56 protein-coding genes and 2 pseudogenes (1 of these 58 running past the window's edge) are annotated in these 57671 nt (G+C 49.5%); 13 read left to right on the forward strand and 45 right to left on the reverse strand.

The genetic code is table 11. The annotated features are described in order from the left end of the window. A partial coding sequence (locus tag PVA01S_RS18935) for a FadR/GntR family transcriptional regulator (RefSeq protein ID WP_164751893.1) occupies window positions 1-572 on the reverse strand: 572 nt, incomplete at its 3' end. Window positions 573-1010: 438 nt separating this feature from the next. On the opposite strand from PVA01S_RS18935, the gene PVA01S_RS18940 reads away from it, so the two are divergent. The 5 genes from PVA01S_RS18940 to PVA01S_RS18960 all read left to right on the forward strand — a co-directional run bounded on the left by PVA01S_RS18940 (window position 1011) and on the right by PVA01S_RS18960 (window position 5600). Further along, entirely contained in the window at window positions 1011-1730 is a 720-nt protein-coding gene (locus PVA01S_RS18940; protein WP_127608919.1) for a response regulator transcription factor, read from the forward strand. Then, a complete protein-coding gene (locus PVA01S_RS18945) occupies window positions 1727-3130 on the forward strand; it encodes a HAMP domain-containing sensor histidine kinase (protein WP_127608876.1) in 1404 nt (467 codons plus the stop codon). Before PVA01S_RS18940 ends, PVA01S_RS18945 begins: the two co-directional genes overlap by 4 nt. A gap of 82 nt (window positions 3131-3212) precedes the next feature. Further along, complete coding sequence (locus PVA01S_RS18950; RefSeq protein ID WP_054796515.1) at window positions 3213-4121, forward strand: ABC transporter ATP-binding protein; 909 nt, start codon at window positions 3213-3215, stop codon at window positions 4119-4121. Next, window positions 4118-4846: an ABC transporter permease gene (locus PVA01S_RS18955; RefSeq protein WP_127608877.1), complete on the forward strand. Its 729-nt coding sequence runs from the start codon at window positions 4118-4120 to the stop codon at window positions 4844-4846. Before PVA01S_RS18950 ends, PVA01S_RS18955 begins: the two co-directional genes overlap by 4 nt. A 28-nt stretch (window positions 4847-4874) precedes the next feature. Continuing rightward, window positions 4875-5600, forward strand: a complete 726-nt coding sequence (locus PVA01S_RS18960; protein ID WP_127608878.1) for an ABC transporter permease — start codon at window positions 4875-4877, stop codon at window positions 5598-5600. Here PVA01S_RS18960 and PVA01S_RS18965 read toward each other — a convergent pair whose 3' ends face one another. The 7 genes from PVA01S_RS18965 to PVA01S_RS18995 form a co-directional block, all read right to left on the reverse strand. Next, window positions 5601-5915: a hypothetical protein gene (locus PVA01S_RS18965; protein ID WP_127608879.1), complete on the reverse strand. Its 315-nt coding sequence runs from the start codon at window positions 5913-5915 to the stop codon at window positions 5601-5603. 24 nt (window positions 5916-5939) lie between these two features. Continuing rightward, window positions 5940-6137: a hypothetical protein gene (locus PVA01S_RS18970; RefSeq protein ID WP_127608880.1), complete on the reverse strand. Its 198-nt coding sequence runs from the start codon at window positions 6135-6137 to the stop codon at window positions 5940-5942. Between the two features lie 398 nt (window positions 6138-6535). Next, window positions 6536-6820, reverse strand: coding sequence for a ferredoxin family protein (locus PVA01S_RS18975; protein WP_054796509.1), 285 nt, complete (start codon window positions 6818-6820; stop codon window positions 6536-6538). Further along, complete coding sequence (locus PVA01S_RS18980) at window positions 6817-8127, reverse strand: FAD-dependent oxidoreductase (RefSeq protein WP_127608881.1); 1311 nt, start codon at window positions 8125-8127, stop codon at window positions 6817-6819. Before PVA01S_RS18980 ends, PVA01S_RS18975 begins: the two co-directional genes overlap by 4 nt. After that, window positions 8124-9245, reverse strand: a complete 1122-nt coding sequence (locus PVA01S_RS18985) for an electron transfer flavoprotein subunit alpha/FixB family protein (protein ID WP_127608882.1) — start codon at window positions 9243-9245, stop codon at window positions 8124-8126. The genes PVA01S_RS18980 and PVA01S_RS18985 overlap by 4 nt, the downstream gene beginning before the upstream one ends. 17 nt (window positions 9246-9262) lie before the next feature. Further along, the gene (locus tag PVA01S_RS18990) at window positions 9263-10099 is read right to left on the reverse strand and encodes an electron transfer flavoprotein subunit beta/FixA family protein (protein ID WP_127608883.1); all 837 of its coding nucleotides are present in this window, start codon (window positions 10097-10099) and stop codon (window positions 9263-9265) included. Between the two features lie 23 nt (window positions 10100-10122). After that, on the reverse strand, window positions 10123-10485 hold the full coding sequence (locus PVA01S_RS18995) for a hypothetical protein (RefSeq protein WP_127608884.1): 363 nt from the start codon (window positions 10483-10485) through the stop codon (window positions 10123-10125). 267 nt (window positions 10486-10752) lie between these two features. Here PVA01S_RS18995 and PVA01S_RS19000 point away from each other — a divergent pair, with 267 nt between their 5' ends. Beyond that, a complete protein-coding gene (locus tag PVA01S_RS19000; protein ID WP_127608885.1) occupies window positions 10753-11262 on the forward strand; it encodes a Crp/Fnr family transcriptional regulator in 510 nt (169 codons plus the stop codon). Between the two features lie 7 nt (window positions 11263-11269). Here the strand turns inward: PVA01S_RS19000 and hmpA are convergent, their stop codons facing one another. From hmpA to PVA01S_RS19020, 4 genes are all read right to left on the reverse strand, one after another. Further along, on the reverse strand, window positions 11270-12529 hold the full coding sequence (hmpA, locus tag PVA01S_RS19005) for an NO-inducible flavohemoprotein (protein WP_127608886.1): 1260 nt from the start codon (window positions 12527-12529) through the stop codon (window positions 11270-11272). Window positions 12530-12669: 140 nt separating this feature from the next. Then, complete coding sequence (locus PVA01S_RS27755; RefSeq protein ID WP_127608887.1) at window positions 12670-12822, reverse strand: (2Fe-2S)-binding protein; 153 nt, start codon at window positions 12820-12822, stop codon at window positions 12670-12672. Between the two features lie 215 nt (window positions 12823-13037). Continuing rightward, window positions 13038-14261, reverse strand: coding sequence for an ROK family transcriptional regulator (locus PVA01S_RS19015; protein ID WP_164751894.1), 1224 nt, complete (start codon window positions 14259-14261; stop codon window positions 13038-13040). A gap of 313 nt (window positions 14262-14574) precedes the next feature. Next, window positions 14575-15024, reverse strand: coding sequence for an SRPBCC family protein (locus tag PVA01S_RS19020; protein ID WP_127608889.1), 450 nt, complete (start codon window positions 15022-15024; stop codon window positions 14575-14577). Window positions 15025-15240: 216 nt separating this feature from the next. Here PVA01S_RS19020 and PVA01S_RS19025 point away from each other — a divergent pair, with 216 nt between their 5' ends. Both PVA01S_RS19025 and PVA01S_RS19030 read left to right on the forward strand, forming a co-directional pair. Further along, window positions 15241-16053, forward strand: coding sequence for a helix-turn-helix domain-containing protein (locus PVA01S_RS19025; RefSeq protein ID WP_127608890.1), 813 nt, complete (start codon window positions 15241-15243; stop codon window positions 16051-16053). A 321-nt stretch (window positions 16054-16374) separates the two neighbouring features. Beyond that, window positions 16375-17319: a DNA-3-methyladenine glycosylase family protein gene (locus tag PVA01S_RS19030; protein WP_244932991.1), complete on the forward strand. Its 945-nt coding sequence runs from the start codon at window positions 16375-16377 to the stop codon at window positions 17317-17319. Between the two features lie 42 nt (window positions 17320-17361). On the opposite strand, the gene ureG is transcribed toward PVA01S_RS19030, so the two are convergent. From ureG to PVA01S_RS19095, 14 genes are all read right to left on the reverse strand, one after another. Then, on the reverse strand, window positions 17362-17976 hold the full coding sequence (gene ureG / locus PVA01S_RS19035; RefSeq protein ID WP_127608892.1) for an urease accessory protein UreG: 615 nt from the start codon (window positions 17974-17976) through the stop codon (window positions 17362-17364). A 164-nt stretch (window positions 17977-18140) separates the two neighbouring features. Next, on the reverse strand, window positions 18141-18761 hold the full coding sequence (locus PVA01S_RS19040) for an urease accessory protein UreE (protein WP_054799451.1): 621 nt from the start codon (window positions 18759-18761) through the stop codon (window positions 18141-18143). 36 nt (window positions 18762-18797) lie between these two features. Then, window positions 18798-20510 carry an urease subunit alpha gene (gene ureC, locus PVA01S_RS19045; RefSeq protein ID WP_127608893.1) on the reverse strand — a complete coding sequence of 571 codons (1713 nt, stop codon included), beginning with the start codon at window positions 20508-20510 and terminating at the stop codon, window positions 18798-18800. Continuing rightward, window positions 20500-20919 (reverse strand): urease subunit beta, encoded by a 420-nt coding sequence (locus PVA01S_RS27655; protein WP_412760911.1) that lies wholly within the window; start codon window positions 20917-20919, stop codon window positions 20500-20502. Before PVA01S_RS27655 ends, ureC begins: the two co-directional genes overlap by 11 nt. A gap of 15 nt (window positions 20920-20934) precedes the next feature. Continuing rightward, on the reverse strand, window positions 20935-21285 hold the full coding sequence (locus tag PVA01S_RS27030; RefSeq protein ID WP_054796501.1) for an urease subunit gamma: 351 nt from the start codon (window positions 21283-21285) through the stop codon (window positions 20935-20937). Between the two features lie 30 nt (window positions 21286-21315). Next, window positions 21316-21984 carry an urease accessory protein UreF gene (locus PVA01S_RS19055; RefSeq protein WP_127608894.1) on the reverse strand — a complete coding sequence of 223 codons (669 nt, stop codon included), beginning with the start codon at window positions 21982-21984 and terminating at the stop codon, window positions 21316-21318. Between the two features lie 13 nt (window positions 21985-21997). Next, a complete protein-coding gene (locus PVA01S_RS19060) occupies window positions 21998-22816 on the reverse strand; it encodes an urease accessory protein UreD (RefSeq protein ID WP_127608895.1) in 819 nt (272 codons plus the stop codon). 18 nt (window positions 22817-22834) lie between these two features. Continuing rightward, complete coding sequence (locus PVA01S_RS19065) at window positions 22835-23929, reverse strand: AAA family ATPase (RefSeq protein ID WP_127608896.1); 1095 nt, start codon at window positions 23927-23929, stop codon at window positions 22835-22837. Window positions 23930-24062: 133 nt separating this feature from the next. Then, window positions 24063-25109 carry an aliphatic amidase gene (locus tag PVA01S_RS19070; RefSeq protein ID WP_127608897.1) on the reverse strand — a complete coding sequence of 349 codons (1047 nt, stop codon included), beginning with the start codon at window positions 25107-25109 and terminating at the stop codon, window positions 24063-24065. 48 nt (window positions 25110-25157) lie between these two features. Beyond that, window positions 25158-25856, reverse strand: coding sequence for an urea ABC transporter ATP-binding subunit UrtE (gene urtE / locus PVA01S_RS19075; protein WP_127608898.1), 699 nt, complete (start codon window positions 25854-25856; stop codon window positions 25158-25160). Further along, on the reverse strand, window positions 25849-26598 hold the full coding sequence (urtD, locus tag PVA01S_RS19080) for an urea ABC transporter ATP-binding protein UrtD (RefSeq protein WP_127608899.1): 750 nt from the start codon (window positions 26596-26598) through the stop codon (window positions 25849-25851). The genes urtE and urtD overlap by 8 nt, the downstream gene beginning before the upstream one ends. 19 nt (window positions 26599-26617) lie before the next feature. After that, window positions 26618-27691 carry an urea ABC transporter permease subunit UrtC gene (urtC, locus tag PVA01S_RS19085; RefSeq protein ID WP_127608900.1) on the reverse strand — a complete coding sequence of 358 codons (1074 nt, stop codon included), beginning with the start codon at window positions 27689-27691 and terminating at the stop codon, window positions 26618-26620. Between the two features lie 6 nt (window positions 27692-27697). Continuing rightward, window positions 27698-28555 carry an urea ABC transporter permease subunit UrtB gene (gene urtB / locus PVA01S_RS19090; protein WP_054799448.1) on the reverse strand — a complete coding sequence of 286 codons (858 nt, stop codon included), beginning with the start codon at window positions 28553-28555 and terminating at the stop codon, window positions 27698-27700. 72 nt (window positions 28556-28627) lie between these two features. Next, entirely contained in the window at window positions 28628-29869 is a 1242-nt protein-coding gene (locus PVA01S_RS19095) for a transporter substrate-binding domain-containing protein (protein ID WP_230876116.1), read from the reverse strand. Window positions 29870-30320: 451 nt separating this feature from the next. Here PVA01S_RS19095 and PVA01S_RS19100 point away from each other — a divergent pair, with 451 nt between their 5' ends. Then, window positions 30321-33218 (forward strand): transporter substrate-binding protein, encoded by a 2898-nt coding sequence (locus PVA01S_RS19100; RefSeq protein WP_230876102.1) that lies wholly within the window; start codon window positions 30321-30323, stop codon window positions 33216-33218. A gap of 33 nt (window positions 33219-33251) precedes the next feature. Here PVA01S_RS19100 and rpoN read toward each other — a convergent pair whose 3' ends face one another. After that, on the reverse strand, window positions 33252-34559 hold the full coding sequence (gene rpoN, locus PVA01S_RS19105) for an RNA polymerase factor sigma-54 (protein ID WP_164751895.1): 1308 nt from the start codon (window positions 34557-34559) through the stop codon (window positions 33252-33254). A 219-nt stretch (window positions 34560-34778) separates the two neighbouring features. Between rpoN and PVA01S_RS19110 the strand changes: the two genes are divergently transcribed. Further along, the gene (locus tag PVA01S_RS19110) at window positions 34779-35714 is read left to right on the forward strand and encodes an aldo/keto reductase (protein ID WP_127608902.1); all 936 of its coding nucleotides are present in this window, start codon (window positions 34779-34781) and stop codon (window positions 35712-35714) included. Between the two features lie 106 nt (window positions 35715-35820). On the opposite strand, the gene PVA01S_RS19115 is transcribed toward PVA01S_RS19110, so the two are convergent. Genes PVA01S_RS19115 through PVA01S_RS19135 form a run of 5 tightly spaced genes read right to left on the reverse strand, consistent with a single transcriptional unit; the run spans window position 35821 to window position 40390 of the window. Beyond that, complete coding sequence (locus PVA01S_RS19115) at window positions 35821-36813, reverse strand: tripartite tricarboxylate transporter substrate binding protein (protein WP_127608903.1); 993 nt, start codon at window positions 36811-36813, stop codon at window positions 35821-35823. Window positions 36814-36854: 41 nt separating this feature from the next. Next, on the reverse strand, window positions 36855-38360 hold the full coding sequence (locus tag PVA01S_RS19120; RefSeq protein ID WP_127608904.1) for a tripartite tricarboxylate transporter permease: 1506 nt from the start codon (window positions 38358-38360) through the stop codon (window positions 36855-36857). 13 nt (window positions 38361-38373) lie between these two features. Then, complete coding sequence (locus PVA01S_RS19125; RefSeq protein WP_164751896.1) at window positions 38374-38850, reverse strand: tripartite tricarboxylate transporter TctB family protein; 477 nt, start codon at window positions 38848-38850, stop codon at window positions 38374-38376. Window positions 38851-38896: 46 nt separating this feature from the next. Next, window positions 38897-39535: a bifunctional 2-keto-4-hydroxyglutarate aldolase/2-keto-3-deoxy-6-phosphogluconate aldolase gene (locus tag PVA01S_RS19130; RefSeq protein WP_054796480.1), complete on the reverse strand. Its 639-nt coding sequence runs from the start codon at window positions 39533-39535 to the stop codon at window positions 38897-38899. A 60-nt stretch (window positions 39536-39595) separates the two neighbouring features. Then, window positions 39596-40390, reverse strand: coding sequence for an IclR family transcriptional regulator (locus PVA01S_RS19135; protein ID WP_054796479.1), 795 nt, complete (start codon window positions 40388-40390; stop codon window positions 39596-39598). Window positions 40391-40714: 324 nt separating this feature from the next. Between PVA01S_RS19135 and PVA01S_RS19140 the strand changes: the two genes are divergently transcribed. Then, window positions 40715-41323, forward strand: coding sequence for a P-loop nucleotide/nucleoside kinase family protein (locus PVA01S_RS19140; RefSeq protein ID WP_127608906.1), 609 nt, complete (start codon window positions 40715-40717; stop codon window positions 41321-41323). 37 nt (window positions 41324-41360) lie between these two features. Here the strand turns inward: PVA01S_RS19140 and PVA01S_RS26755 are convergent, their stop codons facing one another. From PVA01S_RS26755 to PVA01S_RS19165, 6 genes are all read right to left on the reverse strand, one after another. Continuing rightward, window positions 41361-41510, reverse strand: coding sequence for a hypothetical protein (locus PVA01S_RS26755; RefSeq protein WP_164751897.1), 150 nt, complete (start codon window positions 41508-41510; stop codon window positions 41361-41363). Between the two features lie 122 nt (window positions 41511-41632). Then, window positions 41633-42931, reverse strand: coding sequence for an alpha-glucosidase/alpha-galactosidase (melA, locus tag PVA01S_RS19145; RefSeq protein WP_127608907.1), 1299 nt, complete (start codon window positions 42929-42931; stop codon window positions 41633-41635). Window positions 42932-42962: 31 nt separating this feature from the next. Further along, complete coding sequence (locus PVA01S_RS19150) at window positions 42963-43955, reverse strand: 4-hydroxythreonine-4-phosphate dehydrogenase PdxA (RefSeq protein ID WP_127608908.1); 993 nt, start codon at window positions 43953-43955, stop codon at window positions 42963-42965. A 49-nt stretch (window positions 43956-44004) separates the two neighbouring features. After that, window positions 44005-44820, reverse strand: a complete 816-nt coding sequence (locus tag PVA01S_RS19155; RefSeq protein WP_127608909.1) for a carbohydrate ABC transporter permease — start codon at window positions 44818-44820, stop codon at window positions 44005-44007. Continuing rightward, on the reverse strand, window positions 44817-45665 hold the full coding sequence (locus PVA01S_RS19160; RefSeq protein WP_230876118.1) for a carbohydrate ABC transporter permease: 849 nt from the start codon (window positions 45663-45665) through the stop codon (window positions 44817-44819). Before PVA01S_RS19160 ends, PVA01S_RS19155 begins: the two co-directional genes overlap by 4 nt. Window positions 45666-45823: 158 nt before the next feature. Continuing rightward, a complete protein-coding gene (locus PVA01S_RS19165) occupies window positions 45824-47131 on the reverse strand; it encodes an ABC transporter substrate-binding protein (protein ID WP_127608911.1) in 1308 nt (435 codons plus the stop codon). A gap of 414 nt (window positions 47132-47545) precedes the next feature. Here PVA01S_RS19165 and PVA01S_RS19170 point away from each other — a divergent pair, with 414 nt between their 5' ends. After that, complete coding sequence (locus tag PVA01S_RS19170) at window positions 47546-49057, forward strand: sensor histidine kinase (RefSeq protein ID WP_412760910.1); 1512 nt, start codon at window positions 47546-47548, stop codon at window positions 49055-49057. After that, on the forward strand, window positions 49054-50565 hold the full coding sequence (locus tag PVA01S_RS19175) for a response regulator transcription factor (protein WP_127608913.1): 1512 nt from the start codon (window positions 49054-49056) through the stop codon (window positions 50563-50565). The genes PVA01S_RS19170 and PVA01S_RS19175 overlap by 4 nt, the downstream gene beginning before the upstream one ends. 139 nt (window positions 50566-50704) lie before the next feature. Here the strand turns inward: PVA01S_RS19175 and PVA01S_RS19180 are convergent, their stop codons facing one another. The 7 genes and pseudogenes from PVA01S_RS19180 to PVA01S_RS19205 form a co-directional block, all read right to left on the reverse strand. Further along, window positions 50705-51337 (reverse strand): response regulator transcription factor, encoded by a 633-nt coding sequence (locus tag PVA01S_RS19180; RefSeq protein WP_127608914.1) that lies wholly within the window; start codon window positions 51335-51337, stop codon window positions 50705-50707. 3 nt (window positions 51338-51340) lie between these two features. Beyond that, window positions 51341-52570, reverse strand: coding sequence for a sensor histidine kinase (locus PVA01S_RS19185; protein ID WP_164751899.1), 1230 nt, complete (start codon window positions 52568-52570; stop codon window positions 51341-51343). 289 nt (window positions 52571-52859) lie between these two features. Further along, a pseudogene (locus PVA01S_RS19190) lies at window positions 52860-53851 on the reverse strand (MFS transporter). A gap of 555 nt (window positions 53852-54406) precedes the next feature. Then, window positions 54407-54514, reverse strand: a pseudogene (locus PVA01S_RS27320) (type II toxin-antitoxin system death-on-curing family toxin); the annotation flags it as partial. A 69-nt stretch (window positions 54515-54583) separates the two neighbouring features. After that, window positions 54584-55114, reverse strand: a complete 531-nt coding sequence (locus PVA01S_RS19195) for a hypothetical protein (protein ID WP_127608916.1) — start codon at window positions 55112-55114, stop codon at window positions 54584-54586. 396 nt (window positions 55115-55510) lie between these two features. After that, a complete protein-coding gene (locus PVA01S_RS19200; protein WP_127608917.1) occupies window positions 55511-56251 on the reverse strand; it encodes a LytR/AlgR family response regulator transcription factor in 741 nt (246 codons plus the stop codon). 1 nt (window position 56252) lies between these two features. Next, window positions 56253-57671, reverse strand: partial view of a LytS/YhcK type 5TM receptor domain-containing protein gene (locus tag PVA01S_RS19205; RefSeq protein WP_127608918.1) — the 3' portion only. 273 nt of this gene lie beyond the right edge of the window; the window shows 1419 of its 1692 coding nt (coding positions 274-1692); its start codon lies off the right edge, out of view; the stop codon is at window positions 56253-56255.

Genomic DNA, 57671 nt, shown 5'->3' on the forward strand with positions numbered 1-57671 from the left:
TTAACTCCAGCGATCTCTTGTGTCTGTAAACGTGTGGTGTACAGATTCGGCGTTACCAAATCGGAGACGAGCACCAAAATATCCGATAACGTATTATTGTAGGCAGCTTTCGCAAGGAATAGATGGAAATCCAGGTCCGCCTGGATTTGAGCCTGCAAATCACTGGCCGAACGCATACGCTCCACCGCATTTTGCAGCAGCCGGATATCAGCTTCTTTTCTGCGTTTGGCCGCCAGCTTTGCAACGCCGCCCTCAAGAACCTTCCTCGATTCCAGCAATTCAATGGATGTTTCCGTAGGAATCGTGAAAAATTGGAGCATCGTCGTCAATATTTTAGGGATATGGGGGGTTTTAAGAATGGTACCCTCTCCCGGTTTGGAATAAATGACGTCGAACATTTCAAGGATCCGTAAAGCTTCCCGCACCGAAGATCTGCTCACCTGCAAATAGGCCGCCATCTCACGTTCCGTCATCAACTTATCTCCTGCCGCCAAATTGCGCGAAGAAATATACTCGCGGAATTGGTGCAATACTTGTTCAAACATGCGATGGTTTTTATTGACCGCTGTCACTTCGTTCACCTCCTGCCGGTTAACCTTCCGTATCCGCATCTTTTTTCTAAGTTTTCACTTATTTTACATAGATAACTATATATGTCGTCCTATCCAATCTACATGTGATATTATATACCATAACTCTGATGAATTGTAACTCCCGCCATCGCAAGCTATCGAGAATCCGCTTACAAAATAAATTATCCATAGTGCGAAACTCCTTAAACCGACCTGCATGTAAGAGTATCATATCATCTGACTTTCAGCGCAACAACAGGAGCCCTCGCTCCATTTTATTCCCTTTTTATGACAATTATGAGGACTGGATCATCGGGCTTCGTCTATGATGAAATCAAATAAAATTGTACATGCATGTACTAGTTCTTATAATGGTCATATATTCCTGTCACCCGAAAGGCAAGCTGCAGATTGAGGAGGCTTACAATTTCAGTGGAAATGGTTAATCTCAAACCGTTAAAAATCATGATTGTTGACGATGAGCCCGATATCGTTAATTTATTGGAAACGGTCCTGTTGAAAGAAGGGTTCCTGCATATCTATCACGCATATTCGGGAATATCGGCAATTGAGCGCTGCCGGGAGGTTAAGCCGGATGCGATTATTTTGGATGTGATGCTCCCTGACATGGACGGGTTTACGCTCTGTAAACAAATACGCCAATTTTCTTTATGCCCCATCTTCTTTTTGTCCGCCAGAGACGACGACACCGATAAAATTGTGGGCCTTGCTTTAGGCGGAGACGATTATATCACCAAGCCTTTCAGCCCAAAGGAAGTTGCGTATCGGATTAAAGCGCATCTCCGCAGAAGCCTCGTCTACTCCAGGCAGTCTGAGCGGGAGCCTTGCGTCTTCGGGAATGTCCAGATCGACGAGCAAAGGGGCGAAGTGCGGAAAGATGGCGCCCTTGTTCCATTGACGGCGAAGGAATTCCAGCTTCTCGTTTATTTGGCCAAGCACCCCTCCCGCATTTTTAACAAATCGGAATTGTATGAAGCGGTATGGGGAGAAAGTCTGCTAAGCGGTTACGACAATACGGTCATGGTACACATTCATCATTTGCGCGAAAAGCTTGAACACGACCCGGCGAATCCAAGGCTGATCCTAACCGTAAGAGGGCTTGGCTATAAATTGCTTCCGCAGGATGAAAGCCGATGAAGTGGAAAATTATATTTCAATTTTTAACGGCTATCTCCACCCTGGCCATCCTTCTTGTCATCCTCATCATAGCCGCCGTGCACTTTGTCTTCAATCCTTTTTTCAGCGGCAACCGTACCTTGCAGGGTGTCGAACGGCTGGTCCTTGATTTTGAAAGTCAGATCGCGTTTCGGGATCACCTGCCCTATGTGACAGACGAAGGCATGCAACTGCTCGATTCAAAACAAGCGTGGATTCAAATCCTCGATACGAATGGGTCGGAAGCTTATCATTACAACTTGCCGGGTCACGCTCAGAGCCACTATTCGCCTAGTGAAATTGTTTTCATGAATAAATTTTCCGTAGGAGGATATACGGTGTTTACCGGGCGAACCGAACGAGAAGGTTACCATTGGAGCTATCTGATCGGGTTTCCCGAAATGGCCATCTCGAAATTCACGTTTTACTTCGGTCCCGAACAGTTTTTCACGATGTGGCACAAGGGCCTGCTCTTATTTATGGGAACAGCCATCGCCGCCATTGTGCTCGTAGGTTATTTATTTTCCAGGTGGTTGTCGAACCCGGTATGGTTAATCATCGGAAGCATCAAGCAGCTGGCGGAAGGCCGCTATCAGGTAAACCTGAAGCCGAAGGGTTTATATAAAAACGTGTATCTCAGCCTCAACCATTTGTCGCAAACGCTCCATTTCCTCGCCGAACACAGGAAAGTAACGGACCAGCTTCGAGAAGAGTGGGTATCCAATCTTTCGCATGACATGAAGACGCCCTTGTCTTCCATTAAAGGCTATTCGGAATTGCTTGCCGATGAGGAGTACGATTTGGAACGACGGGAACAAATCGGATTCGCCAAGGTCATCGTCCGGCAAGCGGCGTATATGGAGGAGCTGCTTCAAGATTTCAAGCTTACGTTTCAATTAAAAAATCAGACCCTTCCGATCCACAAGCAGGAAGAAAATATCGTTCAATTGCTGGAAGGACTGCAAACACTCTTGCTAAACCATCCCCGATTTCAATCAAGGACTATCCTGATTGAAAAGGACGGCCCGCCCGTATTCCTGGCCTGCGACTCCAAGCAGCTGCGACGCGCCTTTCAAAATCTGATTAGCAATGCGCTGATTCATAATCCGTACCCGGCCCAGGTACGCATTCAGATTCAATCTACCGACAGAGAAGTGTTTGTTCAGATCAGGGATACCGGCAACGGTATCCAGGAGCAAGAAATTAGCCGATTGTTCGAGCGGTATTACAGAGGTACGAATACGATGGATCACGAAGGAAGCGGCCTCGGGTTAGCCATTGCCAAGCAAATTATTGAGGCCCATCACGGTACCATCGGCGTACAAAGCCATACAGGCAGCGGCACCCTCCTGAACGTACGTTTGCCCAAACAATTAAGCTAGATTTAAGGTAAGCTAAAAGCAGCCTTAAACGCCAACTCGTATCATGCTCTCTGTACGATATCTACAGGGAGCGTGATTTTTTTTGAGTTTCTTAGTGGAAACGAAGCATTTATCCAAGTCGTTCAAGTCCTTTTATCCAGTGAAAGGCATTGATTTGAAGGTGAAGCGCGGTGGCGTGTACGGTTTCCTGGGCCCGAACGGCGCAGGCAAAACGACTACCATTCGCATGCTATTAGGCTTGATTCAGCCAACACAAGGAACGATCTCTATATTCGGCAAGGATGTTCGGAAGCACCGCCTGGAAATTTTGAACAAGGTCGGTTCCATGGTAGAATCTCCATCCTACTACGGTCATCTTAGCGGATACGAAAATTTGGAGATCGTGCGTAAGCTGCGCGGAGCAGCCAAACGTGATATCGGGCATGTGTTGGGTATTGTTCGCTTGCAGGAATGGCAGCACAAGAAGGTAAAGACCTATTCGCTGGGGATGAAGCAAAGATTGGGCATCGCTCAGGCCTTGCTAGGCAATCCGGAGCTCCTGATATTAGATGAACCTACGAACGGCTTGGATCCGGCCGGTATCCAGGAAATCCGGGAATTGATAACCCGCTTGCCTGTTGAACAAGGAATTACAGTGCTTGTTTCCAGCCATATTTTAAAAGAAATCGAGCTTATGGCAAGCGAAGTCGGCATTATTTACAAGGGTGAATTGCTATTTCAAGGTTCCTTAAGCGAATTAAGGAGCAAAGGGTATTCAGGCATCCGGGTCGCCGCAGCGCCGGTTGAAGAATCGGCCGCCTTGTTGTCCAGGCTTGGCTACACCTTGAAACGGGATGGGGATCATTTGCTTATCGACGCCCCGAGCGAACGGATTTCCACGATTAATCAGGATTTGGTGCTGGCCGGCTTTCGGGTATCTCATCTCAGCGAAAGCAAGGAATCGCTGGAAGATATTTTCTTGAACATGACAAGAGGGGGCGAAAGCTGGTGAAATGGGGCGCTATTTTTTTGTCCGAATGTCAGAAACAAAAGAAAATGGTATGGATTCTTTCAACAGCAGGCCCTCTGCTTGTCGTTCTATTGCTGTTTGTTAATTTGTTTCTGCGTTACGACTATCTTATGATGAAGTTCGCTCCCATGACGTCCTGGGAAATTGCCATGCGCGAAATCTTTTTCTTATGGTCTTTTTTCTTCCCCATCGGCGTGACCCTGCTCGCGGCTATGATCCACTTCTGCGAGTTTCAAGACGATGTATGGAAGCAGCTGCTCAGTATGCCGGTTGCACGTTCCCACATTTATTTGACCAAATGGTTCCTTCTGATCCTGCTGACCGGCATGTCCATCCTTGTCTTCCTGGCGGGGATATGGGTTACGGGGCTGATCTTCGGATTTCCGGAGCGGTTTCCTATCCTTCTTTACGGCGAGTACGGGCTGTACTTATTCGTATCCGGTCTGGGTATCTCCAGCATACAGCACTGGCTTAGTTCCAAATGTAAAAATACGATGATTCCAGTCGCTATCGGCATTACAGGAAGTGTTTGCGCACTCTTTTTGGCGCAATCCGAAATGACGCAGTACATGCCATATGCCTCCGCTCTTGCTGCGCTGCCGCTCCTGGACACCAATCAGAACATTGCACTGATTAGCGGGTTAGGATTTGGCATCGGAGGCATTGCGCTGGGAATGCTGGAGTTTCAATCCAAAGACATGATGTGAATGAGAGAATGAGAGGAGATGGGGTTCAATGACCCACTTATTGAGGGCGGAATGGAGCAAATTAAGACACTCCAAATTGATGTGGCTCGTTCTGCTTACGCCCGTATTGATTTCAGCGCAAGGCACGGCCAACTTCATGAGGTATAAGCAAATTTGGACGCGGGATGCCTGGACCGTCCTTATTGAACAAAGCTTTATTTTTTATTCGTCGCTTATGCTGCCCCTGTTCATTGCTGTGCTTATGGTCATGATGGCGCGCATCGAACACAGCCATAATGGCTGGAAGCAGTGTTTAGCTTTGCCCATCGGCAGAGCGCCCTTCTATTTGATGAAATTTGCCATCGGTGTTTTTTTAACGTTCCTAAGCATAGGCATGCTGTGCGTCTGCATCCTATTGGGCGGATTCATCGTTCAGGCGGAAGGACCTATTCCTTATGACCGGATTTTTCTCCCTATGCTTCTCGCTTTTGCGGCCGCTATGCCCATCATGTCCATTCAATATTGGTTGAGCGTCACGTTCGCCCAAGTGGGCATTCCTTTGGCAATCGCCGCGGGATTATCGCTGCCCAACCTGCTTGTGGCCAACTCTAAATATTGGATATTCGACCCCTGGACGTACCCGATGGTCGCTTCCCTTAACGGTACGCTAAACCAATTTCATGGGAGCCCGGCCATGTTCTCCAGCTCCCTGCTGCTCTTCTTGCTCAGTCTGGGCGCGGGCTTGATTCACTTTAGGAAGAAAGATGTTATGTAATCACAATTTGACATTTTTTTGCACGATTCCGTAATAAAGCACCAACTGGGTAACAGCCGTAATCATCGATATCCAGGCAACCAGATGATAATCCATTCCATCAGCAAACAGCATAAAAAAGACGATGGGAACTATGCGGCCGATGGATAAAAATATTTGACGGGTAACGATCAGCTCCGTCTTTAATTTTTTCCCGCTATTAGGCAGACTGGACATTAATAAATACATATGGCTAAAAAAAGCATTTCCAATCATGAAGATCAAGAGGGTGACCATGCTGATTTCATACATGAGCACCCCTGTCGTGACTACCAAACCGATTGCAGCTCCCAATGTATACTAGTGATAGTTTTCTTTTTTCCCAAAACGGCCTAACCAGTGATTCGATAAAATACTCACGACTCCAAACAGTACGGTTAACAAACCAACCGTGCTTTCTTTTTGTACGATGTGATAAAGAAGAATAGGAGGAAACAACAGGATCACTCCTTCTCTTAATCCCATGATGAGCCAGCCCAAAAAATGGCTGATCCACATTCGCTGTTTTAGACTCCTTTTAAAAATGAAAGCAAAAAGAAGGGTTTGGGCGCGAAACGTTTCTTCGGTCCTTTTGTTTGGATACCCAGCCTCCGGCAATAAATCCAACCACGACAAAGACGAACATCGAAATATGAAACAAACCGTTGACGATCCAACTCTCCGTTAATCTCCACAAATAAATCGATAAGAATAGCCCTGATATGGAGGTGGAAAACGCAAACACGAAATTCAGACAGAGCAACAATCTGCTGTCACCCCGTTACAGGATAAGCCATGCGTCAAAAAACAACGGAACAAAAACCAAAGAAGCAGCGGGAAACTGCTCCTTCGGCTTTTGTTCCGTCCCTATTTGTCCACGTATTTGATTGTGCAAGTCCATGACGATCTCGCTGCGGTCAGCCAAATTTGTAGGTGATGCCGTGTCCCCCCTTGGGATAAACCCATTCAATGTTGTCGTAAGGACAGGCGATACGACAGGTGCCGCATTCGATGCAGTTTTCATAAGCGACCGTCGTCATCTTTTGCTTCTTCTCCCATTCATACACATCGGCCGGACAAAAATAATTGCAATCTTTCTTCACGCATTGCAGACAGTTCGCGTGCTCCTTGATGATCAAATGGGACACATCATCGCATTTGAAGCGGATCGTAAACAATTTGTCGGATATGGAATCGCTCATCCATTCATCGCCCTCCAGCTTTTATAGCCTAATTTCATCAAATTCATCGTTCCGCCGGCAGCATCTTTGATTAATTTAACGGCTAGCTTTTGCTTATCCGCCTTGGATACGCCATCCACCAGAAACATGTGATAGGCGGCTTCATTCAGAGCCTGCGGCAGCTTGTCGAACAGCAGCTCCGGGTCTTGCTCTTTCAGGAACTGATGCATGCCTTTGTATTTTTTCAGATCCTTCTCGAGGAAAGAGCTCCTGATCTTGTCATCGTATGCCTTTAGCGTATCTCGTGAATAGTCGCCTTTCTCCCTGGCCTGGACAATGGCTTCGCCCGCTAACCGCCCCGAGGTCATCGCGAGGTTCGTACCTTCCCGATGTACGAAATTAATCAGCTGCGCGGCATCGCCGACGATACACCAGCCGTCTCCGGACAGAGGCGGAATGGAATGGTATCCGCCTTCGGGGATCAGATGTCCCGAATATTCCAAGACTTCTCCCCCCTGGATTAATTTGCGGATCATCGGGTGCTGTTTGGCCGCTTCCAGCAGGGCATAGGGCTTGATCCGTTTCTCCCGCAGCTGATCGACCATGACCCCGACGCCCAGGGAGAGCGTCTCCTTGTTGGTATACAAAAATCCCAGCCCGGCCATCCCCAGTGACGTTTCGCCCATAAACTCGATCGTAACCCCTTCGTCCCCTTCCACCTGAAACCGGTCTTCGATCTTCTCCCTGGGAAGGGCGATCACTTCCTTCACCGCCAGAGACACCTCATCGGGCCGCCATTCCTTATGGATGCCGAGCGATTTGCCGAGCAGCGAGTTGACCCCATCGGCGATGACCACGACATCGGCGTAAAGATTCCCGTCGGCCCGGTCCGTCTTGACTCCGACAACCCGGTCTCCTTCCTTCAGGAACTCGGTTGCGACCGTCTGGTAAACCGGGATAGCCCCGGCCTGCACCGCCTTGTCGGCAAACCATTGATCGAACTTGACCCGCAGTCCGGTAAAACAGTTGAACGGCTCTTTGTAAGCTTCATTCCGGTGCCCGAACGTGACGACGGATTGTTTACTCATCATCCAAATCCGCTGTTCCACGATTTGTCGCTCCATCGGAAACCCTTTTTCCGTCCAAAACTCGGGGATCAGATCCTCTAACATTTTTCTGTACAAGACGCCGCCAAAAATATTTTTCGCCCCGGGAAACTCGCCCCGCTCCAGCAGAACAACCGAAAGACCGGCCCTGGCCATCGTCAAGGCCGCCGCCGCGCCGGCCGGACCTGCGCCGACGACCACCGCGTCAAACTTTTCATTCATCGTCCCTCGCCCCTTTCCGACAACAAGGCTTCTTCCGGTTTCACGCTGGCAGAACCGGTCTGATCCGCTTTACCAGGCATGCCCGCCGCCCGCTTCTTCTTCACTTGCTCCGTAAGGGCAGGTACGATTTTGAACAAATCGCCGACGATCCGGTAATGAGCGGTTTGAAAAATCGGCGCCTCCGGGTCTTTATTAATCGCCACGATCACCTCCGAACCCGACATCCCCACCGTATGCTGAACCGCCCCGGAAATGCCTATGGCAAAGTACAGCTTAGGCCTCACCGTACAGCCGGTTTGTCCGACCTGATGCGCATGCTTGATCCAGCCGGCGTCAACGGCCGCCCGCGACGCGCCCACTACGCCTCCCAGAGCATCGGCCAGTTCCTTCAGCATGGCGAAAGGCTCCGGCCCCCCTAATCCCCGGCCGCCGGCGACAATGATCTCCGCTTCTTCCAAATTCAGCGTTGCTTGCCCTTGAATGAAATCGAGCACTTGTGTGGCCATTTGTTCTTCGCTCATCCCATTTGCCACCCGAACGATTTCCCCTTGCCGGGACACGTCGCGCGGCAAGGCCAGAAACACGCCGGCACGGGCTGTAGCCATCTGGGGGCGATATTGCTTGCACAGAATAGTCGCCATCATCTTCTCCGAGAAAGCCGGCCGGCTTGCCAGCAGGAGCCGGGAAGGCGGCGGTTCGACATCCAATTCGGTCGTATCGGCCGTCAAGCCGGTAGGCAGGTGCGTCGCGATGGCTCCAGCCAAATCCCGGCCGGTGCCCGTAGCCCCGAACAAGCATATCTCAGGCTTGGCCTCGCCGATGACCTTCATCGCAATCCGGCTGTACGGCCTGGTTCGATAAGCTTTGAGCTCCGGCGCCTCGCACAAGAACACTTTGTCCGCTCCGTAATAAATCGCTTCTCTGGCCAAATGCTCCACTTCATCCCCGATAACAAGCGCTATCAGATCGACGTCAAGCTTATTGGCGAGCCGTTTCCCCTCGCCCAGCAGCTGCCAGGAAACTTTCTTCGCTTCCCCTCCACGCTGTTCCACATAAACAAACACGCCCCGGTAATCGGACCAATCGGGTGCTGGTTCCGTCTCTTTTCGTGCGCACACCGGCTTCTCCTCCTTTTTTATGAAGTCCAGCCTAATCTTTCCGGCAGATCGCTTCCCCACAATTTCTCTATGAGCTCTTCTGAGATTTGTTCCGGCTTATCGCCGCCTATGACTTGCCCGTTAATCTTGCGAAGTTCGGGCACCCAGGTTTTACTTACGATCGTTGGCGACCCCTTCAGCCCAATCTTGGCCACTTCCAAATCCGGAAAATCGGCCGTTGTCCATACGGTCGGCTTATATCGGGCAGCCCGGATCATCCCCGGCAGCGAAGCTCTGCGGATGGTGTTCAGCTCCTTCAACGCGGTGACAAGCACGGGCATGGCAGACTGAACCACCTCGGTGCCGTCCTCCAAATACCGGTGCACGGTTACTTTGCGCGCCGCAGGGTCTACTTCGGACACTTTGCCGACATACGTAAGCTGCTCCACATCCAGGCGGCAAGCAATGCCGGGGCCAACCTGTCCGGTATCGCCGTCCAACGTCTGCTTTCCGCAAAAAATAATATCCGCCTTCCCCCATTCCTGCTCTACCTTTTCAATCGTTTTGGCCAGCACGTAGGAGGTCGCCAGCGTATCCGCGCCGGCAAATTTACGGTCGGTCACAAGCACCGCTTCATCGGCCCCCAGGGAAATGCATTCCTTGAGCGATTTCTCAGCCGGAGGCGGCCCCATGGTGACGACTGTAACCCTGGCGCCATGCTCATCCTTGATGCGCAGCGCCTCTTCAAGCCCGTGCAAATCGTAAAAATTGACGATACTCGGAACGCCCTGCCGGATTAACGTGTTGTTCACAGGATCTATGCGGATTTCGCGGCTATCGGGGACCTGCTTGATGCAAACGATAAGGTGGAGCATGCCCTTGCCTCCTTGACGGTAACTTAGATTGCAGCCCAATTGTCCCAATACGGATGGACGAACTTCAAAGTGAGCTGATCGCTCTGACAGCTTGCTTGTATAGCCTCGGACAGTTTCCAAGCTTTCTCGAAGGAGGAGGGCGCCAGCGTATGAAACAGCGGGGGCACCGTCCAGAACACCCTCTCCTCCGATACCGGGAATACCATGACCTTCCAGCCGTTAGTCTCTTGCTCCGCATACCACAACAATACGACCAGCCAGTGTGTGAACCTGATGGACTTTCCCTCTTTGGAGGTGTACATATCTTCCAGCTCATGCTTATCCTGCTGTCCTATAGGAAGCGCGGGTCTTGGGAACAGGTCCACAAGATTAAAATAATGGAACATCAGGCCGCCCCCTCATGAGTCTCATGGTGGAGTTCAAACAAGTTGATGTTTAAGCGTTTTCAAGCCTTGGCGCAACAAATATTGCATGTTCTGTTATATCATATGCCGACTTTCACAAATATTTCCCTGTCCGCCTCTCGTATTTTCGCGGATTTCAAAACATGCAGGGGTATCGTAGGAGGGAGCTGACTTTCGAACTATGCTATAATGAAACAAAGCGAACGCCTGGTGGGAATGGCTTTCGCTTCGTCATTTAGGGAGGATATTATGATTCTGCATAAGGGCGAAACCTTATTTCGTCAGGGTGAAACGGGACCGCTTTATCACCTGAAGAACGGACTGCTGAAAATTGTTCGCGTTCACGAAGACGGTACAACGATCTTAGTGAATATTATCGTGCCGAATGAAGTCATTCCGCACCATTCTCTCATTAGCCCGAATCCGTACTATGGAACGGCGATTGCACTGATGACAAGCGAGATCGAAGTGTTGTCTGCGGCGGAATGGTATCGGGAATTGGAGCGCAGCCCGGATCGATGCCGCAGCATCGCCTTGCAGCTGCAGGAGAAGCTTCGAATGATGCAGCAGCGGATCGACCAATTAACCGAAGTCGCTCCCGCCGAGAGGCTCAGGAAGCTTCAAATATGGCTCCGCTCCTATGCTGCGCCCGCCTCCTTAACCCAGCTGCTGACGCAGGACGAGATCGGCCAGTTCATCGGCCTTCGCCGTGAAACGGTGAACCGGCTGCTGCGCGCTCAATCCAGCTCCGATAATTAATCGGTCGTTATCGCTGACGGCTGACTTCGGCCTCACCCGTTTCGGAGGGCTGTTCCAGATCGCCGGCCGGACCGAAAAACTCATAATGAATATCCGACGCCATAATCCCCCAGTCCTTCAGCGCGCGGTTCAACGCTTTCATGAACGGAACGGGACCGCAGAAATAGAAGCTGGCATCGCGGGTCGGTATGACGGTTTGCAGCCAGGGCAAATCGATAAATCCTTCCTTCTGGAAAGCGCCCTCCGCTTTATCGAGTTCGGTCGGTTGTTCATAGCACCAAGACACCGACACCTGCGGGTGTTGGGCGGCGATTTCCTCCACATGCGCCTTCATCGCGTGTACATTCCCGTTCCGGGCGGCATGGATGAACGTCACCTGGCGCTTCGGATCCGTTTCCACCAGCGTGTCAAGCATGCTGATCATCGGCGTCAACCCGACCCCGCCGCTAATCAGAACAACAGGCCGCGTATCGGTACGATCCAGCGTAAACTCACCGGCCGGCGCAGAAAGCCAAAGAATCTCGCCTTCCTCGATCTGCTCATGCAAGTAAACGGACACCTTCCCTGCAGGCCGCCCCTCTATCGCATCCTCCCGTTTCACGGAAATCCGGTAATAAGGGCGCCCCGGCGCTCCCGAGAGGCTGTACTGACGGATATGGGTATGGGACTCCCCGGGAATTTCTATCTTTACACTCACATATTGCCCCGGTTCAAAGGCCGCGATCGCCTTACCATCGTCCGGCACCAAGTAAAAAGAAGTGATCACTTCGCTTTCCTTCACTTTACGCTCCACCCGAAACGCCCGGAAGGATGGCCAGCCGCCCTCCTGACGTTCGGCATTCTCGTACATCTCCGCCTCTATGCCCATGAAGACGTCGGCTATTACGCCGTAAGCCTCCGCCCAGGCCTGTAAGATGTCGTCGGTTGCCGCATCGCCCAGTACGTCCTTGATCGCAGCGAGCAAATACTGCCCGACGATCGGATAATGCTCGGCTTTCACACCCAGACTGCGATGCTTATGTGCAATCTGCTTGACGACCGGAAGGATGGCCTCCAGTTTGTCTATATTGGCGGCCGCGGCATACACCGCGTTGGCAAGTGCAGTTTGCTGTCTGCCCTGCTTCTGATTGGCGTGATTAAATACGTTCAGCAGCTCAGGATGATGGGTAAACATCATTTGATAGAAGCGCTTGGTAATCTCCTTCCCATGAACCTCCAACACGGGTACCGTCGATTTAATGGTTTCAATCGTTTCCACACGCAGCATGATGATCTCCTCGCTTTCGCGTTTGCTTGATATGAACCAAGTATAAACAAAAGGATGTACCGCCCGTGTGATTAGAGTCACAGGAATACGCAAGGTTCTGTGACGGACCCGCAAGACGCCTGCCGCCCTGCCGCAGGGCCTTAATTTACTTTCGGACAGGAGGGACAATAGCTCTCATGGTCGGAAATCATATAATAATAGCAGCAGGTTTTCCGAATGCGGATCGGTTGATCTGAAGCCGGGACTATGCATTTCGGGCTGTCAAATCTTGCGAGGTGTTTGACGTTATTCATTGGGATCAGCCTTTCTGTATATATTGAGAATTATTCTCATTATATACAGAAAGACATACAATTCATAGCCCGGGGCTCTCCCGGCTGCAGCATCCTATCCATCACCGACGTGCAATCGCAAGGCCAGCCCGCTTGAGCGACCTGCGGCCAAATGAAAAAGCCGAGAACCCTGCATACAAGGATTCTCAGCTTCAGGCTTAAGATCACAGACGGGTTCACAGGTGACTTTGTTTCCGTTCCAGGACGGTATCCGTATCACTGTCCGTGCTGTTGACGATCAATTGGCTGATGGTCATAAACGCTCCGCCGATGAGCCCGGCCGGCCTCCCGAGTGTCGACTTATTGATACGAAGATCGCGCGTGGCGAGCGGAAGCGACCGCTGGTATACCCCCTGTCTTAACGAGGCGAGGAAAATATCCCCAAACTCGGACACGCTGCCGCCGATCGAAATTAAGGATGGATTAAAGAAGTTCACTAACGATGCGATAACGCGTCCAATCGTCGCGCCGCTGTCACGAATTAATTCCACGGACAAGGGATCGGGCTGTTGAATGGCGGCTCTTATATCTTTAAGCGTAATGTCGTTCTTTTCTTTAAGCGTTTCCATAAGGAACGAACTGTGTCCGGAAGAAGCCAGCTCTTTCGCCTTTGCGGTCAGTGCTTTCCCTCCCGCGATAGCTTCCAGACAGCCGCGGTTTCCGCACCAGCATAACACATCGCTGCCAACGTCAATATGGCCGATATCCCCTGCGCTTCCGTTGGAGCCGCGGTATAACTGCCCGTGACTGATGATACCGGCGCCGATTCCCGATCCAATCTTGATATAAATCAGATTATCGACTTCAAAGTTCAACCCTTTAGCATGCTCGCCCAAGGCCATAATATTAACGTCGTTATCGACATAACACGGGCAGTCAAAATATTTAGCCCAAAAGTCGCGGATGGGATACCTGTCCCATCCAGGCATAATCGGCGGAGAAATAGGCAGACCGGAAATAAACTCTACAGGACTTGGAATACCGATACCAATCCCTTTAATCGAAGTCTTAGAGATCCGGTTCATTTCCATTAATGAGCTGATCCGCCTGTAGATTTGTTCCAGGACTTCATCCGGACCTTGACCAAGCTCGATGGAAGCACGGTCGGAGAACTTCAGATTACAGTCGAAATCGCAGATGGCAAACTGTACGCTGGAAGCCCCGAGTTCAATAGAAATGACATGCCCGGCGTCTTTATTCAGAGCGTACAGCCGTGGTTTGCGTCCTCCGCTCGAATTTCCGATCTCTGAAATGATGATTAATTTGTCGCTGATCAAGCGTTCAATATGATCGTTAACGGCCGACAAGGATAGACCTGATTCCGCAGCAATGTCTGTTTTGGATAGCGGATCTTTAGATCTTCTAATGATTTGAAGAACGCGAGCTGTTACGGAATGCAATTCAATCACCACTTTCATTCATAATACGGAAAATAGACAATTAATCCGATTTATTCAATCGGATTAACGAAGCCTGCCTATATGTATTCTAATAAATGGAAAACATGATTACAAACGATCAAGCTTTGCTCACACAATACCAAGTGGATATTACCAGTTTATGGTCAGAACGTCAAGATGTTCTTATAGGACCGCAAACGGTGCCATTCGGCTCCTTCTAAACAGCAGCGAAGACCCTGGCAACCCGCTTGCGGACCCCTAACAACAGAACGCCGGTTTCCCTGTTTGGAAACCGGCGTTCTGTTATATTCCTTTACCAACCAAAGTCCAGCGTCCTTCCGGTCTCGGTAAAAGTCTTGATGTTGCTGAGGATCATCCACCAATGCGATTGAGCATTAGGATAAGAAGGATGATTCGCTGACCACTGGTCATTGACCAACGTCAGTTTGGTACATTGGCCCACCGTTTCCAGCGTAAACGTTACCCTAGACTCAAGCTCTGCATGGTTCGGAAAGTAGGACGGACCGGGATGTTCGATAAAACTTAGCGTTTGATGAGGTTCGTAAGCCAATAACGTGCCATATACATGAACGGTTTCGTCGCCATCGTTGCCCGGACCTACATACTCCAAGGCATCGCCTGCCTTGAACGTTGACCTGATCACGCTGCCGAAAAAGGTTTTGCGCGTTCCTTCCGGGGACACCAACGTGTTCCATACGTCCTCGGGCTGTGCATCGATATAAAATTCGTATTTGAGTTCCACATTGTCCACTCCTTCGTGATTTGAACTGATCCTACCTGGTCTTGTCCGCGGTTCCGCCTATAGGCAGCTCATATGTGCTAAGATGATTATAGTTGCGTACTGGCTGCAAGTATTGTAAAAACGCGACAAGAGAACCGACCGGCATAACTCAACCGGATAAACCCTTCATCCTGGCGGAACCCTCTTCCCGAAAACAATGGACTGGAGTGACTGAAAGTGATTTCAAATGTCCCAAAGCCCAGTATGGGCGTATTGCATTTAAATGGAGGCGAAAAAAAATTCCAGCTTTCCCGTTATGCGCCCTCCGGCGATCTTGGTTTTTTCGTCAAGCACTTCTGGATCGTCAGCTGGGATTTAACAGGGCAGGAGCCGTATTTGCAAGATGTCGTCCCGAATCCTTGTGTGAATTTGGTGATCGAACCGAATCGGACAGCCTTCTACGGCGCCGCAAAAAGTAAGTACTCCTATCTCATCCAGGGAAAAGGGTGCGTGTTAGGCGTGAAATTCAAGCCGGGCGGATTTTATCCGTTTATTAAACAACCGGCGTCGAGGTTATCCCAACATCCCATGGACGTCGGCAGCGTGTTAGACGTAGATGCCCAAACGTTAGAGAGCGCCATTCTTTCTCAGGAAGATGAAGCCAAGATGGTCGAACATGCCGAGCGTTTTATTCGGCCGAAACTTCCGGATAAGGATCCCCATATCACGCTGATTAATCAAATCATCGACCGGATCATCGAAGAACGGGATATGACTAAAGTAGATCACATTTGTACCGCGTTCAGTCTTAACAAAAGAACGCTGCAGCGCCTCTTCGATCAATATGTCGGAGTCAGCCCGAAATGGGTCATTCAACTTTACCGGCTCCAAAATGCGGCAGAAACGATGGATCTTCATCCAAACCACGACTGGGCGAAGCTGTCGATGGATCTCGGCTATCACGACCAATCGCATTTTATCAAAGATTTCAAAGCCACCATCGGTATGACTCCGGAGGAGTATGTCAGGCAGCGTACAGCATCGACCTGATGCTTTTATAGCGTACAGCGCAGCGCGCGCAACACGGAAAAACCCGCTCAAAGAGCGGGTTACTTCGCAAACATTTTTTCCGCATCATCCAGTGCCATTTTGCTGCCTAATGCTGGTTTTCTTTTTAAATAAGGTTACGAAATAGGGAGTATTGTGCAGCCCCACGCTTATTCCGATATCCGCGACGGCTTTATCTGTAGAGCGTAATAGCTCCTTGGCTGGTGTATGCCCGAATGGAACAGCAAGATAACGAAATTATGAAATTGCTTTTTTATGTTACAACTAGAAGGGGGAGCATACCGAGTTGAATGGGGGATTGCATTGGAACATCATGATGCCGGCTTGCCTCAAGGCTGCCGGGAAGATAACGGCTGTGAGTTAAAGCTGCACGTGCCGAACGAGTTCAGCTTCGATGAAAATCTGAACTATTTGGCGGCTGCCTCGAACGAGTGCTTGTTTCACACGAAAGATCGGCGACTGTATAAAGCGATTCCGGTGGAACAGGAAACGCCCGTAGTTGAAATAAGCGCGGATCAGGACGGTGCGATCCTCATCCGTTTTTTGGGGGATACGATCCCGAAGGAGCAGAGGGTCCGGGCCGCGGTCGCACGTTATGTCAGGGACTGGTTTGATCTGGATACGGATCTGCTTCCGTTCTACGGCATGGCGCGCCGCGATAGGCTCTTGAAACAAGCGGTGGAGCGCTTCTACGGCCTGCGCAATGTCGGCATTCCCGATTTGTTCGAGGCGATCAGCTGGGGAATCATCGGACAGCAAATCAACCTGACCTATGCGTACACGCTGAAAAGGAGGCTTGTCGAGAATTTTGGCCGACGCGTGGAGTGCGAAGGGGAAACCTACTGGATATTCCCCACCCCGCAGGTTATTGCAGCTCTAACGGTGGAAGATCTCGATGTACTGCGCATGACGGTCAAGAAATGCGAATACTTGATCGGCGTGGCCAAGCTGATGGCGGAAGGGCAGCTGACCCGTGACATGCTGATCGACGCAGGCGACATCAAAAAGGTCGAAAAAAAGCTTGTCGCCATTCGAGGCATCGGTCCATGGACGGCCAATTATGTACTCATGCGCTGCCTTCGGATGCCTTCCGCCTTTCCGATTGACGATGTCGGCTTGCATAATGCCATCAAATTTCTACTGGGGACGGAGAAGAAACCGACGAAGGATGAAATTTTGAAGCTGTCCTCCGGATGGACGAATTGGGAGTCCTATGCCACGTTTTACTTGTGGAGGTTTCTTTATTAGGATAAGCCCATCTTGAAACGCCGGGCGCCGCCGGGCTTCGGCCTAGCCCGCCAAATCCTCCAGCAGCACCTCTTTTTGAATCCACGCGATGACCTGCTCTAATCCTTCCTCGCTTTTCAGGTTCGTAAAAATATAGGGACGCTCTCCCCTCATTTTCCGCGAATCGCGGTCCATGACCGACAGATCGGCGCCTACATAAGGGGCCAAATCGGTTTTGTTGATGACCAGCAGATCCGACCGGGTGATGCCCGGGCCGCCTTTGCGGGGGATTTTGTCGCCTTCGGCCACATCGATCACATAGATGAAGGCGTCCACCAGCTCCGGGCTGAAGATCGCCGACAGGTTGTCCCCGCCGCTTTCCACCAGGATGATCTCCACATCCGGGAAACGTCGGACAAGACCGTCGATGGCTTCCAGATTCATCGATGCATCCTCGCGGATAGCCGTATGCGGACAGCCGCCCGTCTCTACGCCGACAATACGCTCGGCCGGCAAAACACCGCTGCGCACCAGAAATTCCGCGTCCTCTTTCGTATAAATATCGTTGGTTACGACCGCCATGCTGTACTGCCCGGACATATGACGGGCCAGCTTCTCGGCAAGCGCTGTTTTTCCCGAACCGACCGGTCCGGCGATTCCGACTCGTATATAACCCATATGCTAACTCCTCCTGTGTGGAAATTGAGGTGAACAAACCTCGGGTACGGGCAGCGCAAGCTTACGAAGCGGCTTTCCCGCGGAAAGCCTGCGGCTGCCGCAGCCCTGCACCGATGTCACCTCTCGGCCGCTGTTTTTTCGGCCAAACCCGCGCCGCCTGCACGTCAGAAACCTACGCGAAGCCCGTTTTCACGGTTTCGATGATGATCGTGATCATGATCGTGGCCGGCTGCATGACTGTGATCGTGATGGTGGCTGTGACCATGGCTGGCTGCATGCGTGTGACTGTGTCCATGACTGCTGCCGTGGCCCGTGCGATCATCGTGGTGATGGTGTCCGCCGCCCTTGGGAATCGGCTGGAACCGTCGGCTCTGCCTTTCATAGCGGGCGCCCAGCTTGGTCAGCAGCGCCTCCGTCGGATCGTCCGGAAGGACGACGATCTCGCCCTTCTCGGTAACCTGCAGCGGCAGATGGCGGTTTCCGAGCTCGTAGGCAAGCGTCCCCAGCTCCCGCACCGATTCGGCGAAAATAACCAGAACCTCGCAGGGCTGAACGAAAACAAGCACCGTATGCTCCTCATCGCGGAATAAAATATCACCGTGCCGCAGCGTCGTTTGCAGCGGAAGGGAGATGCCGATCACTTTGCCGAGATCGGTATTCTTGCGCAGGATACGCTTGGCGCATTCATCCCACGTCAACGCCACGATCTCGAATCCGTACAATTCTTCGTTATCCTGCGCCAGCTCCAGCTCAAAGGAATTGCCCAATATTTCGGTACATATCATGGATGTCCGCCTCTTTTCTGCTCGTCGAAATCAATGTCATCGAATAAAATACAACTTGCTCAGCGGAACCTCTTCCAGCGGCTCGCAGGTTACCGGCTCCCCGTCGATCTCCACGCGGTACAGCTCGGGGTCGACGGTGATATTCGGGCAATAATCGTTGCGCACCATATCCTTTTTGCCGAGATTCCGGGTGTTCTTAACCGGCACGAACTTGCCCGCCGAAGCCGGGAGCTTCTGCGCGATGCCTTTATCCAAAGCGGCCCGGTTCACGAAAATATACGAGAGGCTGTTCGGATTGCCGCCGAAAGCGCCGTACTGCGGACGATACAGAATCGGCTGGCAGGTCATCAGCGAACCGTTCGCCTCACCCATCGTCGACCAGGCGATAAAGCCTCCCTTGATAATCGTCTCCGGCTTGGCGCCGAAAAACGTATGCCGCCACAGTACGATATCGGCCAGCTTCCCCGGCTCCAGCGAGCCGACGTAATCCTGCACGCCGAACACCGTGGCCGGGTTGATCGTATACTTGGCCAAATAGCGGAGAACCCGAAAGTTATCGTTCTCCCCCTGCTCCTCCGGCAGCGGCCCGCGCTGACGCTTCATCTTCGAGGCCAGCTGCCAGACGCGCAGGACGGTTTCCCCGATCCGCCCCATTCCCTGGGAGTCGGAGCCCATAATGCTGATCGCGCCCATATCGTGGAGCACGTCTTCGGCCGCTATCGTCTCCTCGCGAACCCGCGAATCGGCGAAGGCCACATCCTCCGGCACTGCCGGATTCAAATGATGGCAGACCATGATCATGTCCTGATGCTCATCGACTGTGTTGACGGTGAACGGGTTGGTCGGATTGGTGGAGGACGGAATCACGTGCGGATAGCCGACTACTTTCAGGATGTCGGGCGCGTGGCCGCCTCCCGCCCCTTCCACATGGTAGGCGTGAATCGTTCGGCCGCCGATGGCCTCCAGCGTATCGTCGACAAACCCGGATTCGTTTAACGTATCCGTATGGATCTGCACCTGAAAGTCCAGCTCGTCGGCCACCTGCAGGCAGGTATCGATAACGGCCAGCGTACTGCCCCAGTCCTCGTGAATTTTCAGGCCGATCGCGCCGCCTTCGATCTGCTCGATCAGCGCCGCTTTCTCGCTGGCGTTGCCTTTGCCGAGCATGCCCATATTCATCGGAAACGCTTCGAAAGCGGCGATCATCCGCTGGATATTGAACGCCCCCGGCGCCTCGATGCCCACCGTCTTCGGCCCTGTGCCGCCCCCGATCATCGTCGTAATGCCGCTGCTTAAAGCTTCCGCGACGAGCTGCGCGGAATCGAAATGCACATGCGTATCGATGCCGCCCGGCGTGGCGATCATGCCCGGATCGGCCGAAATGATATCGGTACCGGGTCCGACGATCAGTCCCGGCGTAATGTCCATCGTGTTCGGATTGCCGGCTTTGCCGATGCCGACGATTTTCCCTTCCTTGATCCCGATATCGCCCTTGACGATGCCGAGTATCGGGTCCATCACGATGACATTGGTAATGACAAAGTCGAGCGCTCCTTCGGCATTCGGTATGCTCGACTGCCCCATGCCGTCGCGCAGCGTCTTGCCGCCCCCGAATACGGCTTCGTCCCCATAATGGGGAGCGTTGTAATCCTTTTCGATTTCGATCCACAGGTCCGTATCCGCCAGCCGCAGCTTGTCCCCGGCCGTCGGCCCGAAAAGCTCCCCGTAATGCTTTCTGCTAATCCGCATGGCGTCCCCCTTGTCCGTCGTCCCGGCATTCCTTGATGTAACCCCGGCCTTCGGCACGCCCGTATGCGGCCTCCTTGACCGCTTCGTCGTTCAGGTCGCCCATCGTCAATCCGTTAAAGCCGATCAGCTTTTGCGCACCGCCGTAAGCTACCAGCCTGACATCCTTCTCCTCGCCCGGCTCGAAGCGGACCGCCGTCCCCGACAGCACGTCAAGATGCATGCCGAAGGCCTGCCGCCGGTCGAATTCCAGCACCTTGTTCACTTCAAAAAAGTGAAAGTGGGAACCGACCTGGATAGGACGATCCCCGCAATGCCGGACCCGGATATCCATTCTTCTGCGTCCGGGACGAAGCTCGATTTGTTCTTCCCTGTAGATCATAGCGCCGATCTCGAATCGCTCTGCATGCATCGTCCGCAACCTCCGTTACAATGTCAGATATGCCGTCTCGTTCATTTCCTTGCGGGTGGAGAAACGGATGGGATCGTGAACCGTGATCAGCTTGGAACCGTCCGGGAACATCCCTTCCACCTGGATCATCGGGATCAGCTGCTCCACGCCCTCCAGCACTTCCTCCTGAGCCAAAATCCGGGAGCCGAACGCAATGACGTCGGCCAGACGCTTTTTCCCTTCCCGGGCCTGCTCCAGGAGCTCGTCGCAAATAACCGCAACTGCTTCGGGATGGTTCAGCTTGATGCCGTTCTTCAGTCTTCTTCTTGCCAGTTCGGCAGCCGTATAAATAAGCAGTCTCTCGTTCTCCCTCGGAGTAAGATGCACCTTGCATCACCGCCTCGTCAGATTTGTTTATCAAGACATGCACAACCGGGTATATAAGGTTTCATGGGCCATAGAGGCGATTTCCAGCCCCGGTGAAAAGGTGTTCATCTTCTCCAGCGTCAGCTCTTGATCATCGATCTCCAGCTCCGAGAGCCGCCGGCCGAGCCGGAACAAAACCAGCTGGGATTCGTTTTGCCCGAGCGGGATAATTCGCGTCGCTACGGACACGAGCGAGGCCAGTCCCGCGTACATATAGGTTTGCGCCGTTTCATGAAAGGGCAGCTCCATAATGGCGGCCGCCAGACCGTAAGCCAAAGCGTAATGGTACATCATCGCGGGATCTTTCAAGCGGCCGAAAGACTCGGGCGCTTGGCTCGCATACAGATTTCTCACGCCGAGCAGCAGGGATCGTCCCGTTTTCAGACTGGCGGCGTGCAGCTCGCTGGCCGGCTTGGTTGCGGAGTAATAAGACTGCAGCGTTTCGATAGCCTCCGTATCGTTCCTGCGGATCGCCTCATACGCCTGCTTCACGAAAATCAGATCGGTTTGGATGTACACATCCATATAGGCGAGCAGGATCGCTTCCACATCCGCCGCACTGCGCACCCGCCCCGATTGTATATAAGTTTCCAGACCGTAGGAATGGTTAAAGCTGCCTGTCGGGAAGGTGCCCCCGGCAAGCTGCAGCCAGGTCAGCAAAGCGTTCGGTCTGTTATTTGCGGATATAAGGCAGCGCCTCCTTCAGCATCCGGGGCCGCAGCTGCGCCCATACTTGTTGAAAGCAGTCCTTGACCGCCTCGTATTCCGCGCTTAAAGCTTTCACGGTCAGCACTCCGCTCGGATGAAGCGAGCAGCCCGCCCACACCCCGCCTTCGCCGATGCCGGCCAGGCATTCCCGGGCGGTCTGCAGCATAGCGCCGTCCGTCTCGCTGCTGTACATGTATAAAGTGCCCCAATGGGTATATTCCTCCAGGTAACCGGGCTGGCCCGACTGCAGCCGATGCCCGTCCACACGGTACTTCTCCCAGACGGCCAGCTTGCCGTCGATCACGATTTCGAGCAGATTTCCCATACTCCGGAACTCGAACCGTTCGCCCTTATGCTTCCGCCCGCACGCGTACATGTCGCAGAAAGCGAACACCGAATCGCGCTCGGCCTCGATGCGGGTAGCCGTCTCCAGGGTCGTATCCTTGAACAGCATGACCTCCTCCGGAAAAAACTCCATGCTGGCCTGCCGTCCGACGGAAAAAAACTGATGCACTTGCGCCCCGCCCCCGTTCATCACGTACGACTTGGAGGCGGAGGCGTTCGTTAAGTAAAGCCGGGCGCCGTCCTCCACGCGAATCCGGTAATCCAGGCTGTCTCCGGCCAGCATCCCTCCCGCCGTATCCAGCAAATAGATGTAGGCGGTGCCGATCCCGTCCAGATAGAAGGGCCGCAATACTTTTAAAGGAAAGGTGTAGTTCATCCGGGAAATAAAGCTTTGATTCCGCCGGTTTGCGGTAATGCCCAAATCCAATGTGCCGCGCATGCCGTTCCTCCCCGCGTGTCACTCCGAAGCCGATGAATGCTGAAAAACGACATGCGCCCCGCCCGGTGAGTAGCTTGCGGTATACACGCCCGGCGCTTCGCCCGGCGGCCGCTCCATCAACAGCTCCGCCAGCGGCACCTCGATGTACGTCCGGAATGCCCGCTTCAAAGCCCGGGCCCCGAATTTCTTGTTATAGCCTTGCTCGGCCAGAAAGTCCCTGGCGGCATTGTCTATCCGCAGGGTGCAGCGGTGCTTGCGAAGCCTGAGGTTCAGCTGCTCCGTCAACACGCCCGTCACCTTCTCCAGCGTCGGCTGCGCCAGCCAGTTGAAGATGACGATATCGTCAATCCGGTTAATAAACTCCGGCTTGAGGAACCTTTCCAGCTTTCTCATCACGATCCTCTCGAGCAGGTTTTGCTCGCGGCGGACCCAGTTGGCCGGATTGGCGTAATACGAGAATAACGCCGGGGCCGACGACAGCTGCCGGTCGGTAAACCGGTAAATATCCGAAGCGGCAATATTGCTCGTCATGAAAATTATCGTATTCCGGAAATCGATGACTTTATCGCCGCTGGAAATCGTCATGATGCCGTTATCGAAAATATTGAGCAGCGTCAGCAGCACCTGGGGGCCCGCTTTTTCAATTTCATCGAACAGCACGATGCCCGGCTTGCTGAAGCTGCCCTCGATTTTCTCTTTATTCAGAATGGTGGAGCCTTCCTTGCTCCCGACATAGCCCGGGGGCGCGCCCGTCAAGGCCGCGGCGTAATGATCCTGGGCCAGCGTGTTCATGTCCACCCGGCAGAACCCGTCCTTGGAGCCGTGAATAATTTCCGCGAGCGTGCGCACGATCTCCGTTTTCCCCACGCCGGTAGGCCCGAGAAACAGGCCGACATACAGCGGCTTGTCAGGGTCCGCGATATCGGACCGGACAATTTTGAGCATGTTCTCGATCGATTCCATCGCCTGCTCCTGCCCGTAAATCCGGCTGCGCATTTTGCCCATGACGTCTTCCACATCGAACCTGAAGCGGGTTTGCGTCTTGTTGCCTGTGCCGGGGGAAGCGGAACGCTTTTGTTCCAGGTCCTGAAGCTTGTCGTTAATAAACGGCATAAGGTGTTTCCCCCTTTTACCTTATCATTCGCTCGGTCCAACCGGCTTTTCAGATAAAACAGGACGGCCATGATCTGGAAGGACCGGCCGCTTGGCGCAGCCGCTCCTTCCGTTATCCTCATGACCGTGAGGCTTACTTGCCCGCTTCCTGCAGCCTGCCTTCGTTCGGAATGCCCTCGATCGGACATTCGGCCGTGCCTAGCGTGGAGCGCGTAATTTTCTCCACGTCTTCTCTCGCCTTCTCTGCGTCCATCACCCATGTGCGGTAGAAGTCGAACGGGCAGTCGGCAATTCCGCGCTCGCCGTCGCCGGAGTTCAGCACGCCGGTATATCCGCGGTGAAGCAGCTTGAACAGGTGGTTCTGGGACTGCGAGTTTTTGCGGAAATCGCGGATTTGCGATACCGACAACTCGGCGAACTGCACGCCGTATTCTTCCGTTCCGCACTCGCCGAGCGTCCGTCCGTCAAAGCCGATCAGCGCGGAGTGCCCGAAGTAGGAATATACGCCGTCGAAGCCGGTGCAGTTGGCGACAGCCACATACACATTGTTCGCCCACGCCATCGATTTGGACATCATGATTTGCTGGTCCTTGGCCGGATACATATAGCCCTGGCATCTGACGATCAGCTCGGCGCCCTTCATCGCGCAATCGCGCCAAATTTCCGGATAGTTGCCGTCGTCGCAAATGATCAGGCTGATTTTCATGCCCTTCGGCCCTTCGGTCACATAAGTGGTGTCTCCCGGATACCAGCCTTCGATCGGGCACCACGGAATGCATTTGCGGTACTTCTGCACGATTTCGCCCTTGTCGTTCATCAGGATCAGCGTGTTGTAAGGCGCTTTTTCCGGATGGTTCTCGTGCTTCTCGCCGGTCAGGGAGAACACGCCCCAAACGCCCGCTGTTCGGCAAGCCTCCGAGAAAATAGCGGTCTCTTCGCCGGGAATCGACGCCGCTGTAGCGTACATTTCGTCGTTGTCATACATGATGCCCATCGTGCTGTATTCCGGAAATACAACCAGATCCATGCCCGGCAGACCCTTTTTCATGCCGACGACCATATCCGCAATTTTACGCGCGTTCTCCAGAACCTCCTCCTTGGTGTGCAGACGTGGAATTTTATAGTTGACTACCGCTACCCCTACCGTATCTGCGCTGCTCGAAATGTCCCCATGTCTCATTGTAAAATCTCCTCTCACATGTATGGTTTATTTGATGAAAATCAAAAATCAGATGGTTAAATACTTTTTAATCGTATCCGTGGAAACCTCCCGGGTATTTCCCGAGTTGACGATCTGCCCTTTTTCCATGACGTAAAACCTCTCGGCGATCTTGAACGCGAAGTCCAGATTCTGCTCGACGATAAAAACCGAAAGCGACTTTTCCTCATGGACCCGGTTCAGCGTTCTGGCGATTTCGGCGACCACATTCGGTTGGATGCCCTCCGACGGTTCATCCAGAAACAGAACCTTCGGCTTGGACATCAAAGCGCGGCCAATGGCAAGCTGCTGCTGCTGTCCCCCTGACAATACACCCCCTTTCCGTGGCAAATGCTCCTTCAATGCCGGGAAATATTCCAGCATTTCTTCCATCAGCCGGGCGGTTTCCTTGGGATGATGGGCCATGGCCCCAAGCTCCAGGTTTTCCTTGACCGTCAGCATCGGGATAATTTCCCTGCCCTGCGGCACATAGGCGATGCCCATCCGCGATCTCTCGTTGGCCCGGGTACGGGTTATTTCCTTGCCCTCCCAGGTAATGGCGCCTTCCTTGGGGACCAGCAGGCCGATCAGGCTTTTCAGCAACGTGGTCTTGCCGACTCCATTGCGCCCCATCAGGCAAACCTTGTCGCTCTTGCCTACCTCGAGGCTTACCCCGTTGATCACCCGGCTTTTTCCGTATGAGACTTGGAGTGCGTTAGCGTTAAGCATGGGCATCCTCCTTCAAATAAACCTCCTGCACCTTCGCGTTTTGCTCGATTTCGGCAAGCGGCCCCTCGGCCAGATACTTCCCCTGGTGCAGTACGGTGACGATATTGGAAATTTGGCGGACAAACGCCATATCGTGCTCGACTACGATAACGGAACGATCCTTGAACACCGTCAGAATCAGCTCGCCGGTTTTGTAGGTTTCCTCCGCCGTCATGCCTGCGGTCGGCTCATCCAGGATGATCAGCTTGGGGTCCTGGGCGAGCAGCATGCCGATCTCCAGCCACTGCCGTTCGCCGTGTGACAAATTGGCCGCCATCCGGTCGGCTTTGCTCTTCAGACCGATCGTGGACAAAATATGCTCGATGCGGTCCTTGATGTCCGCCTTCTTTTGATAGAAAAGGGCTTGAAATACGCGGTCGAACCCCCGGAACGCCACCTCGATGTTTTCCATCACCGTCATGTTGTCGAACACGTGCGGGTTCTGAAATTTCCGCCCGATGCCGAGCTTGGCCGTCTGATAGGGCTCCATACCGGAAATTTCGTGGTTGTCGTATAGGATCCGCCCCGACGTCGGCTTCGTTTTGCCCGTTATCAGATCCATCAGCGTCGTTTTGCCGGCCCCGTTGGGCCCGAGAATGACCCGCAGCTCGCCTTGGTTCACCGAAAAGTTCAAATCGGAGATCGCCTTGAACCCGCCGAACTGCACGGTCAGCCCGATTGTTTCGAGTATTTTGTCGCCCATGTTTGCCACCTGGCTTTCTTTATAGAACTTCGCCCTTGCCGTAAAGAAGGGGCTCTTCCACTGTCGCGCTCTTCTTGCGTAAACTCCGGTCGTTCCACCAATTTTCCAGCGTTCCGTAGATGCCGTTCGGCAGGAACAGCACGATCAGCACCATCACGGCGCCCAGAATCAGCTGCCATAGCGTCGGATACTGCTCGGACAGCAGGTTCGACAGCCAGTTGACCACGAACACCCCGACGATCGGCCCCATCAGCGTGCCTCTGCCGCCGATCGCCAGCCAGATCACAAGGCCCGTCGACATCGCGATACCCGTATCCTGCGGCGAAATAAAGCCGTTCATCGGCACGTACAGCATGCCCGCCAGCCCCGCCAGCAGTCCGGAAACCGTAAAGATGAAAATTTTATAGTTCGCCGGATTGTAGCTCAGGAAGCGGATGCGGCTCTCGTCCTCGCGGATCGACTTGATGACTTTGCCGAAATGGGATTGGGCCAGCCAGCGGGTGAAGAAAAAGGCCAGGACCGTGACGGCCAGCACGACATAATAATAGGAAGTAAGACTTAACGGCTCGCCGTTGATCGGAAACCGCGGCAGTCCCATCAATCCGTTGAAGCCGCCCGTATAGGCCTGCAGGTTGATGACCAGCATTTCAAACAATTTGGCCAGCGCCAGCGTAATGATGGAGAAGTACACCCCGCTCACCCGGCTCTTGAATACGAAAAATCCTATGAGGGCCGCCAGCACCGCCGGCAGCGCCAATCCGAGAATCAGCGCCATCGGAATGCTTTGCAGCGGCTTCATCACCAGCGGAATTTCCGTAATGTTGAAGCGGGACATAAAGGACGGAATCCCTTTTTGCAAGCTGTAAGCGAGGGCCAGCATATAACCCCCGAGCCCGAAAAATACGGCGTGCCCCAGGCTCAAAAGCCCGGTATAGCCCCAGATCAGGTTCAATGAAAAGGCGAACAGGATGAACACGATGAATTTTCCCATTAACTCGACGCGGAATTCCGAAGCGAACAATGGAAAGACGACCAGGAATACGAGAGTCAGCGCCGCAAAAGTATGGTTGAGACCGAATTTGTTCGTTGGCACAGCCTTCTACCTCCTTTCCATCCGGAACAAACCTTCCGGCTTAAACCGAATGACTAGAATAATGAGCAGGAACACGACAATTTTCGCACCGGTTTCGCCCATAAATGTGGTCAGCAGCTGGTTGCTTTCGCCCATTGCGGCGGAGCCGAACACCGCGCCCATGAGAGACCCTACGCCGCCCAGCACGACGACCATGAAAGAATCGATCATATAGTCGAGGCCCATCGTGGGCGACACGCTCTTGATCGGCGACAGAATCGCCCCGGCCAGTCCGGCCAGCCCCGCTCCGAAAGCGAAGGTATAGGCGTCGATACGGGAGGTGTTGATGCCCAGGCATTCGCACATATCCCGGTTTTGCGACACGGAACGGAGCTGGATGCCGAACTTCGTTCTGAACATGGCGAAGGCTGTGGCCAGCACCATCAATAAGGCGATCCCTGCAATAAACAGCCGGTAATACGGCAAGGCTACGTCCCCCACGTTCATCACGCCCTGGAACGGGCTGGTCACGGATTTACCATCGGGACCGAAGATCATCCGGATCAGCTGCTGAAGAAAAATGGAGATACCGAAGGTGGCGAGCAAGGTTTCCATCGGTCGCCCGTACAAACGGCGCAGCACAAACTTTTCCAGCAGCAATCCGACCAGCGCCGTCACAATAAAGCTGACGATCATGCCGACGACAAACGGCATATGCCCCACCGTGCAGATCATATAGGTCGTGTAAGCTCCGATCATGATGAGCTCTCCATGAGCCATATTAATAATTTTCATCACCCCGAAGGTGATTCCCAAACCGATGGCGACGATCAATAAAATACCCGCCACGCTGATTCCGTCGGCAAACTGCTGCATGATGCCCATCCTTGTCCTCCTTTCGGCTCGGAAGGGAGTACGGAAAAGGCATGTTCCTTTTCCGCTCCGTCCGTCACCCTTTTACTTTTTCCAGGGTTCTTCGTGATTAGGGAACAAAGCTTTGGCCCAAGGCTCGGGATAGATCGGCTCTGTAGTGCTTTGAACGATTTCGAATTGGCCGCTCGCATTGATTTTACCGATCCGCGAGTTCAACCAGGCGTGGTTGTTTTCCGCATCGATTTTGACCGTTCCCTGCGGCGCTTTGATTTCAAGTCCGGCAAACGCGCTGATAATCGTCTCGGAGTTCGTTAGATCCGTCGCCTTTTTCAAAGCTTCGGCGAGCAGCAGCGTCGAGAAGTAGGAGGCTTCCATCACCTGCGTGATCGGCTCCGTCTTGCCGTATTTCGCCTGATAGGCATCGACGAATTTTTTGTTTTCCGGCGTATCCACCGTTTGGAAATAAGCGGCCGAAGAGATGTGCCCCTTCGCTACGTCGGCGCCCATCGATACGATCTCCGATTCGGCGGTAACGGGACTCGCGATCGGCATAACGGCCGGGTCCAAACCGTAGCTCTTGTACTGCTTATAGAAGGCGGCCACGCTGTCGCCGACGAGATCGGAGAAAATCACATCCGGCTTGGCTTCCTTGATTTTGTTGATCACGGACGCGAATTCCGATTGGCCGAGCGGCACGTACTGCTCGCCGACCACTTCGCCGCCGTTTTGCTTCAGCAGCTCCTTTACCTGTTTGTTGGTTTCAACCGGGTATACATAGTCGGAACCGATGAAATAAACTTTTTTGCCTACATTCTTGGTCAGCCATGGAACGAAATCCTGAAGCTGCTGATTGGGTGTGGTGCCGGTGTAAATAATGTTTTTGGAGTATTCTTCGCCTTCATAGTAGGTCGGATAAACGAGCACGCCCTTGTACTGCTCGACGATCGGCAGCATCGCCTGGCGGCTTGCGGAGCTGTATCCGCCCACGATCGCCGTAACCTTGTCCTGCTGGAGCAGCTTCTTGGCCTTCGTCGCGGCGCCGGAAGGCTCGGAGGCATAGTCTTCCTGTACGGGGGCGATGGTTTTTCCGTTGACGCCGCCGTTTTTGTTGATCTCCTCGATGGCAAGCAGGGCCGCGTTCGCCATTCCTTTTTCCGTTACGGCCAGGGAGCCGCTCAACGAGAACAGGACGCCCACCTTGATCGCATCGCCGCCGGCTGCGGTATTCGTGGCGGCTGTGCCGCTCTGTCCTCCCGCGCACCCCGCAAGGACGGAACATGTCAGGATCATGGATAAAAGCGCCGATACGGTTTGTTTTTTGAACATTTTCACAAGTACCACTCCCATTTTCTTTTTTATGCCCAGCCTTTCTAACAACACACTGCAAACCCCTTCCCTGATTTGTTAACTAATCTTACGCATTCAGATTAGATACAAACGGCGATTTGTGCTTTCGATCTATTTAATAAGCAAATCTTGTGCCAACCGATCGAAATAATTGAAAAAAATTAAAAAAAATGATTCCGCCCTTCCCAAACACAGTTTTTATGCGGGAGTATATATTACATTAAAGGTTATATATTTATTTAATTTTAACCCCTCTCCACGCCGAAATTAAAAAATAATAGGGATTGAACACAAAATGAACAAAAGTTGTGTTATAATAACTGACACATTGTAATATTATTGCTTTTTACCGTGTTTCACTTTTATTACATTTCATGGACACCAAGAGTGCGTCATATCCTATTACGAACTAAAAGGGGCGTTATGTGACATGAACATGCAGGGCGGGGAACTGAAGGTGGGTATTTTGTTTTCCCTCACAGGACCTACGGGGATTACGGAACGGGGGCAGTATCAGGCCAGCCTGCTGGCGATCCGGCAAATCAACGAACAGGGCGGCGCCAACGGCAAACGGCTCATTCCGATTGTGGAGGATATTGCGTCGGACCCTTGCCTCGCAGCCCAAAAGGCGGAAAAGCTGATCGTATCTGACCGGGTCGCCGCCATTGTCGGCTTATATACGTCGGCCTGCCGCAAAATGGCTATCCCTGTATTGGAGAAACACGACACCCTGCTTTTCTATCCGACCTTATATGAAGGAGCCGAGCAGCACCGGAATATTTTCTACTGCGGTTCACTCCCCAACCAGCAGCTGCTGCATTTTATCCCCTGGATTATCGGACATCTGGGCAAAAGCTTTTATCTGATCGGATCGGATTACATTTATCCGCGGGAAACGAACCGTTATATCCGGCACCTGGTTGACAGCTGCGGGGGATCGATAATCGGCGAAACCTATGTCGCCCTGGGGGACACGAAGTTCAGCCAGCACCTGCAGGACATCCGCCGAGCCAGTCCCGACGTTATCTTCTCCACGCTGGTCGGCGACAGCGCAGGGGCCTTTTACCAGCAGCATTACCAATACGGCTTCAAGCAGCCGATCGCCAGTTCGATTACGGCGGAAACCGAAATCTCCGCGATCCAGCCTTCCTATGCCGCAGGACATTACTCCAGCTTTCCTTACTTTAATACAATCGACAATCCCGCCAACCGGCAGTTCGTTTCGGAATACAGGCGCACCTACGGCACGGATACGATAAGCTCGGTGATGGAAAACGCCTATAACTCGGTGTTTTTGCTGGCTGAGGCGCTGCGCCGGTCCAAGGAAGCGTCCACGGACGCCATCCGCCGCGCCCTGTCCGGACTCAAGCTCGAGGCGCCCCAGGGGCAAATCGTCGTCGACCACAAAAACCAGCATTTGTGGTTAAACTCCCGCATCGCCCGGGTCGATGACAGCGGCCGGTTTCAAATTGTGTGGGAATCGGAGACGCCCCTGCCTCCCGTTCCGTTCTTTGAAGCGGAACAGAAGCAGACGGACGCCGGACAGGAGGAGCTGTTCCGGGACGTACTGGAGAAGCGGTTGACGCGCAACGAGTTTCTGCTGAAGGAATTAAAAAAGGCAACCGGATTTCTGCCCTTCACCTTCGCCTTTTTCGATCCCGAGGGCGTACTGCTGGACGTTTTTCCGGACGAGACACCGCCGGACCCGGAACTGCTCCGACTGCTGCGCCTGGGCGGCAGCCAGTGGATTCGCCATCCGTTGGACAAATCCGGCATCGGCCTGGCCTTGACCGGGCATACGCCGTCTTACACAAGCGCCGATTTGCGGGAAATACCGGGGCTGCCGTCCTGGACCTCCGCGGGGCTGCCTGTCAAAAGCGAAGCGGACACCGTCCCTATGGGGGTGCTCGGCGTCTTTATCAAAAAGGGCGGCGAAGACGATGCCGGTTACCCGCTCGAAAGCTTGTCCCGGTTAGCCGCAGCCTGCGCCGAGCTTACCCGCAAACACGACGACTACTTTTCCTTATCGAAAATGATGCAGGATGTGTCCGACCAGCTTTCCAAAAGCCTGTTCGTGCTGCGCAAAGGAAAAATCGCGTTCCATAACGAGGCGGGCCGGAATTTGTTATCGAGAAAACGCGATCTGGTGCATTCGGCTCTGTCGGATATTGCTTCGGACAACCGCGAGGAAGCGAACTACATGATGAGAAAGCAGGACTCCGACAGCTTATACGAAATTCAGATCGTCAAAAAAACGGAGTTTCACTATGTCTACTTCAAACAGTTGGGCCATCGCGCCACACCCGGCCGGAGGGACAAAAACAAGCTTACGACCAAAGAGCTGATCGGCTCTGACGGCAATTTCCTGCGGACCGTATCCCTGGCCAAATCCGCAGCGAAGACGAACGCCAACGTGCTGCTGCTCGGGGAAAGCGGTACAGGCAAGGAATTGTTCGCCCGCGCCATTCATAATGAAAGCGCGAGAAGAGATAAGCCTTTTATCGCCATCAATTGCGCCGCTATTCCCAAAGAGCTGATCAATGCGGAATTGTTCGGTTATATGGAGGGCGCTTTTACAGGGGCCAAAAAAGGGGGAAATGCCGGCAAGTTCGAAGCCGCCAACGGGGGAACGTTATTTCTCGACGAAATCGGGGATATGCCGTTCGAGCTTCAGGCCACTCTGCTGCGTGTCCTTCAGGAGAAGGAAGTGATCCGCGTAGGAGGGCACAAGCCGATTCCCGTGGATGTCCGCATCATTGCGGCAACCAACAAAAACCTGAACCAGGAAATCGCGTATAACGGGTCGTTCCGCAGCGATTTATTTTACAGGCTGAACGTGTTTACCATCGAGCTCGTGCCCCTGCGCGAACGGATCGGCGATGTCGCCGAGCTATCCGCCCATTTCATCGAGGAACTGTCGATCGAAACCGGCCGCCCGGCAAAAGAGATTTCCCCGGAAGCCATCAAGGTGCTGATGGACTATAGCTGGCAGGGGAATATCCGGGAGCTGCACAATGTGATGGAACGGGCGTTTTATTTATCCGACCGTTCGCCCCATATCAAGGTCATCCATCTGCCGCAGTACATTGTGCACAGCCTGCAGAACGAACAGCCCGGAAATCAGCCGAATCTCGCGGAAATGTTCCAAAACTTCGACCACATCAAGGAAATCAAGCAAAAGGGAGAGGAAAGCGAGCGGAATGTGTATATCCAGGCGTTGATAAGAAACAAGGGGAATATCAGCAGGACGGCCAAGAGCCTTGGGATCTCGCGAACTACACTGTACCGGAAGCTGGAGGAGTACCAAATCAAGATCGGCAAGGAATGAACTGCCCCCCTTGCCGCTGTCGCCGAGCAGACATTACGAGCGGGCCGCGCGCCGGCTCGACGGGGCGATGCCCATCTCCTCCCTGTACTTGGCGACGGTTCTCCGGGAGATGCTGAGCCCGGCCGCCAGAAGAGCTTCCGCCAGCTGCTGGTCGGACAAGGGCTTGGCTGCGTTTTCCAACCGGATCAACTCTTTGATTTTCCGCTTGATATGATCCGCCGACACGGCCGGCCCTTCCGAGGCATAAACGCCCGATGCGAAAAAATATTTCAACTCGAATATGCCCCTCGGCGTCTGCGCGAACTTCCCGGCAACCGAACGGCTGACGGTGGATTCGTGCATGCCAATCCGCTCCGCGACTTCCTTCAGCGAAAGGGGCGCCAGGCTGCCCTTTCCCGTCCGGAAAAACTCCGCCTGCGCTTTCACGACGGCTTCCGCCACGAGCCGCAGCGTCTTCTCGCGCTGGTACAGGCATTTCAGAAGCCATTCGGCGGAAGAAAGCTTCTCCTTCAAAAACTGCCGCTCCGGGTCTCCCGCCGCCGCCAGCTCCGACATTCCCTTGTAAAAGCCGTTGATCCTTACGGACTTGGATATCGAGCGGACACGAATATCGAAACCTTCCTCCCTTTGTTCGATGACGATGTCCGGTATCACATAGTGGGGCTTGTCGGCTTGGAATATCGCCCCAGGGCGGGGAACCAGCGCCGTAAGCCGGCAGGCCGCCTCGCGGATCTCGTCGGCATCGGCCCTCAGCTCCTTGGCGATCCGCTTGATACGATTGGCCGCCAGATCCTCCAAATGTCCCTCGACGAGCCGGTAAACGAGACTGTCCACTCCGTGCGTAAGCCGCAGTTGAATAAGCAGGCATTCTCTCAAATTCCGCGCCCCTACGCCGGCGGGGTCCAGCTCCTGCACCCGGTTAAGGGCAAGGTCGACGATCGCCGGACTGATTCCGAGATCCCCGGCGACCTGCTCGAGCGGCAGCGCCAAATAGCCGTTATCGTCCAAATTGCCGATTATATACTTCGCCGCCTCGTACACTCCCGCAGGGAGGCCTGTCAGACAGTTCAGCTGGCGAAGCAGATGCTGCTCCAGCGTGGGGGCAGCGTTCGCCGCCATCGCAATGGGATCGTATTCCGGAGCAGCTGCGGAGCTCCCCGCTACCCCCCGATTATGGAGCATCGTCCCGAAATCGGCTTCCAAAACAGGGTTTTCATCGGCCTGCTGATTGATAAATTCGATCAGCTCCATATTGGAGCTTTGGAGAATATACAGGCTTTGCTGCATGTTGGCGGTGACCGCCAGCTTCTGGGTTTGTGTCAGTACGAGTCTGTTGTTCACAGTGATCCCAGGCCCCTTTCTTACAAGAAAGTAACATAAACCCTCTTTTTTCTTCATTAATTAACATCAATTATAATCATTTTCGGCGCAATCTCAAGAAGAAAATAACTTATTATGTTATTATATATAACATCAATAGATGACAGCCTTCCGGTTTCGGTTTTCTTTCTTCTTTTTGGTATAATGAATATATTCCAAAAAAAGGAGATGAGTGGTAACATGGGAACAAAGACACGTTTGGGGAAAACCGGGCTGTACGTCAATCCGATCGGGCTCGGCGCCAATGCGGTTGGCGGCCATAATCTGTTTCCGAATCTTAGCGACGAAACCGGAAAAGAAGTGGTGCGCACCGCGCTCGGCAACGGGATCAACTTTATCGATACGGCCTACATATACGGTCCCGAACGCTCGGAGCAATTGATCGGCGAAGTGCTCAAAGAACGGGGCCGCCGCGAAGATGTCGTTATCGCCACCAAAGGCGCGCACAAACCGGTCGACGGCAAGATGACGGTGGACAACTCCCCCGCCTTCCTGAAGCAAGCGGTCGAAAACAGCCTGAAGCAGCTGCAAACGGACTATATCGATTTGTTTTATATCCACTTTCCCGACGAGCATACGCCTAAGGACGAAGCCGTGGGCGCATTGAAGCGGCTGAAGGATGAAGGGAAAATCCGCGCCATCGGCGTATCCAACTTCTCGATCGAACAGCTGAAGGAAGCCAATAAGGACGGCTACGTGGACGTGCTGCAAAGCGAATACAACCTGTTCAAACGCGGCGTCGAGCAGGAAATCCTGCCCTATACGGCAGCCAACGGCATCTCGTTCGTCCCTTATTTCCCGCTGGCTGCCGGACTGCTGGGCGGCAAATACAACAAGGACTCGAAATTCGAGGACAGCCGCGCCAAAAACCCGCTGTTCCAAGGCGAGGAATTTGTCCGCAATCTGGACAAGGTGGAGCAGGTCCGTCAAATCGCGGAAGCCAAACATGCGGACGTGGCGCACGTCGTGCTCGCCTGGTATCTTACCCGCGACTCGATCGACGCGCTGATCCCCGGCGCGAAAAGACCCGAGCAGGTGCTTAACAACCTGAAAACCCTAGAGGTATCGCTGACCCCCGAGGATATCAGGAATATCGACCAAATTTTTCAGGCGTAACCCGCGAACTGCGGCTCTGACTCCGCTTGCGGTTTCGACAAGAACGCTGCAAGCGGGGCGTACAGCAAAGAACCCCCTTCCAATTTGGAAAGGGGTTCAGCTTAATTTACTTAAGTTTCATAGTAGGAATCAGTTCAGAGAAATATTTGAATTGTTCATCTGCAAACTTGCCAAAATCTTCAGGTCCTTTATAGATCGCGAGCATACTCCGTTCGTCCGCAAACTTTTTGAACGCATCCGATTCAACGGCATATTTCAAAGCGTCAGCCAGCACGGTTTTCACTTCATTCGGAGTACCTTTTGGCACTACAAATCCACCCCATCCTGCAAACTGAACATCAATCCCTTTTTCCTTCAGTGTCGGGACATCCGGTAAATTTTTATCCCGTTCAGCAGTCATAACGGCAAGAACCTTCAGCTTCTTGGCTTCCAGCCCGCTTTTCACTTCCCCGGTGCCGACCATGACTGCATCGACATGGCCTCCCATTAATGCGGTTACAGCGGGAGCAGCACCATCAAAAGGAATATCGGTGAATTTAACGCCTGTTTTATTGGCAAATGCGCTGGCGGCAACGTGCCATATGGAGCCTGATCCCGAATTGCCCACTTTGACTTGCTCCGGATTTTTCTTGGCGAATTCGATAAACTCTTCAATCGTGTTATAAGGAGCGTTTGCTGCAACGGTAACGGCTGCAGGAACCATCGTTGCTTGCCCAATGAGATCGAACTTGCTTGGCTCCAAATCAGAGAGTCCTAATGGTTTATGCATAGCGAACTCCGCAGGAACATATCCTATGGTGTATCCGTCTTTGGGACTGGCTTGAACGAAGGACATCCCTACGCCGCCTGTGCCGCCTGGTTTATTTACGATTACTACGGGCTTCTTAAGTTTTTCCTCCATGCCCTTGGCAACCATACGGCCTGTGGCGTCTGAAGCGCCGCCTGCAGCGAATGGAACAACTAACGTAATTTCTTTTTCCGGGAATGCTGCTTGTGAGGCTTGTCCCCCTTGCGTTCCCTCTGTTCCCTGTGTACCTTGTGTGCCACAACCAGCCAACAAACCTAAAGACAAGCTTGCAATTAATGCGATTTTTTTCATTGTTCGTTCCCCCATGAAGGTTTTTTATGGTTTAATGCATGTTACATCTCGATATCCGCGGCAAAACCGGATTTCTTTTTCCTGATTTCGGCGATGACGCTAAGAACTAGCACAATAAGAGAAATGACTAACAAGGAGCCGGATAACGGCCGTTGAAACAACTCCAGCAAGTTGCCATGAAACATTTTATACGACTGCAATAAAGAGCTTTCCATGAGCTTGCTTAATACAAACGTCAATACAATGGGTGCCATGGGAATGTCGAGTTTTTTCATGACGTAGCCGATGATGCCGAAAACAAACATGACGCCAACATCCCAGAGGCTGTTATTGACGGTATATGCCCCTAGTACAGAAATGATCAGGATAATCGGATACAGGAGCTTGGCAGGAACCATCGTAATTTTTGCCCACATCCCCGCCAAAGGCAAATTCATGATCAGCAAAAAGAAATTGCCGATAAACATACTTGCGATAATCGCCCAGACGAAGCCCGGGTTATTCTGGAACAGCACTGGCCCTGGAGTCAGCCCATGCATGATGAAAGCTCCCAAAAGAATCGCAATGGTCGGTGAGCTTGGAATTCCCAGCGTGAACAATGGAATAAGCGCTGCTCCGCAATACGAATTGTTGGCGGTTTCAGGACCGGCAACACCTTCGATTGCACCTTTCCCGAAACGTGAAGGATCTTTGGCAATCTTCTTTTCCAATGAGTAGGAAAGCAGAGCCGGGATGACAGAGTTCGTGCCCGGGATCAAGCCCGTTATAAATCCAAGCACGGTTCCCCGGCCTATAGAGTTCACCGTCGGTTTCCATTCTTCGCGTCTGGGCAGAAGCCCTTTCACTTTGGCCGGTTTCTCCGAATTTGTGAGGTTCTCCATACCAAGCAGGATCTCCGAGAGCCCGAACAAGCCCATCGCGATAGTGACTAAATCAAACCCGTTCATTAAATACGGCTCGCCGAAAGTGAACCGGACCGCTCCGGAAACAGGGTCCATCCCGACCAGAGACAATGTTAACCCGATGAACGCCGCAATCAAACCCCGAACGAGCGACTTGCCCATTAAACCAATGACCATGATGAGACCGAATACCATCAGAGCGAAAAATTCCGGCGGACCGAACCGCAAGGCAAAGTCCGCCAAGACCGGGCCGATCAATGCCAGGCCGATGATCGATACGGTCCCTCCGATGAAGGAGCCGATCCCCGCCACACCAAGGGCAACCCCTGCCCTTCCCTGCTTAGCCAAAGGATGGCCGTCCAAGCAGGTAATAACGGATGCTGCCTCTCCGGGCGTGTTAATTAGAACGGAAGTGACGGTCCCTCCATACATACCGCCGTAATAAATCCCAGCCAACATAATAATGGCGGAAACCGGTTCCATCCCAAAGGTTACCGGAATCAGCAAGGCTGTAGCCGTTGTCGGGCCAAGCCCGGGCAATACGCCTACAAACATCCCTACAGTAACGCCAATCAAGCAATACAGCAAATTCCACCAGGTAAGCGCTGTCTCGAAACCTGCAAGCAATTGCATAAGAGATTCCATTTACTTCCTCCTATTACCATCCAAACATGTTGACTGGAAGCGGAATATCAAAGAATGATTTGAACACTATAAACAATATGATGGATGTTACTGCCGAGATGGCGAGCCCCGAATACCACTTATATTCGCGAACAAGCAGAATAAAAAGCAATACGGTGCTTGCAATAATAAAGCCGGTAAAATTCACAATGAGCATAAACACAACCACCGACGCCAGAACGGACAAAATATTTCCTAACTCTCGACCCTTGGGAAAAATATCTTTAAATTGGAACACTTCTTTTTTTACCGATTGCCAGATATAAACGATAGAAATAATGATCAGAATGCCGCTCAGCCATCTGGGAAACATACCGGGACCAGGTCCGAAAGCCGTGTAATATTTCAGAGAGAAGGATTGCCAAAAAACAATGGAAGCGAAAATAAGCAACACAATACCTGTCCAAAATCCCGCATTTTTTACTAAACCGCTTTCTTTCGCATGATCCAAGCCGTTCACCTCCTTTTATTGATGTGGTTCAGGTCGAATCGGAAGACTAGCGTGCTGCGGCAACCGCCTGAAGAAACTCTTTGGCAGCAGCCGTAACCTTGCGATAGTCACCATCCTTTTGCGCCGCTTTACTAATATAGCTGCCTACCCCGACCCCTACACAGCCGGCTTGCAGCCATTCGTGAACATTCTGTGGGGTAACTCCGCCTGTCGGTGCAATCGGAGCTTGCGGTACTGGAGCTTTGACGGCTTTTATATACTGCGGTCCGACTACTTCGGCCGGGAATAGCTTCACAATGTCTGCACCCGCTTCTATACTTTCCAATACCTCTTTCGGAGTGAAAGCGCCGCTTATCGTAATGGCCTGGTAGCGATTGGCCATCTTGATCATTTCCGGATTCAGCTGCGGACTTACTAAAAGCTCAGCCCCCGCCAATATAGCCGCTCTGGCGGTTTCGCCATCCAGAATCGTACCCGCGCCAATTAAAACGTCGCTATATTTGTCAGCTAACGTGCGAATCACTTGGAGTGCATTCGGCACACTCATCGTGATTTCCAGTACTTTAATTCCGCCTTCTATCGCAGCTTCCGCAACAGCCAGCGCTTCCTGTTCGTTATCGGAACGGATAATGAGGACGATTCCGCTTTCATAAATCTTGTTTAGGTTCTCTAGCTTTCTCCACATAGTATGTCCTCCACGTTGTTTAATATTTCATTTGAATAATGCCATCCGTTTCCGCTTACCTTACATAGGATCCATATACAGCCTCTCGCCGCTGTAACCGAGCTGACGAGAAAGTTTCAACGCCGTTTCTTTGACCAATTTCACGATCATCTCTTCACGCTCTGGCGTCATGTTAGAACGGATGCTGGCCACACTAATCGCAGCAACCGGATTATTCGATTGGTCATATATGGCCGAACCGATACAATACATCTCCAAATTATCTTCACGGTCATCAATCGAGTAACCTCGTTCGCGTATTTCCTTCATATCCTGTAAAATATCCGGCAAAGTCACTTTCGAATACGGTGTCTTCCCCTCAATTTCACCATCACCCAGGATGTATTGAATCTTATCCGTAGGAAACGCTGCCAACAAGGCTTTCCCAAGACCTGTAGTGTGCATGAATCGTCGAGAACCCAGTTTGGCTGTCGGTCGCATGACCGAGTAATTTTCCGCTTTATCCAAGTAAACAATCTTACCTTTGTCTTCAATCCCCAGAAAAACGGTGCTGCCGGTCTGTTTGTTTAATTCTTCCAGAAAAGGCCTTGCTCGCTGCGGAAGTCCCAAGTTGGACAGATACTTACTGCCCACTTCAAATGCACCCAACCCTAGACGATAACTTTTTAACCGCACGTCATCCATCTCTATAAAACCTTTATAGAGCAAGGTTTGCACCAATTCAAAACCACTGCTTTTAGGGAGGCCTAACCCCGTACAGATTTCATTCAGGGTTAAGGAAGAACCACTATTAGCAAGTAAGTATAAAAGATCTACCACCCTCTCAGCCGATTTATTCATACGAAACTTTTCCATAGACTCTCCTTTTGAATCATGATATACATTCGGTTCGCATATGTGAATCAATTTCGCCATTTAGAACTTTCAACGTAATTATAAATAGAAACACTGATGAATTCAATATCCTCCTTCAAAAATATTTCTACGGAGTTCTGCTGGAACATTATGCATGTTCTCTATATGAAAAGTGTAAAACGGGATTGAAATACTTAGTGGAATTGATATACTCTATATATAACGATTCACAATCACGAATTAAGTTCACATATGCGAACGATAAATAAGAAGCGCTTTATTAGCGCCGATGCCTTTTAACATGACTTCTTGGAGGAACGTAACTTGGAACCTACCGTCATTTTTTTGATTGGTCCTGCGGGATCTGGAAAATCGACTATCGGTAAACTGATCTCATCTAAGTACAATTGTTGTTATCTTGATAAAGATGTGGTTTGCAACAAATTAACCGGCCTCATCCTGGAATCGAACGGGTATTCGCCTCATGAGCGGGACGGCTGCACGTTTTACAGCGATGTCGTTATGGATCTTGAATACCAAACCTTGCTTGATATAGCCAATGACAACCTGCAACTTGGCAGGTCCGTAGTATTGGATGCCCCTTTCCTTGGCTACTTTTCTAACAGAAATTATATTCATGAGCTAAAAGAGAAGTATGACTGGCAGAACGTCAAACCGTTAGTCCTGCAAGTCACCGTTGATTTTTCAGTATTGAAAGAAAGAATGCAAGCCCGCGCGCTGGAAAGAGACGCTTGGAAATTCAGCAATTGGGACACCTTTATACAAAGCATTCAAGAAAAGCAGTGTTTATGGGAAGGCATTGAAATCTTACAATTTGATAATAGTTCTGCAACGGTCGACTTGGACAAGCTATATCACATATTGCCTTTTACACCTGCCCAAGGTTCCTCCGCTCTCCCTCCGCGTCCCTGAACGAACGGCTATGTGATACCCTTGTCTAAAGCCTTGATTACGGCTTACCGCCAAGCGTCCTTACGAGAACCCCTTCAGGACTAATGTAGTAGATTAGAGCTTTCGCGGTATACGTAAGCATACCGGTGCCGGTGTCAAAATGCGCCTGGTCTTCGCCATCCCTAATGGTGACCGGTTGACCGTCCATCTTAACCGCAATTCCTTTCTTTCAAACTCTCAACGAAAAGACAAGGCGATCTAACCCTGCCTCAACACAAAAAGAAGCCTTCCACCGTACTTCAGTGGCAAGGCTCCTTTTCATTTCCAAACTTATACAAACTTAGGTAACCAATCCCCATGAGCTTCAATTAAATCATCACACATCGCTACGATATCATCGATTGATAGTTCCGCTGCTGTATGCGGGTCAAGCATCGCGGCATGATAAATATGCTCTTTTTTCCCTGTTTTCGCAGCTTCCAAGGTTAACAGCTGCGTATTGATATTGGTGCGGTTCAATGCAGCAAGCTGCTGAGGCAGATCCCCAATATACGTTGGTGTAATCCCGCTTGAATCTACCAAGCAGGGAACTTCGACTATGGCTTCCTTCGGAAGATTCGTAATCAAACCCGTATTCCTTACATTTCCGCCGATTTTGAACGGCTTGTTTGTTTCCATGGCCTCAAACATATAAGATGCGTATTCATGAGACCGGACGTGGCTCAAAGCTTTGTTATTCACCAGCTCATCACGCATGGTTGCCCATCTTGCAATCTGTCGTTCGCAACGGCGCAGGTACTCATCGATCGGAATATTGAAGCGCTCAATCAACTCGGGATAGTTTTTTTTGATAAAGTACGGGTGATATTCCGCATTATGCTCGGAAGATTCCGTAACGTAATATCCAAATCGGAACATCATTTCAAAACGAACCATGTCGTCGTGCTTTTCTTTTTGCTTCTCACGGGCACGGCGCTTGATTTCCGGATATAAATCCACTCCGTCTTTTGTTACTTCAAGCAACCATGCCATGTGGTTAATGCCAGCGATTTTAGTTTGTACCCCTTCACTCTCCATCTCTAATGCCTCAAATAAGTCCGGTATGCATCTTTGTACACTGTGGCACAAACCAACGGTTTTTACACCACCGGTTGTCGTCATTGCATTGGTCAGCACCGCCATGGGATTCGTATAATTGAGAAACCATGCATCCGGGCAAACCTCATTCATATCTTTGGCAAAATCGAGCAATACCGGAATGGTTCGGAGATTTCGAAAAATACCCCCTATACCTAAGGTATCGCCTATCGTTTGCTGCAAACCGTATTTCTTCGGTATTTCAAAATCTGTAATGGTGCATGGATCGTAGCCGCCAACTTGTATTGCATTGACAACGTACTTCGCCCCACGGAGCGCATCTTTTCGGTTTGTATATGCTTTTACAACGCATGTGCTTCCAAGGGTAAGCTTTAAATTATTTAGCATGTTCTCAGAATCTTTAAGGCGTTCTTCATTGATATCGAACAAGGCTAGTTCAAAGCCTTGCAGCGCTGGAGTCATCATGCAGTCACCCAACACATTTTTAGCAAATACTGAACTGCCTGCACCTAGGAAAGTAATCTTTGACATGTTTCTTGCCTCCTACTTTTATGTAAAAATTTTAGAATCCAGCTAATCTGACGGCCAGTTTCATGGCTTGAACTGTTGCACCCGGGTCAGAGGTACCTTTACCTGCAATATCAAAAGCTGTTCCGTGTGCAGGTGTAGCGATGGCGATAGGAAGTCCTCCGCTGACAGTAACGCCTTTGTTAAAGCCCAATAACTTCATCCCCGTCTGAGCCTGATCGTGATACATACTAACCAAACAATCAAAAGGTTTTGTTTGTAAACGCAAGAAAATGGTGTCTGCGGGATAAGGGCCTACTACGTTAATCCCTTGCTCCCGGGCTTCATGAATGGCCGGGCTGATTTCGTCAATTTCCTCCGTGCCGAGCAGTCCTCCATCGCCGGCATGCGGATTAAGGGCCGCTACAGCAATTCGGGGATTGTCGAATCCAACACTGATTAATGTATCATGTGCAAAACGAATGATGCGGGCAACACGTTCTTTCTTAATCAGGCTGCTGACTTCTTTTAACGGTACGTGGGATGTTATTCGCGTAAACCAAAGATCTCCCATGACGTTAATTTCACTAAATCCTTCTTTGCAATCAAGAAGCGAAGCGAAAAAATGCAGCTCATCTTGAAAATGAAATCCACCGCTATGTAACGCTTCCTTATTAATAGGAGCATAAACGAAACCGTCCAACTTTTTTTGCTGCGCCAGCTTCAGTACGAACGTCAATGTTTCACCCGTTGCTTTACCGGAATCTATTGACAATTGGCCTAACGTATACGAGTCTGTCGACAAATTTTGCAAATCGATGAAATAAATCTGGTCTTCGCTGTCGATTTGATCGATCGTATCAATTTTTTGATAAGAAACGGATACGCCTGCTATAGCTTGCCCTTGCTGAAAAACACGTTCATCGCCGACCAAAACCCATGTCGCCAGTTGCCGGATTTCTTCGGATTGGAGAGATTTTGCAACCAATTCCGATCCGATGCCTGTTGCATCTCCTAATGTTAAGCCCATTAACGGTTTTCTCTTCATGCTCCCGCTTCCCCTTCTTCATAGCTTTGATCACCTAATTGATCATCTATTATCCTTTTACAGCCCCGGAAGTCATTCCTTCCACGAAATATTTTTGCAGAAACAAGTACAGTAAGATGCTGGGAAGAGCGGCTAATAAGGAACCTGCGGCTACCCACCCGATATCTGAATTGTTCTCTCCGAAAAATGCGGATAAGGCAACGGTGATCGTTCTATATTCCAGTTTCTGCAGAAAAAATACCGAGAACTGATAATCGTTCCAGATCGAAACACCATTCATAATGATGACCGTTGCTGTAATCGGCATGAGTACCGGTAAGATAATCCGAAAAAACAAGCCTAACCTTGATGCCCCGTCTATCATTGCGGCTTCGTCCAACTCTCTTGGAATCGTACTAATAAAACCCGTAAACAAAAAGATGGCCATAGAGAGGTGAAAGGTAACATGAAGAATCACGATTCCTGTATACGTATTCATGGCCCCAATATCGACAAACATCTTATACAAAGGAACCAGGATTGTAAGCGGCGGGACGATAAGAGCACTTACAAAAAAGCCGTACATCCACTTGTTTAGTGCACTTCGATGGCGGGCAAGCGGGAAAGCCGCTGACGAACCCAGAATCAAGATCAGAACAATAGATAGCACAGTGACAATTACCGTATTCACAAACGCTCGATCCAAACCTGCGAGCTGCCATGCATTCGTAAAGTTATCCCAAAAAAGATAGCCCGGCATGACCCATTTAGAGCTAGTATCCAATTCTTCTTTAAATGAAGTAGTGATCAGCACATAAAAAGGAACAATATGAATGAGACCTATGAGAGCACCCAATAATGTATATAGCGCCTTTGCACGCTTCATAAGGAAATTTCCTTTCTGCGCAAATAATACAACGATGTCAAACCGATAATTGAAATAAGCAGAAACATAAAGTTACCTAATGCTGCAGCGTATCCGGCATCCTGGTGAGCGAAATACAATTGATAAATCATTGTAGATAATGAAGCAGACGCATAGCCCGGACCCCCGTTGGTTAAAGCTGTTATAACATCAAACAACTTCAATCCGCCGATTAAATTAAGCACAACGTTAATGGTAATGGCCGGCGCAAGCAGAGGAAGGGTAATGTTACGAAATCTTGAGAATCCCGAAGCCCCGTCTATCTCCGCCGCCTCATAATATTCCTTGGAAATAGATTGAAGTCCGGCCAAGAAGATTATCATAGCAACTCCCAGAAATTGATAGGTGTTCACTAGTGTAATGATCCATACATTAAGCTCAGTGTCAGCAAGTAAATTGATCGGCTTATCACGAAACAACAAAATAATATCGTTAAGAGCTCCTCCATTAAACTGAAAGAAGAAATACCAGATATAACCCATAATTAGGGGACTGACGATCACCGGAAGATAGACGATAGTACGAATAAGCGTCTTTCCCCGTATATAGCTGTTTAATAAAACGGCGTAAGCTAACCCTATGATATTCTGTAGGATCGTGCTTCCAACTCCATAAATCAGAGTATTCATAATTACCGTACCTATCCTATGATCCGAAAGCATCCTTTTATAATTGTCCAACCCTATATACCGATACATCTGTGAGTACCCATCCCAATTAGTAAAAGAAATCATCACCCCTTTAATAAATGGATAATAGATAAACAGCACAAACAACAGGAACGCAGGAATGTACATCAAATTCATTGCAGAAGGAGAATTTCGCCAACGACGCAATCGAAGGGTAGCCGTTCTACTTTCATCTATCTTACGATCTAAAGTTTCCAGATTTAATCGCTCCTTAACCAAGGCAAGAAATGAGGGGGGTGAAACCTTGTTCATTATCTCACCCCTTTAGTGTTCCGTTAATTTTTTTTCAGCCGTTGCACTTCCCGCTTCATGGTCTCTGAATATTCCTTCGAAGTGATCCGACCCGACAGCAGCTCTGTACCCGATTTAGACATGACGCTCCACATTCCGTTTGGCAAATACACCCTGTCGAAATAAGGTAATACTCGATTGCTTGCATATTTCTCGTAATACTCCGTTAATACGTGCTTCGAAGCAACGCCCTTCAACCCGGGCTGCAGCTTAGTTATATTGGAAATTTTAGATAAATTCTCAGGTTTGGCAAAGAACGCCATCAGCTTCTTGGCCTCAGGTATATTCTTGGAATCCTTCCATACTCCCATGGTGTTCCGTTCTCCACCGGAAAAAGCCGGTTTATCACTGGCCGACATTGCTGGAATTGGCATTAATCCAACTTTCATATCCGGCTTCAATTTATGAACAGCATCTACGAATGATGGGGCCAGCATGACAAATGCTACTTTCTCTTCAGCAAATACACCAGGTAGATCACTTCGCTTTGCTGTCAGGAAATCTTCATTTATCAGTCCGCGCTTTTTGATATCTAACAGCTTTTCCGGAAGCACGGTCCATTTATTCCAATCAAACGTATTATTTAACAGATCTTCTGCCGAATTATTTGCAGTATTGATTAGTAAAGCGTTTGCGAAATATCCAAAATAGGTGCCAATCGTGCTTTCATCAATTCCTGAAAAGAAAAAAGGTGTTGTTTTTCCACCGCTTTCTTTTTTAATTTTTTCGGCTGCAGCTATTAGCTCATCGAAGGTTTGAGGCGGTTCCACATTATATTTTTTGAGCATATCGACATTGTACATAATGCCGTCCTTGGCTTCACTGATGGGCAAGGCGTACACTTTGCCGGCCTTGTCTGTTACAACATTTTTAATCGTATCGGTCAATTGTGTTACCCATGGTTCTTCTCTGAGATCAGCCAAATATTCGCCATAACGAACCTGTGCCCAACCATGCGTATCGAATATGTCGGGAAGATCATTAGCCGCCATTTTAACTTTCATGTTATTTTCATATGCTGAACCAGGGAACTGAATATTCACAGCGATATCCGGGTTCTCTTTTGTAAAATCATTGATTATTTGACGATACATATCTTGGACAGGCTGGTCTGCAACATTCATCATCATGGATAAAGTTTTCTTGGGGGTACTGCTGTTACTGTTACTGTTACTGCTTTCCTTTCCACTCGAAGGTGCAGTAGAAGGAGTTTCGGGACGCTGGGAACAACCGCTTATCGCTATAGCTGATACTAGGGTTAACGCCAAAGATACTTTCCATTTTTTTAACATGTACCCACCTCATATCATATATTTATTCTACGCGTAAATCTTATCACGATTGTAAGGGTTTACATATGTGTCTAATCTACGATTTCAGGCGCTCATATTTATTGTTGCAACCCTTTACAATTTACAGTATAATCGACCACACAATTAATCATGGAGGGGTAGTCCTGCCTGAATAAGCCAAATATCTCGATTCGTGGGAAACTAATTCTGCTCTATTCGTTAACTATCCTGTTCCCTGTTATCATTATCGCTTTTGTTATGCCTTCTTATTATGTCAAAATAATCACGAAAGAAACCGAGAAGCTCACAGAAGCAACCTTGGTTGGCCTGACCGAAAATATCCAAACGTATTTAGATGATTTGGAACGAGTGACCGTCTCTCCTTACACGAACAACGAGGTAATGAGCTCTCTCATGCTAAAAGCCAGAGGATTACAGAGTGACGTTGATACTTATTCAAGGTATAAAGCCGACTATACTTTGTACCATACGCTTCCAAGATTGCTTGTTAATTTACGTAAGGATATATTAGGTACACTACTCGTAACCATCGATGGTTCTGTCTACTATAATGATAGTGACTCCTATCTAACTGAAACTCGCACCGATTATCGATATACTGAGCAAAATTGGTATCGGGAAGCCGTTACAGCAAACGGGAGAGTTGCCTTCATTAATGTCCACCCACAAGATTATTTAAAGCTTGATTCTGTCCCTGAAGTGTTCTCTGTAGCCCGATTAATAAAAGATCCTGACTCCAAACAGCCTCTCGCCGTCATTATGGCTGATGCGGATACAGTCATTTTGGATAAAATCGTAAGGCAAGTTTCGTTTAATGTGAATTCCATTGTTACAATAACTGACAAGGATCATAGATTGGTTTATTCTAATACTTACTTATCTCCGGAAGAGCTGCATCAATTTGTGAAAAACCCGTCCAATATCCTTTACAAACAGCATTCCTATGTACCTGTTTCAAGGACAATACCTATCAGTTCATGGGAAATTACCGTTTGGTTATCTAAAGCTGAGCTTGCCTCCAAGGTCAGTTGGATGCATATCATGGGGGCTTCTTTTGCAGTTGGTGGTGTTGTGCTTACCTTCTTTTTGTTTTTTGCCTATTCCAGAACCCTTTTAACACCGTTCAAAGAAATGATCAGTGTCATGAGCCACGTTCAGCGCGGAAATATGAAGAAGAGGGTTTCTATACAAGGCCAAGATGAGATTGCTCAGTTGGGAACAGCTTTAAACCGAATGATCTATCAATTGGATGAATTAATCATTAAAGAATATCGTACCAAGCTGAATCTTAAGAATGCCGAGTTTCGCGCTTTTCAATCACAAATTCATCCACATTTTCTCTATAACACATTAAATGCATTATTAAGTTTAAATCGCAAAGGTGAGCATGCCCATTTAGAACGAGCCATCATATCGTTAAGCGGGATGCTCCGTTACATCTTAACCTCCCATGATACCTGCAGTTTAGAGGAGGAATTCTCCATTATTCAAAAATACGGAGAGCTTATGAGCATGCGCTTCCGTGATCGTTTAGAGATTAAAATCACCTTAGATCCCGAAATTGCGCATATCCGTGTCCCTAAGCTGCTAGTCCAACCATTGGTGGAAAACGCCATCATTCACGGTGTGGAGCCTTGTGAGCATCCTTGTTTGGTGGAGGTAAGCGCCGAAATGCTCCCAAAAATTACGGACGAAGATAGGTTTGTCATACGGATTGCTGATAATGGTATCGGTTTCAAACCACTTGAACGATCTAATAATCAGAGCATTGGTTTAAGCAATGTAAAGGAACGATTGGCGCTCGCATTTCCGGGTAAATACGATTTTCAATTGGATAGCCGTATTGGGCATGGTACTTACATTAACATAACGATAACGCTTAATAAAGAGGAGCTACCACAATGAATATTGTTATTTCCGATGATGAGGAATTAGCAAGAGAAGCCATGTCATCTATCCTGTTGGAAATATGCCCTGATCTACAGCTCTTTGAAGCGCGTAATGGTCAGGAGCTCATAGATGTTGTTAATCGAGTCAAGCCTGAGGCTGCTTTTGTCGACATCCGGATGCCTGTCAAATCCGGCTTGGAAGCCATCCAAGAAGCAGCCCCTTTATCACCCAATACCCAATGGATCATTTTAACGGGATTTGCCGACTTTGAATATGCGAAAGAGGCGCTCCGATTAAAGGCTATCGACTATCTGCTTAAGCCCGTTGATATTCAGGCTGTGCAAGCCCTGATAACTAAAATACGACAAACCACACTTCTCCAAATCATTGAAAATAACAAGCTTTTCGAATCTGACATGCTTTCCTTATTTCATGGACTTATCCGTAGCTGGGATGAAAGAGAATCCGATAATAAACCGTTCAGTCGGATGCGATGTCAGATTATTTACATGGACAGTTGCTATCCTGAAGCAGAAAAATCGATATCCATTAAGCCGTTCTTTACTGCCATTAGCTCTACGATGCCCCAGTATTATCATAAGGATTTAGAATTGGCTACGATCCTTCTGCCAAGCGGAGAATGGGCTGTGGTGGGGAAATACACAACTTTGCAGGGTGCAGAGATGCTGGAGAAATTATTCTGTTTTTATTCAGAGCTTGTGAAACAAGCTGAGGAGCCGGGCCTGGCATTTACTCTGGTAGTATCTGATGAATGTGATTCTTATACATCGCTCCTGGATGAGGTGACAACTCTTCATAAGATTGCCTATCTCCGCTGTTCGCTGGGCATCTCCCGTAGCTGGAACAAAGTAGACTTATTTGAAGTTGAATCACAGCCTGCGATTGCTGAGCTATGCCGCACTTTAATCAAGGCGATAGATGAGTACCACAAAAGACATTATGTGAGTTATATGAACACCATTGAACAATTCATTAAAATATTTGATTTACAGCGTGATCGGATTTCAATCACAACTTCACTAGCCATTGCACGATTTTTAAACTGCTCCATCAATGCCCCGATGCTGACTCCTACTAAAGAAGAGGATTGGTTTAAGTCACTTCGAAACCTGGGTGAACAACTTCTAGATAAAAAAATAAAACAAGCAGGAACCACACCTGATTTGGTGACCAAGACGATTATTTATATAGAAAATCACTATACGGGGGATTTAACGTTAGGTCAGGTAGCAGAAGAGTTTAATGTTACACCCAATCATTTAAGCAGTCTTTTTCACAAACGTACAGGAACGACATTTATGCAGTATGTGACCAAGCTCAGGATGTTGAAAGCGAAAGAATTGTTAGCTGATCCGTCGGTACAAGTACAGCAAGCTGCTGAGCAGGTTGGTTATTTTAGTTCAAGACATTTTACTAAATTATTTAAAGAGATTGTCGGATGTTATCCGTCCGAATATAAGAAGAATCTACAAATGAAAAAAGAAGCAGAGGGGACTACATAATGGATTCGAAAATACAAGAAAAGGCAACGGAGTAATGCTCGCGTACTCCGTTGCCTTTTCCATTTTGAGATTGATCATTTTTCCAATTGATGAAGGAACGCAATCTCTATTTGACAGATATGCCGATCCTCATAGCTCACTACCGTATCTTCAATTGTTCCGCACGCTGCAGCGCTTGTACTCGATTGTTGATTCCAAGCTTTCTGTACACATTTTTTATATGCGACTTTACGGTTTCTCCCGTGATGTGCAGGCGATCGGCGATTTCCTTGTTCGACAAACCTTTCGCGATCAACCGTAAAATCCGTGTTTCCTGCTCGGTTAATATTTCTTTCAGCGACAGTTCTGTATCCGGAGCTTGATCCTGATCCCGCCGCAGAGCCTCCATCGAAGACCCTGCTGTCCCGCTCCGATTATTTCTTCTGACCTTGTCCAATGTTTTTGCCAACCGCTGGGCGGTAACGGGCTTCATAAGATAATCCAACGCGCTCACTTCGAAGGCTTGAATCGCATAATTGTCATGAGCGGTTACAAAAACCACATCTAGCGTGGCATCGAGATCAAGCAACAGGCTGGATAGCGAGATACCGTTAATTTCCGGCATGGAAATATCGAGAAATGCGATATCTATCTTATTGGTTTTCACATATTCGTAAGCTTCCAACGGGCTAAAAAATGCCTGACATATTTCGACATCGCCGCTCTCGGAGAGGATCTTCTTCAACCATTTCACCGATAGTTCTTCATCATCCACGATCATGGCTCGCAGCATGCTTCAACCTCCACTCTGCTTGATTGGACGGGCCGGAATGTCGAAAAAAATCTTCGTACCTACCCCTTCTGCACTTTCAACACTAATGCTTTTTCCATAAAGAAGCTGTAAGCGCTGACTTATGTTCCTTAGCCCTATGCCCCTTTTCTTCACATCCGGTTTCATTATTTCGTCTCTTCTCATTTCGCTCATGCCGCATCCATTGTCTTCTATGACAAAGCTGACCACCGCATCTGCTGCCTGTTTGACGGAGATTGTTACTGTTCCCCCTCGTAAGTTGGACATCAGACCGTGTCTTATAGCATTTTCCACCAGAGGCTGAAGAATCAGCGGCGGAATCAGGATATCCGGATTCGCATCCACGTCATACTCCACACACAATCTGGCGCCAAAACGTGCCTTTTCGATATTGATATACGCTTTGACGAGCTCCAATTCATTCTCTATGGTTGTTAGTGACTCCAGTTGATTGAAATCAAAGGCACTTCTCAAATACTTCGAAAGATCCAACGTCAATTCCTCTGCCTTATGAGGTTCGTCGTTGCACAGTGCGGCTATCGAATTCAGGGCGTTGTAAAGGAAATGCGGCTTGATCTGGGAACGCAAAAAAGCAATTTCCGCGTCCTTGGCCTCTGATTGCAGCTTTTGATTCTTTCTGATCATTTCCTTTATCGTTTCGTTTAAAGAAGTAAAGAACAACACAGACACTACGCTAATAATCATGTGAATGAAATGTACCTGAAAGACTGCCATGAATGATAAGCCTCTAATTACCCACACTGATGTTATTCCAACAAGACTATAGAAGACCAATAAAATTAGTGCAATTTGTATCCGCTGTTTCTTCTCTGCTTTTGTGAAAAACTTTTGGAATAGCAGAATCACCGGCATGCTAATTAAGAGGGTCAGAGTTGTCGTATACAATCCCAAATCGACCCCAACGCATAATCGGTATAGGATGATAAGGACACTTAGGAATATTCCCGTTCCCCAACCACCATATAACGTCCCTAAAAGTAATGGTATAATTCTTAGATCTACACGGTAGTCGGAGGAAAAGACAACAGGAAGGGACATACATAGTAGGATGGAGAGTCCAAACAGAACGGATAGAATAAACTTTTCGTACTTGTTCCTCCCAGACCGCTCTGAAAAAAATATTTGATAGGTAAAAATCAGTACAGCTATTAACACCAGTTGCAGCAAAAAATCTTTTACAATATTTATGCTCAACCTGACTATCTCCTTTGTCATGTAAGAGGTTATTCTTCCTACATTATGAATTTCGACGATTTTAGCTAAACTCCTGTCTATAACGCCCTTATTGAAGTCCTGTTACCGTGAAGCGCAAAAAGGAGCCTGCCTGTTTTAGTGACAAAGCTCCTCTTTGTTTTGTGGATTTAGCATATGGAGACGCGCCGTGCCACAGTAAATCCACAATCCGCCGCCGCGTTATGCTGAGGAAGTTTGGGGAGTGGCGTAATTATTTATGCGAATAAGCAAGGGGTCTAACAACTCTAGGTCATTGCTCTGATTCTTGTGAGTGATCCAGTTGTTTAATTGCCGGAATGAACAGACAAAGCACCGTAATCCCGATCATCATGATACCCGTTAGCATAAACCACCGATTCACACCGATTTGATCCGCAAAAACACCCGAAATGACCAGGCCAAGGGGCATTGCCAAAGCCATCACGCTCCCAAACAATCCAAACCCCCTACCCAAATACTCCGGTTTAATCTTTTCCTGGAATAATGCGATCTGCACGCCATTGGCCCGGAAAAACCCATAATGGCGCAACATACCATAAAAGCAAAGATGTATAACCCGCCAACCCAAAGAAGAGCAACTAAGCCTTTGTGATGTTTCAGTGCATCATATCCTGCTTTAAGTTCTTCTGCAAATCCGCTTTGTGTTACGGACTCCTTGGCTTCCGGCTTCGGAATCGTAATCATCGCGACCGCGATGCAAGCAAACATCGCACCCAAAACATCGATGGCAATAACAGCATTCAGATCCCAGGTCGAGTATAAAAGCGCCGCCGCCGCTGGACTTATAATATAGCTGGCCGATTGCACGGACTGGCTGTACCCGGCGCATTTTGCCAGTTGTTCCTCCGGTACGATCAAAGGCGTTGTCGCATTCAGTGCAGTGGAATGAAAAGCCGTACCCATACTGCGAATAAACAGTACAATCATGATCACCCAGACAGGCAATTCCATATACAAAGCAACGACGGCCAAAGCTGCTGCTGCCGCCACGATGATATCAGCCATAATCATTACTTTTTTGCGGCTCCAACGGTCCACCATAACACCAATCAGGGGTCCTCCAAGCGCCTGTGGTAAAAATCCAACAAGCGTTGCCATTGAAAGCACCATGGCCGAGCCTGTTTGTTCAATCAGATACCAAATAATCGCCATTTGAAGAATAGAACTGGTAATCAGTGATAGTGCTTGCCCCGCCCATATCGTGAAAAAATTACGTTTCCAGTTTGCCTTTTGATTGTTCATATCTTTGTTCTCCTCGCATTTTTATTGGTTGTTTATTGTTTTTTGGCAATAAAAATGCAGGCCTCAAGTCCACATGTACGGGCTTCGGTCTGCAAACCAATGAAAAGGCATAGAGAAATAAAAGGCATAGCTTATAAAGGCTACTCCTCAACCTATCCATGTTTGATCCCATTCATAAAAATAAGCACAACAAAAAAGCCCATAAATATGGAAAAATCTGCTTTTTTATTGCCGTCTTATCTTAAGCAAACGGAATGCATGGATAAGCTAACCTCCTTTATAACAAAAAATCGTTCATAAATGATTAGTTGTCAATTCGCTATCTGTGGTCAAGCATTGGGAGCGAGGTTGTCTTCCGGTCAGACATGGTTTTCAACTTAAAGTAATGAAAGTTGAAGAGTTTTGCAGCACCCGCAGACAAGAAGGAGGGGTTTCGCCTCAGCGGCGAAGCCATGTAACACAAGAAGATGCCTGCCACCGTACTTCAGTGGCAAAGCTCCTTTTCGTTTTTGTGGATTTAGCTTATGGAGACAAAGCGTAGCTTGGCAAATCCACGTTGTTGACCAGAGATTCCAGTAATGCCGCAGCCTTGTCAAATAGAGAGGGGTAAGCAACTTCTCCGAAAACACTTTGCTGGGGCCTATGTACCGCGGAGTCGAGTAACAACACTCTCCTTCAAAATAAAAACAATGGGATGAAAAGATAGCCTCAAACATGAGGCCGCCTTCCCATTTATACTGATAAATACCGAATCAAACCAAGTACAGCAAAGCAAAACAATACCGTGCCCGCTCCTATGCCCGCAATCGCGCTGTTCGCTACTTGCAGTTTTGGAGAAATAAATATGGAAAGAATAGAGACTGCAACGAGAAGCGCCGCCAGAAGATATAAGCTGCGATCGTCAAAAACGCTTTGCAGGCCGATAAAATGGATTCCGACGATAAAGGCAATCCAGGGAGCAACAACATTTTGACGGTTCAATTTATACAACACAAAAGCGCCTGCGCCAGCCAAAAAAATTTCGATATAGACCGTAAACAAATAATTGCGGAAAGCCGTTCCGTCCGACAAAGCAGAAGGCGCATCCCAATTCTTCACGCTCAGATAGACGCCAACCAGGCAAACAAGAAGAGCTGCGGCCGACGCCAAACCAATATATATTCGCCAGCTTGCTTTCGGTTTTTCTTGCGCCCAACCGAACCAGACAAAACTGAACATGCCGAAAATGGAAGCGTACATCGTGTAATCCCGGACATACTCCATCAAATCCCTCCTTATTATGTCGAACAGCACCGCCTTCCTTTCTTTTACATTGTATCATGATCCTGGATAGCAGATGAAATAGAAAAAAGCCGCATAAAGCCGCTCTCCACAAAATCCCCTGTGAAACCCTTCTAAAACGCAGAAAGAGCGCTGATGTGGTGCTCTCACTGGTAGTACTTATGGAGCGAACCGTGGCTTGCCAATCCACAATCCGCCGCCGCGTTATGCTGTTTGGCGAGGTTGCATGATGTCCGTAAGTGCGGCTTTTAAATTTTTCCTTAACCAAAACAAGAAAATTCCCATATGTGATGTTGATCCCCAGACCTGATTCGGAGGTCAATCGTTAAGCCGCGAAGCAGATAGGGGCACCTATGGGAGCATGATAATCGATGACGATTATAGATTCATAATACTTTTAAATTCTTTTAATTTTCCTCTGCTTACTGGAACCTTTGTGCTATTGGCGTCATTCATCTTTACTAAATACGTACTGTTAAACCAAGGAATGATTTCAGTTATGAAGTTTAGGTTGATAATATAATTTCGGTGAGATCGAAAAAAATAACCCGTTTCATCTAAAACCAATTCCAATTCATTTAGAGACAATTCGCTTTTTTCTATGGAATCTTTAGTGGAAATGTATAATTCTTTGTCTTTGACAAACGCAAAACTGATTTCACTTACTTGAATCGGTTTTATGATGTTGTTTTTCCGTATACAGATACGACCTTCGAGCATTGGCGGCGCTTTTTCCCATTTAATTTTTGTCTTGGCTTGAAGAGATTTCACTTTTTTGATGGCATCGTCCAATCTGGATTCCGATATAGGTTTTGTAAGATAAGCTATAGCGGGCGTATTAAATGCTTCTAACGCATGTTCATAAAAAGCTGTTGAAAAAATAATGAACGGAGGATGGGTCATTTGATTTAAACGCTTGGCGAAATCTAACCCATTCATCTCAGGCATTTGGATATCTAGAAAAAGCAGATCAGGCTCATCATGAATAACTTTTGAAAGAGCTTCAACGGGATTGTGATGGATCGAGACAATTTGAATATCTATATATTTTTGAAGCAGGAATGCCAACTCGGAACAAATAGCCGGTTCATCATCCACAATGATTGTTTTTATAAACAAGTTAGATCACATCCTCTTTTAGACCGGTCATCGGAATTTCAAATGTTACGATCGTACCGGATCCCGGTTCACTTTTAATATGCAGACCATAATCTTTCCCGTATATAGACTGTAATCTACGGTGAATATTAGAAAAACCTATTCCCTTTGTTTGGTGATTTAAAATTTCCGCTAACCGTTTCTCGTTAATTCCGATTCCATTATCTTCAACACGGATTTGTACATGATTTCTGTTTTTACAAACACGAATAAATAACAAGCAGTTATTTATTTTTGGAAATAAACCGTGATGAATCGAGTTCTCAATAATAGGCTGCAAGGTAAGAACTGGCAATTTCATATTCAATAAGGATTCGTCAATTTCCATAGTCACCTTTAATCGGTTTGCGAATCTGACCTTCTCAATCTCCAAATAAGATTTTATACCATCCAACTCTTCTTTCAAACTGTTAAAGTTGTTTTTATTATTCAGATTTCGCCTGAAAATGTCGCTCAAATTGCCCAGCAGGTTTCTTGCAAGCTCAGGATTGGTTCTGCAGTAAGACATGATGGTGCTTAGCGTGTTAAAAAGAAAATGCGGTTTAATTTGTGCCTGCAATGCATTCAATTCCGCTTGCTGCCTCATTTTGGTTTGCTTTTCTATCTCCGCAAGTTCAATTTGTACCGAAAGTAGCTTGGCTAGTCCGTCAACAAGATTGAGGTCGGTTTGGGTTTCTTTAAATGAATTTTTATAGTAAATCTGCAATGTTCCAACCGGTTTGCTGTTATGAACCAATTTTGCACCTACTGCTGATTTTAAGGGAAAATTACGATGGAAATGTGCAAACTCTTTATCTAGAGAAAGGATCCTCATCTTATTTTGTTTGAGGATGGCTTCTGTTACCTGTGCATAAATCGCCTTTTCATGAAGACCGCGGTCACTTCCAACACCTACTATACTTAAAGTTTGATCACAATCCGTTATTACGACCGCATCGACATTTGCAATTTCATGAATAATCTCTGCTGTTTGTTTCGCCGACGTTTCATTTAGACCGGTTCTAAGATGGGGGAGGGTACGGCTAGCAATACTAAGGGCAAGATTAGCCGCAATAGCCCCGGATTGGTCCTGTAAAAGTTTAATGTTCATAAAAATCCTGATGAAAATCATCACTCCCAAGATCGTCACACTTGTAGTAGGTATAGCTATTTTCAATTCCAATGCCAGCGCTGCTGCAAATGGTTTGGCTAGGAGCAGCACTAATATCTTTTGAATCAATTCCGCTGTGAGCCCTAACAGAACGATGTGCTGCCATTTCATTCTTAACATATCGTATTTGATCCCTGCTAGCCCTCCCAATAAGCCGCAAAGTACGGTAGAGATGGCGCAGGCAGCGGCGGTAAATCCACCGATAGAATATCTATGAATGCCTCCTATGAT

The organism is Paenibacillus validus NBRC 15382 (genome assembly GCF_004000985.1).
GTDB classification, from domain to species: Bacteria; Bacillota; Bacilli; order Paenibacillales; family NBRC-103111; genus Paenibacillus_G; species Paenibacillus_G validus.

What these genes read in the sequence shown, in the direction of transcription:
- PVA01S_RS18940 (WP_127608919.1), top strand. Translation starts at nt 1,011, where the DNA reads ATGGTTAATCTCAAACCGTTAAAAATCATGATTGTTGACGATGAGCCC.
- PVA01S_RS18945 (WP_127608876.1), top strand. Translation starts at nt 1,727, where the DNA reads ATGAAGTGGAAAATTATATTTCAATTTTTAACGGCTATCTCCACCCTG.
- PVA01S_RS18960 (WP_127608878.1), top strand. Translation starts at nt 4,875, where the DNA reads ATGACCCACTTATTGAGGGCGGAATGGAGCAAATTAAGACACTCCAAA.
- PVA01S_RS18970 (WP_127608880.1), bottom strand. Translation starts at nt 6,137, where the DNA reads ATGTGGATCAGCCATTTTTTGGGCTGGCTCATCATGGGATTAAGAGAA.
- PVA01S_RS18975 (WP_054796509.1), bottom strand. Translation starts at nt 6,820, where the DNA reads ATGAGCGATTCCATATCCGACAAATTGTTTACGATCCGCTTCAAATGC.
- PVA01S_RS18980 (WP_127608881.1), bottom strand. Translation starts at nt 8,127, where the DNA reads ATGAATGAAAAGTTTGACGCGGTGGTCGTCGGCGCAGGTCCGGCCGGC.
- PVA01S_RS18990 (WP_127608883.1), bottom strand. Translation starts at nt 10,099, where the DNA reads ATGCTCCACCTTATCGTTTGCATCAAGCAGGTCCCCGATAGCCGCGAA.
- PVA01S_RS18995 (WP_127608884.1), bottom strand. Translation starts at nt 10,485, where the DNA reads ATGTTCCATTATTTTAATCTTGTGGACCTGTTCCCAAGACCCGCGCTT.
- PVA01S_RS19000 (WP_127608885.1), top strand. Translation starts at nt 10,753, where the DNA reads ATGATTCTGCATAAGGGCGAAACCTTATTTCGTCAGGGTGAAACGGGA.
- hmpA (WP_127608886.1), bottom strand. Translation starts at nt 12,529, where the DNA reads ATGCTGCGTGTGGAAACGATTGAAACCATTAAATCGACGGTACCCGTG.
- PVA01S_RS27755 (WP_127608887.1), bottom strand. Translation starts at nt 12,822, where the DNA reads ATGAATAACGTCAAACACCTCGCAAGATTTGACAGCCCGAAATGCATA.
- ureG (WP_127608892.1), bottom strand. Translation starts at nt 17,976, where the DNA reads ATGGGTTATATACGAGTCGGAATCGCCGGACCGGTCGGTTCGGGAAAA.
- PVA01S_RS19040 (WP_054799451.1), bottom strand. Translation starts at nt 18,761, where the DNA reads ATGATATGTACCGAAATATTGGGCAATTCCTTTGAGCTGGAGCTGGCG.
- ureC (WP_127608893.1), bottom strand. Translation starts at nt 20,510, where the DNA reads ATGCGGATTAGCAGAAAGCATTACGGGGAGCTTTTCGGGCCGACGGCC.
- PVA01S_RS27655 (WP_412760911.1), bottom strand. Translation starts at nt 20,919, where the DNA reads ATGCATGCAGAGCGATTCGAGATCGGCGCTATGATCTACAGGGAAGAA.
- PVA01S_RS19060 (WP_127608895.1), bottom strand. Translation starts at nt 22,816, where the DNA reads ATGCGCGGCACATTGGATTTGGGCATTACCGCAAACCGGCGGAATCAA.
- PVA01S_RS19065 (WP_127608896.1), bottom strand. Translation starts at nt 23,929, where the DNA reads ATGCCGTTTATTAACGACAAGCTTCAGGACCTGGAACAAAAGCGTTCC.
- PVA01S_RS19070 (WP_127608897.1), bottom strand. Translation starts at nt 25,109, where the DNA reads ATGAGACATGGGGACATTTCGAGCAGCGCAGATACGGTAGGGGTAGCG.
- urtE (WP_127608898.1), bottom strand. Translation starts at nt 25,856, where the DNA reads ATGCTTAACGCTAACGCACTCCAAGTCTCATACGGAAAAAGCCGGGTG.
- urtD (WP_127608899.1), bottom strand. Translation starts at nt 26,598, where the DNA reads ATGGGCGACAAAATACTCGAAACAATCGGGCTGACCGTGCAGTTCGGC.
- urtB (WP_054799448.1), bottom strand. Translation starts at nt 28,555, where the DNA reads ATGGGCATCATGCAGCAGTTTGCCGACGGAATCAGCGTGGCGGGTATT.
- PVA01S_RS19095 (WP_230876116.1), bottom strand. Translation starts at nt 29,869, where the DNA reads ATGTTCAAAAAACAAACCGTATCGGCGCTTTTATCCATGATCCTGACA.
- PVA01S_RS19100 (WP_230876102.1), top strand. Translation starts at nt 30,321, where the DNA reads ATGAACATGCAGGGCGGGGAACTGAAGGTGGGTATTTTGTTTTCCCTC.
- PVA01S_RS19110 (WP_127608902.1), top strand. Translation starts at nt 34,779, where the DNA reads ATGGGAACAAAGACACGTTTGGGGAAAACCGGGCTGTACGTCAATCCG.
- PVA01S_RS19115 (WP_127608903.1), bottom strand. Translation starts at nt 36,813, where the DNA reads ATGAAAAAAATCGCATTAATTGCAAGCTTGTCTTTAGGTTTGTTGGCT.
- PVA01S_RS19120 (WP_127608904.1), bottom strand. Translation starts at nt 38,360, where the DNA reads ATGGAATCTCTTATGCAATTGCTTGCAGGTTTCGAGACAGCGCTTACC.
- PVA01S_RS19130 (WP_054796480.1), bottom strand. Translation starts at nt 39,535, where the DNA reads ATGTGGAGAAAGCTAGAGAACCTAAACAAGATTTATGAAAGCGGAATC.
- PVA01S_RS19135 (WP_054796479.1), bottom strand. Translation starts at nt 40,390, where the DNA reads ATGGAAAAGTTTCGTATGAATAAATCGGCTGAGAGGGTGGTAGATCTT.
- PVA01S_RS26755 (WP_164751897.1), bottom strand. Translation starts at nt 41,510, where the DNA reads ATGGACGGTCAACCGGTCACCATTAGGGATGGCGAAGACCAGGCGCAT.
- melA (WP_127608907.1), bottom strand. Translation starts at nt 42,931, where the DNA reads ATGTCAAAGATTACTTTCCTAGGTGCAGGCAGTTCAGTATTTGCTAAA.
- PVA01S_RS19150 (WP_127608908.1), bottom strand. Translation starts at nt 43,955, where the DNA reads ATGAAGAGAAAACCGTTAATGGGCTTAACATTAGGAGATGCAACAGGC.
- PVA01S_RS19155 (WP_127608909.1), bottom strand. Translation starts at nt 44,820, where the DNA reads ATGAAGCGTGCAAAGGCGCTATATACATTATTGGGTGCTCTCATAGGT.
- PVA01S_RS19160 (WP_230876118.1), bottom strand. Translation starts at nt 45,665, where the DNA reads ATGAATTTGATGTACATTCCTGCGTTCCTGTTGTTTGTGCTGTTTATC.
- PVA01S_RS19165 (WP_127608911.1), bottom strand. Translation starts at nt 47,131, where the DNA reads ATGTTAAAAAAATGGAAAGTATCTTTGGCGTTAACCCTAGTATCAGCT.
- PVA01S_RS19170 (WP_412760910.1), top strand. Translation starts at nt 47,546, where the DNA reads ATGCTAAAAGCCAGAGGATTACAGAGTGACGTTGATACTTATTCAAGG.
- PVA01S_RS19175 (WP_127608913.1), top strand. Translation starts at nt 49,054, where the DNA reads ATGAATATTGTTATTTCCGATGATGAGGAATTAGCAAGAGAAGCCATG.
- PVA01S_RS19180 (WP_127608914.1), bottom strand. Translation starts at nt 51,337, where the DNA reads ATGCTGCGAGCCATGATCGTGGATGATGAAGAACTATCGGTGAAATGG.
- PVA01S_RS19195 (WP_127608916.1), bottom strand. Translation starts at nt 55,114, where the DNA reads ATGGAGTATGTCCGGGATTACACGATGTACGCTTCCATTTTCGGCATG.